The sequence below is a fragment of the Pseudomonas sp. ICMP 10191 genome, assembly GCF_001467335.1.
Classification (GTDB): Bacteria; Pseudomonadota; Gammaproteobacteria; order Pseudomonadales; family Pseudomonadaceae; genus Aquipseudomonas; species Aquipseudomonas cerasi.
In genome coordinates, this window is the sequence record NZ_LKGW01000109.1 from 1 (window position 1) to 57671 (window position 57671).

Genomic DNA, 57671 nt, shown 5'->3' on the forward strand with positions numbered 1-57671 from the left:
AATACCGGCCTGTCACGCCGGGGGTCGCGGGTTCGAGTCCCGTCCGCTGCGCCATATTCCGCTTCAAGGCCCTTGAACTCCTTGAAGCAAACAGAAAGCCCGCCTAGTGCGGGCTTTTTGCTTTCTGTCGTCTGGAAATCCCAACCCTCCTCGTGCAATGCCCCTGCGGCAGTTCTATTGAAGTTCTGTAAGAATTACTCTTCGCGAATGTAAGTAATTTCCTTAAATATTGAAGTTAAAACCAGGCTTGTTAGTTAGCTCCGGTGAACGCTTGATTTATCCTCTTTGCTGGTATTAGCTGCATGGGTTGATCGGGTATTCAGGCATCAGGAGTGCTCTTGATTACCCAGAATAATTAATCCAAGCCGACCGCCGAATCGAGGCGGTCTGATACGGTAGTGAGTTAAGGGATAACTATGAAAAATCGTTTTAAACTGCTTGCAGGCACCACAGCCTTGATCCTCTCTGCGGGCGCGCTGGCCACGCCAGCACTGCACACCGCAACCATCGACCAGCACGGCAATGTCGTTGCTCAGTCGTCGCCGTGGATCAAGTCTGTAAGTTACAGCAGTCAGAAAGACTACTTCGCGACTTATAAAGTGCTCTTCAAGGAAGGGCAATTTGAAAAGTCTCCAGGTTTTTGCTCGGTATCTTCCATCGATACCAGTGATCATGAGCGGCTGTTCTACGGGCACGCCAAGTTGGGCGGCGCTGCAACAACAGAGCAGGTCAATGTATTGGGGCTTATGGTCGGCAAACGGGGAGCCTCGGGTGATGCCTCGATGAGTTTCCAGTTGGCCTGCAGTAATTGATTCAATGAACCCCGCCTGGTGCGGGGTTTTTTACGGCGGTCCGATCTGGCAGCGCACCGTCCGGCTTTCCATCCAGCGCATTTGCGCAGATCATTCCTCCACCTCCCAACAAGAAAGGACGTGTCATGAGCCTGCCTCTTCAGGGCATCAAGGTGGTGGAGCTGGGTCAGCTCATTGCCGGGCCGTTCGCGGCGAAGATTCTCGCCGAGTTCGGTGCCGAGGTCATCAAGGTCGAGCCGCCGCTGACCGGGGACCCCCTGCGCAAATGGCGTTTGCTGCATAACGGCACGTCCGTCTGGTGGGCGGTGCAGTCCCGCAACAAACAGTCCGTGACCCTCGATCTGCGCCAGCCTCAGGCGCAGGAAATGGTACGGCGGCTGATCCGGGATGCCGATGTACTGGTCGAGAACTTCCGCCCCGGCACACTTGAGGGCTGGGGGTTGAGCTGGGAAGCGCTGCACGCCCTCAATCCGAAACTGATCATGCTGCGTGTCTCTGGCTACGGGCAGACCGGCCCGTATCGCGACCGGCCGGGTTTTGGCGTGATCGGCGAGGCGATGGGCGGTTTGCGTCATCTGTCCGGTGAGGCAGGGCGCACACCAGTACGTGTCGGCGTATCGATTGGCGATTCGCTGTCTGCGCTGCACGGTGTGATCGGCGTTCTGCTGGCGCTTCGTCACCGCGAGCAGAACGGTGGCGAGGGGCAGCAGATAGATGTCGCGTTGTACGAGTCAGTGTTCAACATGATGGAAAGTCTGATTCCCGAGTATTCGGTATTCGATACTGTCCGCGAGCCGGCTGGCAGCAGTCTGCCTGGCATCGCTCCGAGCAATGCCTACCGCTGCAATGACGGCAAGTACGCGCTGATCGCGGGTAATGGCGACAGCATCTTCCGGCGCCTGATGGAAAAGATCGGCCGCATGGACCTGGCCAGCGACCCCGAACTTCAGCATAACGACGGGCGGGTCAGGCACGTTGCGCGCATCGATGCGGCCATTTCGACCTGGACCGCCGAACGCTCGATGGACGAAGTCCTTGCGGCGCTCAACGAAGCACGCATTCCGGCAGGCAAGATTTACGACGCTGCCGACATTGCCAGTGACCCGCATTATCAGGCGCGGGACATGCTGTTGCAGGGCACGCTGGACGACGGAACACCCGTCACCCTTCCGGGGATTGTGCCTAAACTTCAAGCCACGCCGGGTCAGGTAACATCGTCCGCGCCAACACTCGGTCAACACACCGATGCCGTGCTTGAAGCGCATGGTATAGACGCTGCTACACGTGCCGAATGGCGTCGGCTTGGCATTATCTGATCCGAAACGTGGCCGTTGTCGTAAAAAAGAACTCTATTTCAAACGGAGCTGATCCCGTGATTGATCATCTGGACCACCTGGTACTGACCACTGCCGATATCGACGCCTGCAAGGACTTTTACGTACGCGTTCTGGGGATGACCCCTGAACGCTTTCGTCAGGGGCGTCTGGCATTCCGCTTCGGCAATCAGAAAATCAATGTCCATGAACGCGGCAAGGAGTTCGAGCCCAAGGCCCATTTGCCGGTTCCGGGTGCGCTGGATCTGTGTTTCATCGCCACCATCCCGCTGGAGCAGGTGATTGTGCACCTGCAGGAGCAGGACTGGCCGATCGTCGAAGGCCCGGTCGAGCGCACCGGTGCTACCGGGCCGATCTGGTCGGTGTATGTGCGTGATCCGGATCTGAACCTGATCGAAATTTCCGAGCCAGCGGCGGATGTGTCGATTTAATCGCACTCTATGAGGGCGGCTGCATCACTGCATCAGCAGCCCTTCGCAGGCGCTCCGTCTTTCGGCACGAACGCGCCTTTGTCACCTGGCTTGGTGATGATGTACGCGCGTCGCCACGGCTGGTCGTCGATCAGTTTCCAGCGATGGCCAGGGCCGGTGGTGTCCTGCGCCAGCAACACTTCTCCGGGGTGCAGGACAAAGTTCTCGCCGCCGGTGGTGGAAAATTCCAGAGTGCCGGACAGGGTGATCACGTACTGCTCTTCGGGTGCCGGATGCCAGTCATAGGTGGAGTGCGCCGGGGTTTCCTTGAAGTGCAGGGTGCTGACATCGGTCATGGCTTTTTGATCGATCGAACCCACGATAACGTGTGACAGATTGTCGGGGCCTGTGCACAGGCGGTAGGCCTTGATGCCCTCAGTGACAACCAACGGCGGCTTCTTGGCGGCATAGGCTGCGCTGACCGGCAACAGGGCTGCTGTGGCGATCAAGGCCAGGCTTGCCAATTGGCGAGCTGTCGAGCGCGTTGAGCGAAAACGAGTGGTCGGTTGCATAAAAATGTTCCTGAGCACGACAAACTGCGTAAGCCCTGGTCGCCAGTCGCGATGGTCGACGCAGGGTCTGGGCCGATTCGCCCACGCCGCGGATCGAAGCACATCCCGGAACGCTTAAAAATTATCTTTAATTTCATGTTGTTCGGCGCTGGCCGATCCACATAACGTCATATTCATCTATGTCACTCGCTGTCTCGGGTTTCCTTACGCTCATGGCTCAATCAGTCAGGCTTTCAAGGAACCGTGCATGCACCCCAGAAAAAGACTCTTCAAGCGATCCATCGATCACCACCCCGATATGCCGACGCTCAGCGCGCCGTTCGATCATCCTGATGATGCGGCGCGTTATGCTCATGAGCGGATCGGCGACCGGCGTGATCGCGAATACGGCGGTTTCATTTTGGTTCGCAGGGATGGCAAATACATCGCGACCGAACCCATGAATGGCAGCCAGTTCAGCTTCGATCCCAATGAAGTCTTCCCGCGCAACGAGCAGGAAGGTTATGTGCTCTACCCGCATGGGCATGACGACTATGCGGTCTACCATTCTCACCCGTCACTGCAGGCCGGGCTCGACGAGTGGCCGGAGAGTGAAAAGGTCACTTACCCGAACAGCCTTTCAGTCGGCGACATTTACGCAGTGATCGATGATCAGAAGGTGTGTTCGGCGACCTATCTTTCCGGGCCTGACGGTTCCCTGATCAAATACACACTGTCTCGCTCTGCCGCCGAAGACGCCTTGTTTGCGCGCGTCTCCGGTCCGCCGAGCATGCCGCACCTGTGTGAACTCAGCCAGATCCACCAGGCGTTGCAGAACCTCAGCATGATGCCCAGTGATGTGGTTCGTCTGCTGGCCGGTGCCGGGGATCTGCGCGTGATAGTGCCCAGCCTCCTGTGGGGACGGGCGGGCAAAGTGCCGGCCGACTGGCACCCGTATCCTGACGCAACCGCTGCTCGCGCGGCGCCGGTCAAATCGCCCGCAAGCTGCGACGTGCAATGGCCGCCCCGATCTTTGAGCCTCAGCGCGCCGTTCGACAGCGCCGACGAGGCTGCACGTTACGCACATGGCCGTATCGGCAGTCGTATTCATTCACAGATCATCGGTTTTCTTCTGTTCAATCCGGTCACCCGAGCCTATCGGATTGCCGAGCCGATGCTCGATGACGGCATGCCAGTGTATGCGCCGTGTTCGGCGTTCCATCCCGATGCGTATTACCGGCCTGCATTACCTTACGGCTATCGTGTGGACGGTATGTATTTCTGTTCAGCCAATCTGGCCGTCGAGGGTGGGCGTGAAGTGATGAACGATTTCTTCAAGCCGGATGACCTGCATCGGATGTTCAGCTATCGGCACAAACCGGCCCAGCGCCGCAAAGGCGTGCCGATTCGCTATGGTTTCGAAATGTCCGCCGTTTATTTCTCGGCAGCCGACGGCGCACTGCTTTGTTACACACCCAGCCAGTCCGACGAGGAGTTTCAACTGTTGCAAAGCGTATCGAGTGTCTATTCGGGGGCCGGGTCCATTCAGGCGCAACTCGCGGCCGGTACCCTCAGCGTGCAGGATTTCGTCCTTCGGGTGGCGCGGGCCGGGCATCTGCGCGTGCTGCAGACCAGTGAACGCTGGCCCGATGCCGGTGTGATCAGTCCGGTGGCCTGAGCCCTGTGCAGCGTGCCGGCGCCTTGCCGTCGCGAATCACAAACTGAACTGCAACTGAACAATGCGGTACAGATCCGGGAAAACCTTTGGATACCTGAACTTATCGGCGTTTTCTCCCTCTCATGCCGGTAGCCATTGATCGCGGCGGCCTGATAAGCTCGCGGCTTTACTCGTTTGCCCTTTTGGCGCATGAACAAGGAATTAGCATGAAACAGCATCGGTTGGCAGCGGCGATTGCCCTGGTCGGTCTGGTACTCGCAGGTTGTGACAAGCAAGCCAGCACCGTTGAGCTGAAAACCCCAGCACAAAAAGCGTCTTATGGCATCGGTCTGAACATGGGCAAAAGCCTGGCTCAGGAAGGTATGGATGATCTGGATTCCAAGGCTGTAGCCCTGGGTATCGAAGACGCTGTCGGCAAGAAAGATCAGAAACTCAAGGACGAAGAGCTGGTTGAAGCCTTCTCCGCGCTGCAAAAGCGTTCCGAAGAGCGTCTGGCGAAGATGAGCGAAGAGGCTTCTGCCGCTGGCAAGAAATTCCTCGAAGAGAACGGTAAGAAGGACGGCGTGGTCACCACCGCTTCCGGCCTGCAGTATCAGATCATCAAGAAAGCCGACGGCCCTCAGCCCAAGCCTACCGATGTTGTGACTGTTCACTACGAAGGCAAGCTGATCGACGGCAAGGTCTTCGACAGTTCCGTTGAGCGCGGCAGCCCGATCGACCTGCCTGTTGGCGGTGTGATTCCGGGTTGGGTCGAAGGCCTGCAACTGATGCACGTCGGCGAGAAGATCAAACTCTTCATCCCGAGTGATCTGGCTTACGGCGCACAGAGCCCGAGCCCGGCGATCCCGGCCAACTCGGTACTGGTGTTCGATCTCGAACTGCTGGGTATCAAAGACCCTGCAGCGGCACCGACTGCGGGTGCTGATGCCGACGAAGAAGAAGAGGCAGCCCCTGCCGCTTCGGCTCCGGCCAAGAAGTAACGCTCTACCTGGCTACAGAAAACGCCCTGTCTCGACAGGTCCTGTCTCGACAGGGCGTTTTTGTGTCCGGCTTATTTCCCGAACGCTTGGCCATTCGGGCAGTCCCACTACCATGGATGCATGCAAAAGCATTGTCCGACAGTCCGGCAGGATCAAGGTACTCGTCTCATAGAGGGTGTCGGGTTCACACGTTTGTAGTTTTTTTGTGAGTAAAAAACGCCCGATTTGACTGTGGCCCCCCGAAAACGGGGGGTTGAGGCTGGAAAAAAGCCACTGTTCACAAGGTTATCCACAATTATTGTGGATAACCTTGTGGCTTTGGCCAGACAGGTCCAGCGGATCTGCTTTTATCGAACGACATTTTGCTGAGCGGGAGTGGGTATGAAAGCACCGTGGAATTTTATCCGTTATCTGCCCGGAGCCCGGCGTCTGCTGGCAGCCGGGCGATTGCCAGGGCTATTGTTCGCTGTCGCGCGCAAGGGCAACAGTGAAGGTAATCGTCTGGGCAGGCTCAAGGAAGACCTGCGTTTGCTGCAGGCCTTGTGCCTGGCTTACTGGCGGGGCGAATACCGCAGCATCAGCCCCAAAGCGATTCTGTCCATCGTCGCCGGTCTGATGTACTTCCTCAGCCCGCTGGATGCGATCCCCGACTGGATACCCGGCCTCGGCATGCTCGATGACATCGCCGTGCTTGCATGGGTTACCAAGCACTTGAGCAATGAACTGGATGCCTTTCGTGCATGGCAGGCGCAGCAATCGCCCGAGAAACTCATCGTGGTCGAGCAACTGCCGAAGACTCAGGCACTGCTGGAGCAAGAGCGGGGTAAGGTGTAAGTCTCACGGATTGAACACCAGCCCTGGCGTTCCGCTGTTAAGATGCCTGCCTATGGATCAGGTCTGATCAGTATGCGGTCGTGTAGTACAAGGTGACTCTATGGATCTTCAAGTGATATCCCGTGACGGGGAGCCTGAATATGCAGTGCTGCCCTGGGCGCAGTATCAAGCGCTGCTCAAGGCTGCCGGACTGGCCGGCAAACCTTCCAGCGAGCCAGCTGTATCGACTTCCGGCACTACCGCCGATGAGCTTCCCGGGTTCGATGAGTTGCGTGCACTGCGCGAGGCCGAGGGCCTTGAAGCGGCGAGCCTGGCGCGTACCGTCGGGATCAGCCCGTCCTATCTGGAATTGATCGAGAACGGTACTCGTGAGCCGGACGGCGCGATCAAGCGCAGCCTGGCGTGGGAGCTTGGGGTGCCGGGCTGGCGAGGTGAGTCGTGAGCGTGCGCATCAGTCGTCAGCATTGGGACGGGCTGCTCAATGAGCTCGATCTGGCCCGTCGCCAACGGCATCTGCTGACCTATCGCGCGCTGGTGGAACGCCTGCAACTGCCCAGTCCGGCCATGCAGACCCTGACGGCGGCTCTTGAGCACCTCGCCGCCATGGATGCCCGCGCTGAACAGCCCTTGCGCAGTTCGCTGGTCATCAGCCAGGGCGCAAGCCGCCTGCCGCGTCCTGGTTTTTTCGAGTGTGCCGAACGCCTGGGCCGTTTCTCCGGACCTTCGGACGGCGTCGCGGCAGCCTCATGGCATGCCTCGGAAGTGGTTCGGGTGTTCGAATACAGTTATCCGGAAGTTGAAGCGCAGTAGGGGAATGGCACCGGCCCTCACGCCTGCATCAACAAATCCAGCCGCGTCGAATCTATGACGTGAATGCTTGCGCCGGCGACATCCTTGGCGAAGTGCTTGGCCTGTGAAGCGAGGTCGGCCAGTTGGCTGGCATCGACCAACGTGCAGCTTTCTTCATGCAGGTGCACCACCCCAATCGACAGCGATAGCAGGGGGAATTCCTGGCGTTGGCCCTGCCGATTGAGGGCGATGAAGCACCCGGCTTCCAGGTGTTCTGCGCGGTAGAAACGACGGCATTGATTCTGAAAATCATCCAGCAGGCTTTTCAGGCGTCGTTCCCAGTCATCAAAGCCCAGCACCATCAGAAAATCATCTCCGCCGATGTGCCCGACAAAGTCCCTGGCCGGATCGATGCGGTCGTTGAGGCATTGCGCCAGACACAGCAGCACCTCGTCGCCACGGGCATAACCGTAGATGTCGTTGAAGGGCTTGAAACTGTCGATGTCCACGTAGCAGATCATCGATGCGCGGCCTTGCTGCAGCAGTCGAGTCAGGCACTGCTGAATCGGGACGTTGCCGGGCAGCAGGGTCAGCGGGTTGGCGTAACGTGCCTGCTGGATCTTCATTTCGGTAATCAGCTTGAGCACGTCGATCACCCGGCCCAGCCCAAGATAGGTACCGTTCGAGGTGATAATGAAATCCTCCTCGATGCGTTGCCGGGCACGGCTGGTCAACAGCCGGCTGACCTGTTGCAGCGACTGGCTGACTTCCACGGCCAGAAAGTCACTGCTCATCAGACGGCTGATCGGTTTGCGGGCAAACAGCTCGGTGCCGAAAGGCTTGAGCAGGGCCTCGGACAATGAGTGCCGGTGGACGATGCCACACGGTCGGGCGTCGTCATCCAGCACCGCCAAAGAGTTGAGGTTGGCCTGCCTGCGAAACGCTTCCAGCACTTCAGCAGTGGGAGTTGACTGGCTGACCGATGGCTGCGGGTTGAGCAGGGCAGACAGGTCGGCCGCTTCTTCGTTGAGCGGCGTCACTGCGATCTCTGTCCTGGGCAGCATGGCGCGAGTGTCGCGCGGCGGGCGCTCCTGAGGGCGCGCCAGCAGATAGCCTTGAACCAGGTTCACGCCCATGTCTTTCAGCGTCGCCAGCTCTTCGGGCAATTCGATGCCTTCGGCAATCACCGTCGCTCTGGAAGCCTTGGCCATCTGCAGCATGGAGCCGACGAACTCGCGCTTCACCGCATCCTGATGAATGCCGTCGATGAAGTGCCGATCGATTTTCACATAGTCCGGGCGCAGCTCCGACCACAGTCGCAAGCTCGAATAACCGGCACCGAGATCGTCCAGCGCAATGGAGAAGCCCATGTCGCGATAGTGATGCAAGGCGTTGTACAGCAGGTCGAAATCGTCGGTAGGCATCTGCTCGGTCAGTTCGATGACCACGTCCTTCGGCGCGATGTGGTATCGGCGCAGCATTTCCAGCGTCCGACCCGGAGGATGAGAGCTTTCGAGCAGCGATTCGGGGGAGACGTTGAGAAACAGCTTGCCCGGCAACTTCTGCTGACTGAAACGTCGGCAGGCGCTGTCTCGGCAACTTAACTCCAGCTCGCTCAGACGCCCGGCCTGGCGGGCGATGGCGAACAGATTCAGGGGCGAGTGCAGGGCGCTGTTGGACGGGCCGCGGGTCAAGGCTTCATAGCCCAGAATCCGGTGCTCCGACAGCGAGACGATGGGTTGGAACAAGCTGTGCAAATCACCACGAGCCAGAATGGAACTCAGTGCGCTCAGCTGCTCTGTTATGGTCATGGTCGTCTCGGAGAGAATGAAAAAGGGCTGAGCGCTTTCGCGTTCAGCCCCGTATTTCACGACAGCTTCATGACTGTTTGATGACGTTGCGGCTAACTGGCCATCAATGAGCCTGCGTTACTTTTTCGCGACAGCCGCACTCAGACCCAGATAGTCGATGAGAATGCGCCCGGTCTCTGCCAGGTAGGCATCGTCCTCGGGTTTGGTTTTCTCGTCTTCTACCGGCAGCGCGTCTTCATCTTCCTTCTTCAGCTCTTTGAGCGGCTCTTCACCCTTGGCCTTGCGGCGGGTGTTTTCCAGCGCAAGTTGCTTGCTTTCGATAGACGCATGCTCGGCACGACGGTCGGCTTCATTGAGGCTGACGGTCTTCTCGTTCATCAGCTTCTTGGCCAGCGCCAGGCGATCCTCAATGAACACGAACTCGGCGTCTTTTGCCGAACGTGCTTCATGACGCGCCTGCAATTGAGCCAGGAACGGCTTGAACGGGTCGATTGCCGGCTTGATCGCCGGTTTGATGCTGTCCCACGGCATGGCTTCGGGCAGCGCGCTCTCGCCGATCTCCTTGGTGTCGATCAGCGATGGGTACGTGATGTCCGGTACCACGCCCTGATGCTGGGTGCTCTGACCGGAAACCCGATAGAACTTGGCCAGTGTCAGTTTCAGTTCGCCGTGATTGAGCGGCTGAATGGTCTGCACGGTGCCTTTACCGAAGGTCTGGCCACCGATCACCAGCGCGCGGTGATAATCCTGCATCGCCCCGGCGAAAATCTCCGACGCCGACGCAGACAGACGGTTGACCAGCAATGCCATCGGGCCTTTGTAGAACGCGCCCTTGGCTTCGTCTTCCAGGACGTCGACCTTGCCGTCGGCATTACGCACCAGCACGGTCGGGCCCTTGTCGATGAACAGGCTGGTCAGCTCGGTGGCTTCCTGCAACGAACCACCACCGTTGTTGCGCAGATCCAGTACCACACCGTCGACCTTCTCGGCCTGCAATTCGGTGAGCAGTTTCTTCACGTCACGGGTGGTGCTCTTGTATTCCGGATCGCCAGCACGGTAGGCCTTGAAGTCCAGATAGAAGGCTGGAATGTCGATGACCCCGAGCTTGTAATCCTTGCCGTCCTGCTTGAGGTGCAGGATCGACTTCTTGGCCGCCTGTTCTTCAAGCTTCACCGCTTCACGGGTAATGGCGACGATCTTGCTGGTCTGGTCGTTCGGTGCATTGCTGGCTGGGATGATCTCCAGGCGTACCACCGAGCCTTTCGGACCGCGAATCAGCTTGACCACTTCATCGAGGCGCCAGCCGATCACGTCGACCATTTCCTTGTCGCCCTGGGCAACGGCCACGATCTTGTCGGCCGGAGCGACCTGTTTGGTCTTGGCCGCCGGACCTGCCGGGACCAGACGCACGATCTTCACGTTGTCGTTGTCGCTCTGCAACACGGCGCCGATGCCTTCCAGCGACAGGCTCATGTTGATGTCGAAGTTCTCCGCGCTGTCAGGTGACAGGTAGTTGGTGTGCGGGTCGTAGGACATGGCGAATGTGTTGATGTAGGCCTGGAAGATATCTTCGGCACGGGTCTGGTTCAGACGCGCCTGCTGATTCTTGTAGCGCTTGGTCAGGGTTTCCTGAATCTTCGCCGGGTCCTTGCCTGCAATCTTCAGACGCAGGACTTCATCCTTGATGCGCTTGCGCCACAGTTCGTCGAGCTCGGCAGTATCCTTGGGCCATGCGGCGTCCTTGCGGTCGACCAGCAGGGTTTCCTTGGTATTGAAGTCGAGCTTGTCGACGCCCTTGCCCAACTCGGCCAGCGCAAAATTCAGACGCGCATTGACGCGGTCCAGATAGCGCTTGTAGATGGTGAAGCCGGCGTTCAGGTCGCCGCTTTTCAGGAAGTCGTCGAACTGGAACTGCCATTTGTCGAAATCGGCAATGTCGCTGGCCATGAAATAGCTGCGCGAGGGGTCCAGTTGCTTGATGTAGCTCTGGTAAATAATCGCCGAACGCTTGTCGTCCAGGGGCGGCTTGCTGTAGTGATGTCGTTTGAGCAGCTCAACCACGTTGAGACTGGCAATCACTTCGTCGCGGTCCGGCTGAAGATTATCCCAGCTGTTGGCGGCAAAGGTACTGGCTGACATCGGCAAAACGCTAAGGCCGACAAACAGTGCGAGGGCAGTGCTGGGGAATAATTGCTTCATGCTGATTCGACGCGAGGACAATTGATAACGCATATTAGGCCGTCTTTGAGGTCGCCGGTTCCTTTGGACCCGGCCGCATAATGCAAAAGCCCGGGCAAAACAGCCACGGGCTCAGTCTGGACTCACTATGGAGGCACCGTGAAGGCATTGCAAGGCGTTGAAGGACATGTGGAATGGGTCGAGGAGCCGAGTCCGGCCCTCGATGTGGGGCAGGTACGTATCAAAGTGGCTGCGGCAGGTTTGAATCGTGCCGATCTGTTACAGCGCGAAGGCAAGTATCCGCCGCCGCCCGGCGTCACTCAGACGCTGGGTCTGGAGTGCTCGGGCGTAATCGCCGAAGTCGGTCCGGGTACGTCCTGGGTGGTCGGAGACCGCGTCTGCGCGCTGTTGGCGGGCGGGGCGATGGCCGAAGAAGTGGTGGTCGATGGGCGACACGTGCTGCCGGTACCGGAAGGTCTGTCGCTGCACGAGGCGGCCGCCATTCCCGAGGTCTATGCCACCGCATGGTTGAACCTGTTCGAGCTCGCCGCGCTCAAGCCTGGCGAGAAGGTTTTGCTGCACGCTGGCGCAAGTGGGGTTGGTTCAGCCGGGATTCAGCTTTGCAAGGCGTTTGGCAATCCGGTCTGGGTCAGTGTCGGCTCGACCGAACGTCTGGCCTATTGCGTCGAACTGGGTGCTCAGGGCGGTGTGGTACGCAGCGAAAGCCTTGAAGGCCTGAACGACTTTGCACCGTTCAACGTCATCCTCGACCCGGTGGGGGCGAGCTACGCCGAGCTCAACGTCAAACTGCTGGCCCTGGACGGTCGCTGGGTGCTGATCGGCGTCATGAGCGGCCGCGAGGCGCAGGTGGATCTGGCTCACGTACTGGGCAAGCGTATCCGGCTGATGGGTTCGACCTTGCGCAGTCGCGACGACACGTTCAAGGCCGACCTGCTCAGCGACCTGGGCCAGCACGTCTGGCCGCTGTTCACTGAGGGCCGCCTCAAGCCGCAACTGGCGAAATCCTTTGCGATCAAGGATGCCGAGGCGGCGTTCGAAGAGCTGGCGACCAACACGGTGTCCGGCAAGATCGTGCTGGTGATCGACGAAAGCCTGGTCTGATCAGGCGGTGCCTCTGGACTCAGCTCCAGTCGTGCACCGGCCAGCCCGCTTTCTGCGCGTGTTCCAGTAACACGGCATCGGGGTTGACCACGTTAGGGTGGTCAACCTTGAGCAGCAGCGGCAGGTCATTGCGCGAATCCGAATAGAAACTCGCACCCTCGAGATTTTCCCCCTCGGCATCCAGCCATTCCATCAGGCGCGTGATCTTGCCTTCCCGATAGGTCAGCACGCCGACGGTTGCACCGCTGTAGACGCCGTGCTGCACGTCCAGTTCGATACCCAGCACTTCGTCGATCCCGAGGCGTTCGGCGATCGGCTTGACCAAGTGCACGCCCGACGCCGAGATCACCAGAATGCGGTCACCCTTGGCGCGGTGCTTTGCAATGCATGTGCAGGCGTCGCTGTAGATGATCGGCTCGATGACGTCCTCGACCCAAGGGCCGACCAGATGGTCGATTTCTTCAGGGGTACGGCCAGCCATGGGTTCCAGGCTGAAGGCCATGTAGTCTTCCATCGCGAGCTTGCCCTCGCTGTAGGCGGCCATCAGTTCGTCGTTGCGTTGCATGAACGACGTCGAGTCAACCCAGCCCAGGCGACCCATCTGCTCGCTCCAGAGCGTGGCGCAGTCACCACCGATCAGGGTCTCGTCCAGGTCGAAAATTGCCAGGGGCATGTGCGTTTCTCCTAAAAGTCTGTTGAGTCGGCTGTCAGCTTCACGCATGGCGTCTTGATCGGCAAGCGCGTGGCGTTATGCGTGCAGAACGAATTCAGTTCACGGCGCGTTCAGTTCAAGGCAACGCTCAGTTCAAGGCGCAGAGTGCCGACGGTTCAATGTTCAGTGTTACACGCCTTCCGTCCGGGTGCAGGTCGTCGGCGCTGCGGTTCAGTACGTCGACCACAAGGTCTACGCCACGCGCCTGGACCCGGTAGCGGATGACGTTGCCGAGCAGACTGTGACTGCGTACTTCGCCTTCCAGTTCGCCCGTCAGGCTCAATTGGATCGACTCAGGGCGGATCGCCACACGGCTGTTGATCGGGCGCTGCATCAGGCGAGTGGCATCGTCGGCTTCCAGCAGGTTGTAGTTGCCGATGAAGCCTGCGGCGAAAACGTCCACCGGCGCGGTGTACAGTGTCTCGGCGTCACCGCTCTGCACGATCCGGCCCTGGTTCATCAGGAAGATACGGTCTGACAGGGTCAGTGCCTCTTCCTGGTCGTGGGTCACGAAAATAGTGGTCAGGCTCAGCTCGCGCTGAATGGCGCGTATCTGTTCACGCAGGTTCTTGCGAATCCGCGCGTCCAGCGCCGACAGCGGCTCATCGAGCAACAGCAGACGCGGGCGAGTGACCAGCGAGCGCGCCAGCGCCACACGCTGGCATTGCCCGCCGGACAGTTGATGCGGGTAGCGCGTGGCAAAATCGTGCAGCTCGACCATGCGCAGAATCTCGGCAACACGCCTTGAGCTCTCGTCGGCACCGACTTTCTGAATGCGCAGCCCGAAGGCAACGTTTTGCTCGACGGTCATGTTGGGAAACAGCGCATAGCTCTGGAACACCATGCCGATGTTGCGCTTTTGCGGCGTGAGCGGCACCAGGTCGCTGCCATCGAGCAGAATGCGCCCGCTGTTGACCGGGGTCAGCCCGGCAATGCAGCGCAATAACGTGGATTTGCCGCAGCCCGACGGGCCCAGCAAGGTAACGAATTCGCCCTTCGCGATGCTGCAGTTGATATCGCTGAACACTGACGTGCTGGCGTAGCTTTTCTGCAGGTTTTCAATACTGACAAAACTCATCTCAGTCTTTGTCCTTGTTCAGTCGATTGGCGGCCCAGGTCAGCACCAGCACGAAGAGGAAATAGGAAATCACCAGCGCGCTGTTGAAGTGACCACTGCTGTTGCGCATGTTGTTGAGGTAGACCTGCAGGGTTTCATAGCGCGTGCCGACCAGCAGGTTGGCGAACACGAATTCGCCGAACAGGAACGAGAACGACAGCAGCAGGGCAATCATCAGGCCCTTGCGCAGGTTGGGCAGCACGACCATGAACGCCGCCTGCCAGGTGCTGGCGCCGAGCAACTGGGCGGCGTCCATCAGGTCTGTCAGGTTGATGGCCTGCAGGTTGTTGGTGATGGCGCGGTACATGAAGGGCAGGGCGACCGTGAAGTAACAACCAATCAGAATCCACGGTGTACCGACCATCGCCATGGGGCCTGAGCCATACAGCTGCAGCAGGCCGACCGAGGAGACCACGGGCGGCACGGCGAACGGCAGCAGGATGAGGATGTTCATCAGCCCGTCGAGGCGCGGAAAGTAGTAATGCACGACGAACAGCAGGGGCAGAATCAGCACCACCGAAAGGACCAGTGCGCCGACGCAGACCAGCAACGACTGGCCGAACGCCGTCAGAAAGCGTGGGTCGCTCCACAGCGCCACGTACCATTTGAAGGTCAGGCCGCTGGGCAGAATGGTCGCCGACCAACTGGTCGCGATCGAGTACAGGAAGGTGCCGGCCAGTGGCAGCAACAGGATCAGGAACAGCAGGTAGACCACCGTCTTGTGATAAATGCTCGCAGGCCCTCTTTCAACGCGTGACATGGTAGCTCCTTCTCAACAACCACTGATGGACCACGGTGACCAGGGTCATGAGCCCGACCAGAATCATGGCCAGCGCGCTGGCCATGTTCGGATCCAGCGTGATATCCCCCGCGACCATCGCCGCGATACGGATCGGCAATACGTTGAAATTGCCGGTGGTCAGCGCGTAGACCGTGGCATAGGCGCCCAGCGCATTGGCCAGCAGAATGACAAACGTGCCGAGCAGCGCCGGGGTCAGCACCGGCAGGCCGATGTAGCGCCAGAACTGATAGCTGCTGGCCCCCAGCAGCGCTGCCGACTCGTTCCAGTCTTCGCGCACGGCATCGAGTGCGGGGTAGAGCAGCAGCACGCCGAGGGGGATCTGGAAGTAGGTATAAAGGATGATCAGTCCGGTCTTGGAATACAGGTTGAAGTCATCGATGATCCCGGTCTGTTTGAGGATCAGGGTCAGCGCGCCGTTGAACCCCAGCAGAATGATGAACGCGAACGCCAGTGGAACGCCGGCAAAATTACTGGTCATGTTGGCGAACGAGTTGACGAAATCGCGCAGCCGCGAATCCACCTTGCGCAGCGAATAGGCACCCAGGATCGAGATGATGATGCCGAACAGGCTCGACCAGAAGCTGATCTCCAGGCTGTACTGAATGGCTTGCCGGTAGAACTTCGAGCTGAACGCCCGGATGAAGTTTTCCCAGCCCCAGCCGGCATCGCTTTGCAGGCTGTGGATCGCGACCCAGAGCAGCGGTGCGATCTGAAACACGATGAAAAATACGGCGAAGGGCAGCAGGCACAACAGCCCCAGCCACTTGCCTCGGGAAAAGGTTGTCAATTGAGAATCTCCCGGCAGACCGGTTTGTCGTGCGGCACGCCAAGCAGCTCGCAGACGGTGCCGCACAGATCGATCTGGCGCGGCGCGGCGTCGACATTCAGGCTGAAGGCATCACCGATGACGAACAGCGGCACCTCACGCTCTTCCGGCAACAGCCCGTTGTGCGAGCGGTCATTGTTCATGCCGTGGTCGGCCGTCACCAGCACTTGATAACCCGCATCCAGCCAGCGTTGCAGGTAGTCAGCCAGAATGATGTCTGCGCTGCGGGCGCTGTTGCGGTACTGCGCAGTGTCGAGGCCGTGCTTGTGCCCGGCGTCGTCGATGTTCATGGGGTGGATCAGCAGAAAGTTCGGGGCGTGCCCGAGGCGCAGGCTTTCGGCGTCGGCGAACAGGTGCGAATCAGGGTAGTGATCGGCCCAGTAGAACAGTCCGTGCTGAATCGGCAGATCCGTGGCTTCCGTATGGCGATCGCGTGCCGGGTCGAACGGGGTGCGGTTGTACAGCTCGCTGACCCAGTGATAGGCCGCTGCTGCAGTGCTCAGCCCGGCGTCGCGAGCATAGTGAAAGATGCTGCGCTGATTCGACAGGCGCGAGACGTTGTTATGCACGATGCCGCTGTCGATGGGCGCGACACCGGTCAGTATGCATTCGTAAAGGGGGCGTGAGAGGGCGGGCAGTTCGCATTCCATCTTGTAGAGCGCGGCCCGGCCCGCATCATGCCAGGCTTGCAGGTGCCCCATCGCATGGCGTGCGACTTCGTAATTGAGGCCGTCCAGCACGATCAGGATGACGTTGTGTTTCATGGGCGACTCGCTTTGAAAGAACGGGCGAGACTGGCTCGCCCGGAGTACACGACTTCATCCCTGAGCCGCAGGAGAGGATCAGTTCATCTCGATGATGACCTGCTCGTTCCACATCTGCGGCAGCGCTTTGGAAGTTTTCTCCCACGCCTCTGCGTTCTCGATTGGCTTGGCGTTTTTATACTGGTCTTGCGGCAGCAGTTTGGCTTGAACATCTTCAGGCAGTTTGATGTGTTCTACGCGAATCGGGCGTGCATTGCCCTTGGCCAGATTGATCTGACCCGCGTCGCTGAAGGTGTATTCACGCGCCAGCTTGGCGGCGTTCGGGTGTTTGGCATACTTGTTGATGATGGTGGTGTAGCCGGAAATCACCGAGCCGTCCGAAGGGATCAGCACGACGTAATCATCAGGTTTGGTCATCTTGGCTTTGTAGCTCAGGCCGTTGAAGTCCCAGACCACACCGACTTCGATTTCGCCTTTCTCGATGGTCTGAATGGTCGGGTTGGCCAGCGACAGACGCTTCTGTTTGGCCAGATCGGTGAACAGTGCTAGGCCCGGTGCGATGTTGGTTTCGTCACCTTTCATGGCGATGGCCGCTGCCAGTACACCGTTGGCAGCCTGAGCCGCAGTGCTCACGTCGCCGATGGACACCTTGTATTTGCCGGTTTTCAGGTCAGCCCAGCTTTTCGGGATTTCAGAGCCGTGCAGCAGGTTTTTGTTGACGATGAAGGCGATGGTGCCGGTGTAGGCCAGCGCCCAGTGGCCGTCCTTGTCCTTGGCCCAGGTCGGGATCTGATCCCAGGTAGTTGGCTTGTAAGGCTGGGTAACGCCTTTTGCTGTGGCGATAGGGCCGAACGCTGCGCCTACGTCGCCAATGTCACCGCTGGCGTTGTCTTTCTCCGCCTCGAACTTGGCGATCTCCTGGGCCGAACTCATGTCGGTGTCCATGTGCTTGAGGCCATATTTGGCTTCCAGGTCTTTCCAGATGCCGCCCCAGTTTGCCCAGTCATCCGGCATGCCGAGGCTGTTGACCGCGCCTTCAGCCTTGGCCGCAGCCTCCAGCGTTTTAAGATCCGTGTCCGCAGCCATGACCAGCGAACTCATTGCCATGGCTGAACCGAGGAGTGATGCCAACAAAAGATGTTTCATTCGGAGCTCCTAGTGCACTTCTTGAGAAAAGTGTTCGTTGCGGATTATTTGGTCTAGATCAGCAATACCTGAGCCAAGTTAGGCTTTTTGCATGACATTTTCGTGTCGTGTTGCACGGACAAAAGCGTTTTTCACGGGCCCCGGCAGTGCCTGGCGCTAAGCGTAGACCATCGCAATGGGCCTGTTGGGCAGGGGGTTATGGGCTCTTTTCGGCGCAGTTGGCATGCAACGTGATTTGTCCTGTAACAGTACAGTCATGTCCCCGGCCTAGGCTCACGGCAAGGGAGTCAACGGCGTTGGCTGCACTGATGTATGCCTCGTAACAGGGCTGGTCTAGTCCAGACGGATACCGGAATGCGCGAAGATGTGCCACGGGCGGTAACAACCATTTGCCATGCGCTGCAGGAGCAGATCGAACATGGTTTGTTGCCGCATGGCAGCAAGTTGCCTGCAGAGCGCAAGCTCAGCGAGGTATTCGCCACCACCCGCATCACCTTGCGTGAAGCGCTGTTGCAGCTTGAGGCGCAGGGGTTGATCTATCGGGAAGAGCGGCGTGGCTGGTTCATCTCGCCGCCGCGACTGGCCTATGACCTGATCAGGCGTAGCCATTTCCACGCAATGGTCTGTGCCCAGGGAAGGGTGCCGCACACCCGGCTTCTGTCTGCACGCCTGCAACCTGCTTCAGCGATGATCTGCGAAATGCTGGAACTGCCGGCGCTGTCGAGCGTGATCCAGATCTGTCGCGCGCGACGGATCGATCAGCGTCTGGTGCTGTATGTCGAGCACTACCTGAGACCGGAGTTGTTCCCCGGCATTCTCGAACACGACCTGAACGAATCGCTCAGTGAACTCTACGCCCGCCGCTATGACATTCATTACGGTCGGGTGCGCTTCGACATGGTCCCCACGGCGCTGCACAGCGAAGCAGCCGCTGCACTGAAGGTTTCACTGGGTAGCCCGGGCCTGCGCATTGCACGTGTCAATTATGATCGGAAAGATCGGTTGATCGACTGTGACCTCGAATACTGGCGTCATGATGCTATTCATGTGCGCGCAGAGGTGAACGGCGACTGAATGCCGGTGTGGCAAACCCACTTCCCAAGCGCGGTCTTTGCCACCGTTAGTTCGCTGTTTTCTATAAATAAATACTCATTTTGTTGATAAGAATGTGTGCAATGTACAGCCTGTTTAATAGGTTTTGTATAATGCATGCATTTGATTAACAAAAAAAATTAATGAACGTTATTCTATTGTTGCTGGCGGGGTGGCGTTAAATTAGTGGATTTTTTTATGAAATGTCCCAGAGTAATTATTCTAGTTTTCAGCGGATTTAAGAAAAATCTTAATATTAATTAATGTTTGTTAATGGGGTGTGGTAGGTTTTTGGTGTGGAAGGATAAGCACTGGTTAATTGGTGTTATTTGCACGATCGTTCCATGTTTGGATTAAGGTTGACATGGCAGTTGTCCTATAAAGCAATGCTTGATAAGTGCGGCTGCTTTTATTTAAAGGATCTATGAGGATGCTGTAATGAATCTCGACAAGGCGTTGGTGCTGCGTACCTGTGCAAATAACATGGCCGATCACTGCGGCCTTATATGGCCCGCGTCCGGCACGGTGGAATCCAGATACTGGCAGTCAACCAGGCGGCATGAGAATGGTCTGGTCGGTTTACTGTGGGGCGCTGGAACCAGCGCTTTTCTAAGCGTGCATGCCGATGCTCGATGGATTGTCTGTGAAGTTGCCGTTGCAGACATCATCAGTCTGGAAGAGCCGGGAATGGTCAAGTTTCCGCGGGCCGAGGTGGTTCATGTCGGCGACAGGATCAGCGCGTCACACTTCATTTCGGCACGTCAGGCCGACTCTGCGTCAACGTCAACATCAACATCAACATCAACATCAACATCAACGTTAACGCCAATGCCCACTGCCATACCCACGCCCATGCCTGCCGTAGCAAGTGTCACGTTACCGGTGGCCGAACAGGCCCGTCATGAAGTGTTCGATGTCGCGTCGGTCAGCGCGGCTGCCGCCCCAGTAAACACCCTGCCGGTGACGACGCCGCAGAATTTGCAGACCGCCACTTACGGCAGCACGTTGAGTGGCGACAATCACAGTCGTCTGATTGCCGGTTATGGCAGTAACGAGACCGCTGGCAACCACAGTGATCTAATTGCCGGTTATGGAAGTACAGGCACCGCCGGCTCCGACAGCTCGCTGGTCGCTGGCTATGGAAGCACCCAGACCGCCGGTGGGGACAGCGCGCTGACAGCGGGTTACGGCAGCACCCAGACCGCCCGCGAAGGCAGCAACCTGACGGCAGGGTACGGCAGCACCGGCACGGCAGGCTCGGACAGTTCGCTGATCGCCGGTTACGGCAGTACTCAGACTTCGGGCGGGGACAGCTCACTCACAGCGGGTTACGGCAGCACGCAAACGGCTCAGGAAGGCAGCAATCTCACCGCTGGGTATGGCAGCACCGGCACGGCTGGCTCGGACAGCTCGTTGATCGCCGGCTACGGCAGTACCCAGACTTCCGGAGAAGACAGCTCGCTCACAGCGGGTTACGGCAGCACGCAAACGGCTCAGGAAGGCAGCAATCTCACCGCTGGGTATGGCAGCACCGGCACGGCAGGCTCGGACAGCTCGTTGATCGCCGGTTATGGCAGTACACAAACCTCGGGAGGCGACAGTTCGCTGACCGCGGGCTACGGCAGTACGCAGACGGCCCAGGAGGGCAGCAATCTGACGGCGGGGTACGGCAGCACGGGTACAGCAGGTGTCGACAGCTCTCTGATCGCGGGATACGGCAGCACGCAGACCTCGGGAAGTGACAGCGCCCTGACCGCAGGCTATGGCAGCACGCAAACGGCCCAGGAAGGCAGCAATCTCACTGCTGGGTATGGCAGCACCGGCACGGCAGGTTCCGACAGCTCGCTGATCGCCGGTTACGGCAGCACGCAAACCTCGGGCAGTGACAGCTCGCTCACGGCGGGGTACGGCAGTACGCAGACGGCTCAGGAAGGCAGCAATCTGACGGCGGGGTACGGCAGCACGGGTACAGCAGGTGTCGACAGTTCGTTGATCGCCGGATATGGCAGCACGCAGACCTCGGGAAGTGACAGTGCGCTGACAGCGGGTTACGGCAGCACGCAAACGGCCCAGGAAGGCAGCAACCTGACGGCGGGCTACGGCAGCACTGGCACGGCAGGTGCCGACAGTTCGTTGATCGCCGGATATGGCAGCACGCAGACGTCAGGCAGCGAAAGTTCGCTTACCGCAGGCTATGGCAGTACCCAGACTGCCCGTGAGGGCAGCACCCTGACGGCCGGATATGGCAGTACCGGAACAGCTGGCGCTGACAGCTCGCTGATCGCCGGTTACGGCAGCACGCAAACCTCGGGCAGTGAAAGCTCGCTCACGGCAGGTTATGGAAGTACCCAGACCGCACAGCAGGGCAGCGTACTCACATCAGGCTATGGCAGTACGCAAACGGCCGGGGCTGCCAGTAACCTCACCACCGGTTACGGAAGTACAGGTACCGCAGGTCACGAGAGTTTCATCATTGCGGGTTATGGAAGTACACAGACAGCGGGCCACAAAAGTATCCTGACCGCTGGTTATGGCAGTACTCAGACGGCCAGGGACGGTAGCGACCTGATTGCGGGCTATGGCAGTACGGGAACCGCAGGCTCGGGCAGTTCGCTGATCGCAGGTTATGGCAGCACCCAGACCGCGAGTTACAGAAGCATGCTGACCGCCGGTTATGGCAGTACCCAGACCGCCAGAGAACACAGCGACCTTGTCACAGGCTATGGCAGCACTTCAACGGCAGGGTCAAACAGTTCGCTGATCGCCGGCTATGGAAGCACTCAGACGGCGGGCTTCAAAAGCATACTGACCGCCGGTTACGGCAGTACCCAGACGGCACAGGAGCGCAGCGACCTGGTCGCAGGCTACGGAAGCACGTCGACTGCGGGCTATTCCAGTTCCTTGATCGCCGGCTATGGCAGCACGCAGACGGCAGGCTACGAAAGCACGTTGACCGCCGGTTACGGCAGTACGCAAACCGCTCAGGAAAACAGCTCGCTCACCACAGGTTACGGAAGTACTTCTACTGCGGGCTATTCCAGCTCGCTCATCGCGGGTTACGGCAGTACGCAAACGGCAGGCTACGAGAGCACGTTGACCGCCGGTTACGGTAGTACGCAAACCGCGCAGGAGCGCAGTGATCTGGTGACAGGTTATGGAAGTACCTCCACCGCCGGCTATGCGAGCTCGCTGATTGCGGGTTATGGCAGCACGCAGACTGCGGGTTATGAGAGCACGTTGACCGCCGGTTACGGCAGCACGCAAACCGCACAGGAAAACAGCTCGCTCACCACCGGGTACGGAAGTACCTCCACAGCCGGCTTTGCCAGCTCGCTGATCGCCGGTTATGGCAGTACGCAGACAGCCGGCTATAAAAGTACCCTCACGGCCGGTTACGGCAGTACTCAGACCGCAGAGTATGGAAGCTCACTCACTGCGGGCTACGGCAGCACTGCAACGGCCGGGCAGGACAGTTCATTGATAGCCGGCTATGGCAGCTCCCTGACCAGCGGAATCAGAAGTTTTCTGACGGCAGGCTATGGCAGTACGCTGATCGCCGGACTTCGCAGCGTTTTGATCGCCGGTTATGGCAGTAGTCTTACATCGGGCATTCGCAGCACGTTGACTGCGGGTTATGGCAGTAACCAGATTGCAAGTTACGGCAGCTCGTTGATTGCAGGCCATGAAAGCATTCAGGTCGCCGGAAATAAAAGCATGCTGATCGCCGGCAAGGGCAGCTCGCAGACAGCAGGTTTTCGCAGCACGCTGATTGCCGGTGCGGGCAGTGTACAACTGGCGGGTGATCGCAGCCGGTTGATTGCCGGTGCAGACAGTAATCAGACCGCGGGTGACCGCAGCAAACTACTGGCCGGTAATAACAGTTATCTGACTGCCGGCGATAGAAGCAAACTGACCGGCGGGCATGACTGCACCCTGATGGCGGGAGACCAAAGCAGATTGACCGCTGGTAAGAACAGTGTCTTGACGGCAGGCGCTCGTAGCAAACTTATTGGCAGTGAAGGCTCGACGCTCTCGGCTGGAGAAGACTCCACACTAATTTTCAGACTCTGGGACGGGAAGAGGTACAGGCAACTGGTCGCCAGAACGGGTGAGAACGGTGTTGAGGCCGACATACCGTATTACGTGAACGAAGATGACGATATTGTCGATAAACCCGACGAGGACGATGACTGGATAGAGGTAAAGTAGCCCGCGTTATTCAAGCACTCCACGACTGAATCATCGACAGGGCGCGTCGATGGAATTCGGGACATGAAGTCCCTTTATAAACAAATGACCTGTTGTCCGGTACGAGGTGGTTCAAAATGGCGCAGGCAAAAGTATCTTTTTTATCGTTATGATGAGAGACATTTTATTTCTTTCAATGGGCACTTTAGCGAGCGTCAACACCGAAACGCGGGAGCAACAGGTCACCCCCGCGTTATCGATTATCGCCTCAGCCGTTATGGCAGCTCGTGGCTGGCATAGAACGCACTCAATACCTTGACCAGATGCGCCAGGTCATGGCTACCGGCCAGTTCGCGAATCGAGTGCATGGCGAACGTCGGCAAGCCGATGTCTACCGTGCGAATACCCAGATGGCTGGCAGTGATCGGTCCGATGGTCGAGCCGCAACCCATGTCGCTGCGTACTACAAAGCTCTGTACCGGGACCTCTTCGGCCATGCACAGATGGCGGAAGAAACCGGCGGTTTCGCTGTTGGTGGCGTAACGCTGGTTGCTGTTGACCTTGATCACCGGCCCTGCGTTGAGCTTGGGACCATGATTGGCGTCGTGCTTGTCAGCGTAGTTGGGATGAATGCCGTGGGCGTTGTCGGCTGATATCAGCAGCGACTTCTGAATCGTGCGCACGTAGTCTTCGCTGCTTGGCAACAGACGCTGGACGATCTGCTCGAGCATCGCACCGTCTGCGCCACAAGCGGAAGACGAGCCGACTTCTTCGTGATCGGTGCACACCAGCAGGGCGGTTTCGTCGCTCTCGGTGTTGAGCAGTGCCTGCATCCCGGCGAAACACGACAACAGGTTGTCCAGGCGTGCGCCTGCCAGGAAGTCCCCATTGAGGCCGACCACAGCGGCGCCCTGGGTGTCGTAGAAACTCAGCTCGTAATCGAGCACCACATCGGCATTGAGGCCGTGCTCGCGGGCCAGTTGGTCGGTCAGTAATGCCCGGAAGTCGGCGCGCTCGTCACCGGCGACCTGCGCCAGGATGGGAGGCAGTTCGTTTTGCGCATTGATTGCCCAGCCTTCGTTGGCAGTGCGGTTCAGGTGAATCGCCAGATTGGGGATCACGGCGATCGGCAGTTTGAAGTCGATCAACTGACTTTCAACCTTTCCGTCGCGGCGGAAAGTGACACGGCCGGCCAGCGACAGATCACGGTCAAACCAGGGGGCCAGCAAGGCGCCGCCGTAGACTTCGACGCCCAGTTGCCAAAAACCCTGACGTTGCAGTTCCGGTTGCGGCTTGACCCGCAGGCACGGGCTGTCGGTGTGTGCGCCGACCATGCGAATGCCGCCCGTGAGTGGCGACTGACGACCCATCCGGAAAGCGACGATGGAAGAGTCATTACGGGTGACGAAATAACGGCCCCCGGTTTCTACTGCCCACGTGTCACGTTCGTCCAGCCGCTGAAAGCCTGCGGCTTCGAAGTGTTGCACGAGGGTGGCGGTGGCGTGGAACGGGGTGGGAGAAGCCTTCAGAAAATCGATGAGGCCTTTGTTCAACTCTGCGCGCATAAATAGCTCCAGACAGCAATGGCGCGAGTTTACCGCATTGGCTCAGTCGTTGCCGCTGCCACAGAAACGCTTTTCGACCGCGAAGGGCCTGACGAAGTTGAGCCGGAAACCGGAGCCAAGGGCCTTGCTCGCTTTGGTCCCTCAAAGTGAGTCGCTGAGGGGTGAAAAGGTAACTTGAGCCAAACGCCAATCCACCTGATATCGCAAACCTTGGGTGACGCGGAGCGTAACGAACTGCATGCCTACGCGGAGCGCAGGCACGATAGTCTAAGCTGACGCACAGCGCCGAGAGTAAAAGCGCTTTTCAACCGCGGTGGCACTGACGACGCAGAGTGCGACGTTAGTGACGGCTGAGTCCTGGCGCTGATCCGGGGGTAGCCTGGCAGGACGCCAGGTCCGTTGCGGCGACCCCCGGATCAGTGACAGGGCGAAGGAACCCGACGAAGTCGGGCCGGAAACAGGAGCGGGGGGCTTTGGTTACTTTGGCCCCATCAAAGTAACTCGCCGAGGGGCGAAAAGGTGACCTGAGTCGACCCTAAATCCACCTGAAGTCGCAGAACCGCTGTGTGACGCGGAGCGTCACGAACGGCATTACCACGCGGGGCGTGGGAACGATAGTCAGAGCAGCTGTATGACGCGGAGCATCTGCACGATATTCAGCGTGTCATTCAGATCAGAACGGCGCGGTGCACTCGAAGGTCAATCGCTCGCCGGTCCCCGGATGGGTAAAGCTCAGCATGCTCGCATGCAGACACAGACGCGGATACGCCGCCAGCGCTTCCGGATGCGCGTACAGACCATCACCCAACAGCGGATGCCCGATCGACAGCATGTGCACACGCAACTGATGCGAGCGGCCAGTGATCGGCGTGAGGTCGACGCGACAGTAAGTGTCATGCCGCTCGACAACCTTCCAGAATGTCAGCGCGTGTTTGCCACCCTCGTGGTCCACCACATGCCGGGGCTTGGTGGGCGGGTCATAGCGCAATGGCAGATCGATACTGCCGCTGTCCAGGGACGGTTGGCCCCAACACAGTGCGGTGTAGGCTTTCTCGGTTTCGCGGTCATGAAACTGACGCGACAGCTCTCGATGCGTATCGGCATCACGGGCCAGCAGAATGATGCCCGAGGTTTCCCAGTCCAGGCGATGGACGATACGCGCTTCGGGGTAACCGTTTTCCTGCAGGCGGGTAATCAGGCAATCCTTGTTATCGTCGGCACGGCCGGGAACGGAAAGCAGCAGGGTAGGCTTATCGATCACCAGAACGGCGGCGTCCTGATGAATGATGCGGATGTTCGACAACGGCATGCAACGGCCTCGAAACGCTAGAAACGCCAACGGCGGCAAGGGCGCAGCTTCCGTAGAAGTGCGCCGATACCGCCGCGAGCGACTGCCTGATCAGCGATCGGGCAGGGTGATATTGAGTTCCAGAATCGAACAGCTGCCCTGGCTTTCCAGAGCGACCTGTACCTGGTCAGACTCGATATTGACGTATTTACGGATCACTTCCACCAGCTCTTTCTGCAGCGCAGGAAGGTAGTCCGGGGTACTGCGTTGGCCGCGTTCGTGAGCAACGATGATCTGTAGACGCTCTTTCGCGACCGAGGCCGTGCTTCCTTTTTTGCGGTCACGAAAGAAGTCAAAAATATTCATTAATTACCCCCGAACAGGCGTTCAAAGAATCCTTTCTTATGCACATCCAGAAACCGGTGCTCAAGTGTTTTGCCCAGCAGGCGGTCAACCGCATCGCTGTAGGCCTGACCCGCATCGCTCTGGTCATCGAGAATGACCGGCACGCCCTGGTTGGAGGCTTTCAGTACAGCCTGGGATTCGGGGATCACGCCGAGCAGGGTAACGGCAAGGATTTCCTTGACGTCTTCCACGCCGAGCATTTCGCCCTTGCTGACGCGCTCAGGGTTGTAGCGGGTCAGCAGCAAGTGTTCCTTGATCGGGTCTTCGCCACGTTCGGCGCGACGCGATTTGCTGGCCAGCAGGCCCAGCATGCGGTCGGAGTCACGTACCGACGAGACTTCAGGGTTGGTCACGACGATGGCTTCGTCGGCGAAGTACATGGCCAGGTGAGCACCGGTTTCGATACCGGCCGGCGAATCGCAGACGATGTATTCGAAGGATTCCTTCAGCTCCATGAGGACTTTTTCAACGCCCTCCTTGGTCAGTGCTTCCTTGTCACGGGTCTGGCTGGCGGCCAGCACGAACAGGCCTTCGATCTTCTTGTCCTTGATCAGCGCCTGTTGCAGGTTGGCTTCGCCATTGACCACGTTGACGAAGTCATACACGACACGACGTTCGCAACCCATGATCAGGTCGAGGTTACGCAGGCCGACGTCGAAGTCGACGATGACTGTCTTGTGGCCGCGCAGTGCGAGACCGGTACCGATGGCGGCGCTGGTGGTGGTCTTGCCCACACCACCCTTGCCGGATGTAACAACGAGAATCTTGGCCAAGGTGTATCACCCCTAGAGGAAAAGGACATTGAGTCCCTGAAAGGCATCTCCTGGCGCCGCGCCCGCCGAAGCATTCTGGAAATCCTGGGGTCTGATTCCGGAAAGCTAGCACTAAGCTATTACTTTCGACTCATATACCCGCTGAAAAGCAGTGCTTTTCAGAACTTCCTGCCGCCTTCACGACAATTTCGCGACGAATCAGAGATGCTTTGAAAATTGCGGCAGTATCCGTTAAAGACGAATGATGTTCAACACATCACCTGACAAGCTGATCTGGACCGGCGAGCCCCATAACGGGTCCCTGCGCAAGTCCTCGGACACCTTGTATTGCCCGGCAATCGAAATCAGCTCGGCACTCAACTGCTGACAGAAGATCCGTGCCTTGGTATCGCCCTTTATTCCCGCCAGTGCCCTGCCACGCATCGGGCCGTAGACATGGATGTTTCCATCGGCGAGAAGTTCCGCACCGGGACTGACCGGCGCGACTACCACCAGGTCGCCGCCCTGGGCGTAGATCTGCTGACCGCCGCGTACCGGAGCGGTTATCACGCGGGTCGGCTTGATCAGTGGCTCTGGCGGTTTTTCCGGGATTTTTTTCGGTGCTTCGGCCTCGACCGGGTCGATCACGCGCTCACGTGCGCCGGACGGCGGCAGCACCGGGAGGTCGACGGCAATCGCCGCGGCAATGTCTTCGATACGGTTGGCGCGGATCGCCAGGGTGCGCAGGCCATGCTGGCGACAGATACGCACCAGACCCGGTAGATCCACCGGGCCTTCGTTGGGTGCGAGTTTGTCCAGAGCCAGGATCAGCGGCGTATTGCTGAAGAAGTTGGGGGCTTGTGCCACCTTGGCCGCCAACTGCCTGTCGAGCGCTTCAAGGTTGGTTCGGGCCAGCTCCATCACGGTGATGGCGAGCATGCTGCCCTTGAGCTGAAATACAGGTTCCGGGTTTTGCGATTCAATCTGGCTCATGGTTGATATACACAACAGCTTGTCGCTAAAAGTGCCGAGACTTATAGCGAGAACGCCCGCGAGCCGCAAGCGGCCAGAACCGTTGTAGAATGCGCGGCCTTTGTTCTGACGGAAGCCCAAATGGATCGCCCGCGTCTTAAAGCCAGTTTCCTTCACCCCCGTTTCTGGCCGCTATGGCTGGGGCTGGGGCTCTTGTGGCTGATTGTTCAATTGCCATTTCGCGTTCTGCTGGTCATCGGTCGGGCACTGGGCGCCATCATGTACCGTGTGGCCACTGATCGAAAAAAAATCGCGTCACGCAATCTGGAGCTGTGCTTCCCGCATTTGTCCGCGGCCGAGCGCAAGCGTCTGCTCAAGGAAAACTTCGCCTCCACCGGGATTGCCTTCTTCGAGATGGCCATGAGCTGGTGGTGGTCGAAAAAACGTCTGGCCAGGCTTGCCCACGTCGAAGGGCTCGAGCATTTGCAGAGTGCCCAGGAAAAAGGCGAGGGCGTGATTCTGATGGCGCTGCATTTCACCACGCTGGAAATCGGCGCGGCACTGCTGGGCCAGCAGCACACCATTGACGGCATGTATCGCGAACACAAGAGCCCGTTGTTCGACTTCGTCCAGCGTCGCGGACGCGAGCGCCATAACCTTGATTCACTGGCTGTCGAGCGCGATGACGTACGCGGCATGCTCAAGTTGCTGCGCGCCGGTCGGGCGATCTGGTACGCGCCGGATCAGGACTATGGCGCCAAACAGAGCATTTTTGTGCCGCTGTTCGGCATCCAGGCCGCGACCGTGACCGCCACCAGCAAATTCGCCCGCCTGGGCCGTGCGCAGGTTGTGCCCTTCACTCAGCGGCGTCTGGCAGACGGTAGCGGTTACCGGCTGGTGATTCATCCGCCGCTGGACAACTTTCCGGGTGAGAGCGACGAAGCCGATTGCCTGCGCATCAATCAATGGGTGGAAAAAGCCGTCACTGAATGCCCGGAACAATATCTTTGGGCCCATCGACGCTTTAAAAGTCGACCAGCCGGTGAACAGAAGCTATATGAGAAGCATAGATAAAAAGCGTCGTTGATCACCGAGGTCAGTCGTAGATGCAGGATCGCGCAGTAACGAGCAGTGCAGTAAGTGGTGTCGAGCCTGTAACCGGGCTGATTTTATCGGGTGGCGGGGCGCGTGCGGCCTATCAGGTCGGCGTACTGGCAGGCATTGCCGACCTGCTGCCGCCCGGTTCGCCCAATCCCTTTCCGGTCATCGTCGGTACGTCGGCTGGCGCGATCAATGCCGTCAAGCTGGCCAGTGGCGCGCTGCATTTTCGGATTGCCATCCATCAATTGACCGAATTCTGGCAGTCATTTCGCAGCCATCAGGTGCTGCGCAGCGACTGGTCCGGGGTGATTCATCAGGCCAGCCGTTTTTTCGGTCGCAGTCTGCTGGGGTTTGGACGAAACATCCCGGTTGCCTTGCTCAACAGTTCGCCCCTGCGTGATCTGCTCAATGAGCGGCTGGATCTGTCCGGAATCGAAGCCGCCATCGACGCTCATCATTTGCGTGCAGTGGCGGTGACTGCCTTCGGTTACGAATCGGGTCAGGCGGTCACGTTTTATCAGGGCCGCGGTACGATCGAACCCTGGCTGCGCCATCGCCGTATCGGCCGTCCGACGCAATTGACCGTGGATCACTTGCTCGCCAGTTCAGCCATTCCCTTGCTGTTCGCCCCCGTGATGCTCGACGAGGAATACTTTGGCGACGGGGCCGTGCGTCAGTCGGCACCGATCAGCCCGGCGCTGCACCTGGGCGCCAATCGTGTTCTGGTGGTCGGCGTGAGCGGCAACCCGCGCGGCCTTAAAGCCGAAAGACCGGCACCCCGCGCGCCACGCGGCGCTCAGCCAAGCCTGGCGCAGATCAGCGGCCACATGCTCAACAGCACGTTCATCGACAACCTGGAAAGCGATATCGAGCTGCTCGAACGCTTGAACACCGCCAGTGCGTTGCTGCCCGAGGATCAGGTCAGGCAGCCGGGCATGGAGCCGGTGGAAGTGCTGGTGATTTCGCCGAGCCGTCCGCTGGATGAGATTGCGGCCCGCCACCGCCGCGAATTGCCCCCCGCACTGCGCACGTTCCTGCGCGGGCCGGGTGCGACCAAGAGCAGCGGCGCCAGTGTGCTGAGCTATCTGCTGTTCGAGTCAGGTTATTGCAGCGAATTGATCGAACTGGGGCGTCACGACGCGATTGCTCAGGGTGCCGAACTGAAGCGCTTTCTGCGTCTGGAATAACTCGGCGAGACAGAGGCGGGGCCTCTGTCTCTTGATCAGCGTGCGCAGGGCTCAGTGAGCGAAGTTGTCACGCCGTCAGACGATCTTCCCGGAAGTCACGAATCGCCTGCTCGATCTCTTCCTTGGTGTTCATCACAAAGGGGCCGTACTGCACGATCGGTTCACGCAGGGGCTTGCCTGCAATCAGCAACAGCCGCGCACCAGCGGCGCTGCTGATCTGCACCTCACCGATGTCGGACAGGCGTGCCATTTGGCGTTTACCGATCGGCTGGGTGCTGCCTTCCAGCTCGACACTGCCTTCATAGACGTACAGCAGCACAAGGTGCCCTTCGGGTACGTGCGGGCTGATACGGCTGCCGGCAGGCATATCAAAGTCAAAGTACAACGGCTCGGTGTCCGGACGCTGTACTGCCCCGGCCTGGCGAACCTGGCCATCGTCGAAATGCCCGGCCAATACCACCACTTGTACACCGGCCTGGGTGGTGACACTCGGAACGTTTTCCGGCTGGATGTCCTGGTAGCTGGCATCGCTCAGCTTGTTCTTGCCCGGCAGGTTCAGCCAGAGCTGAAAGCCGCGCATGGTGCCTTCTTCCTGTTCAGGCATTTCGCTGTGAATGATCCCGCGTGCCGCCGTCATCCACTGCACACCGCCGCTCTGCAGAAGGCCGACATTGCCCATATGGTCTTCATGACGCATACGGCCTTCAAGCATGTAGGTCACCGTTTCGAAGCCACGGTGCGGGTGAGGTGGAAAACCGGCGATGTAGTCATCCGGCTTGTCTGACCCGAACTCGTCCAGCATCAGAAACGGATCGAACTGCTCCACGCCACGTCCGCCGAAGACGCGCGTCAGCTTGACGCCCGCGCCATCGGACGCTGGTTGACCCGCTTGAATGGACAGGACTTTACGAAATTGAGTCATGGGAGACAGAGCACTCCTTATCAGGTGATACGAAGTGTCATGGTATGCCTGTCCATTCGATAAATTTATTCGAATGCCGGGACAGAATGATCGTATTGGTCGATAGGTTGCGCTGCATGACGCAGTGGCGCGGAGTGACAGGCAGCCTGCCCGGAATGATCTCCGGGGCAGGCTTGAAGCCAGAGGATGCTCAGTGCTTGCTGCCCTGTGTCGACATGCTCAGCAGCTGTTTCTCCTGATTCCAGTCGAACGGTTCCTCGTTCTGCTCCGCTTCGTAGCGGCGTTCTTCCAGCGCCTGATACAGCTCGATTTCATCATCCGGCATGAAGTGCAGGCAGTCACCGGCGAAGAACCACAGCAGGTCGCGCGGTACCAGATGCGCGATTTGCGGGTAGCGCTGGATGACCTGGCAGAGGATGTCCTGACCCAGGTACTGGCTTTCGATGGGGTCCTGCGGCAACAGCTCGACCAGTTCGTCGAAACGCTCCATGAACAGCGCGTGGCTTTCTTCCGGAACCTGCTCGGCCTCGCCCAGCGCGACCAGAATGCTGCGCAGGTGTGCCAGCAGGCCAAGTTGGTGATCGAGAGTGGCGTCGGCCATTGGGTAATCCTCAAATGCAAAAACAGGCGCGAGAGTATAAAGCTCTACGCGCCTGCTGTGTGGTGCGACCTGACTATCAGCGAATCTTGCCGGCTGCCAGGGTCAGTTCTTCCTTGTCGAAATCATCCACATCAATCACCTTGCGGCGGGCTGCCTCGGCGGTACGCAGGGTTTGCGCTTCGTCGGCCTGCAACACACCGATGCGCAGCGCGGCGTCGATGACAGGCTCGCCAGCGTCCGGCTTGACCTGACCACTCTTGATTGCCACTTGCAGCTTCTTGTGCAGCGGATACGCAGCGCTGAGCAGGTCGATGGCGTGTTGCAGCGCGCCGACCGGATCGTCTGCCGATTGCGGGCGGTAGCAGCCTGCCAGCAACTCTTCCAGCGTCGGATCGCCCTTGGCGCGGCCCAGCACCTGGGCAACTTCCGCATCAAGCTTGTCCGATGGCCCCTTGTGCCGACGACCGAACGGGAACACTACGGCACGCAGCACCCCACCCAGTATGCGGTTGGGGAAGTTGCTGAGGATCTCGTCCATCGCACGTTCCGAATGCCCCAGGCTTTCTTCCATGGCCCAGCGGAACAACGGGCTCATATGGTCCGGCGAACCGAGGTCGTGATAACGCTTGAGCGCTGCCGAGGCCAGGTACATATGGCTGAGCACGTCACCCAGGCGGGCCGAAAGGCGTTCGCGGCGTTTCAATTCGCCACCCAGCAGCATCATGCTCAAGTCGGCGAGCATCGCGAACGCTGCTGCCTGACGGTTGAGCGCGCGGAAATAGCCCTGACTCAAGCCGTTACCCGGCGCTCTTTCGAAATGACCGAAGCCCAGGTTGAGGATGAAGGTGCTGGCGGCATTGCTCACCGCAAAACCGATGTGTTTGAGCAGCAGGCTGTCAAACTCGATCAGCGCCTGCTGCTTGTCTTCGCGCCCGGCGAGGGCCATTTCCTTGAGCACGAAGGGATGGCAGCGAATCGCGCCCTGGCCGAAAATCATCAGGTTGCGCGAGAGGATGTTGGCGCCCTCGACCGTGATGAATATCGGCGCACCTTGCCAGTTGCGACCCAGATAGTTGTTCGGGCCCATGATGATGCCCTTGCCGCCATGCACGTCCATGGCGTGACCGATACACTCGCGACCGCGCTCGGTCAGGTGATACTTGAGGATTGCAGAGAGCACCGAAGGCTTCTCGCCCAAGTCGACCGCATTGGCGGTCAGCATGCGCGCGCTGTCCATCAGCCAGGCATTGCCACCGATACGCGCCAGCGCTTCCTGGATGCCTTCGAACGCCGAGATAGGCACGTTGAATTGCTCACGCACCTTCGCGTACTGGCCAGTGACCAGGCTGGTGTACTTGGCTGCGCCGGTGCCAACTGCCGGCAGCGAGATCGAACGACCCACCGACAGGCAGTTCATCAGCATCATCCAGCCTTTGCCCAGCATCGGCTGACCACCGATCAGGTAGCTCAGCGGGATGAACACGTCCTTGCCCGAGTTGGGGCCGTTCATGAACGCTGCGCCCAATGGCAGGTGACGGCGGCCGATTTCCACGCCGGGCGTGTCGGTCGGAATCAGCGCCAGGCTGATGCCCAGATCTTCTTTTTCGCCGAGCAGGTGCTCAGGGTCGTGGGCCTTGAAGGCCAGACCCAGCAGGGTGGCGACCGGGCCGAGGGTGATGTAGCGTTTTTCCCAGGTCAGGCGCAGACCGATGACTTCTTCGCCCTGCCACTGACCCTTGCAGATGATCCCGGTGTCGGTCATCGCGCCTGCATCGGAACCGGCCAGCGGACCGGTCAGCGCGAAGCAGGGGATGTCTTCACCGCGTGCCAGACGTGGCAGGTAATGATTGCGTTGCTCGTCGGTGCCGTAATGCAGCAGCAATTCTGCCGGGCCGAGGGAGTTGGGCACCATCACCGTGGACGCCAGGTCGCCGCTGCGGGTGGCCAGCTTCATGGCTACCTGGGAGTGGGCGTAGGCGGAGAAGCCCTTGCCACCGAATTCCTTGGGAATGATCAGCGCGAAAAAGCCGTGCGCCTTCATGTGCGCCCAGGCTTCAGGCGGCAGGTCCATGGCCTGGCCGATTTCCCAGTCGCTGACCATCGCGCAGAGTTCTTCGGTCGGCCCGTCGATAAAGGCCTGTTCCTCTTCGGTCAGTTGGACTTTCGGGTAGGCCAGCAGCTTGTCCCAGTCCGGGCGCCCGCTGAACAGCTCGCCATCCCACCAGACCGTGCCGGCATCGATCGCATCACGCTCGGTTTGCGACATCGGCGGCAGGACTTTTTGAAACCAGCTGAACATCGGCGCAGTGAAATGCTTGCGGCGAAGATCGGGCAGCATTACCGGTATGAACACTGCCAGCCAGAGCAACCAGAACACCGTCAGCAGCCATCCTGGCGCGTGACTGAAAATGCCCATGGCCAGCAGGTAGACAGCTACCACGCCAAGCGCCGGGAGCGGGGCGGTTCGCCGATGAGCCAGCCAGGCAATGCCGACGACCAGCACAGCAATCCACAACAACAGCATAAGTATTCCTCCGTGATGACCGCCACTGTGGCGGCGATCAAACTGGTCGCCGGGCAGTGGTGAGGCGACATCGATAGTGACCCCTGGTTGACGAGGAAGTTGCCGCCGCTTCGGGGTAGACTGTGAGCCTTTATTTATCAGCGACTGCGAGGGGAACGCAATGCTCAAGATCTGGGGACGGAAGAATTCCAGCAATGTGCGCAAGGCACTCTGGATTGCCGAGGAAGTGGGCGTACCCTACGAGACGCAGGACGCCGGTGGTGCATTCGGTCTGGTCAACGAAGCGGCCTATCGCGCGAAAAACCCCAACGGCCGGATTCCGATGATCGAAGACGGCGACTTCGTGATGTGGGAGTCCAACGCCATCGTGCGCTATCTGGCCGCCCGCCATGCCCCCGATTCTGATTTATACCCCGCAGATCTGCAGGCCCGTGCCAACGCAGACAAGTGGATGGACTGGACCACCTCGACCATCGCCGCGCCGTTCAGCCCGGTGTTCTGGGGGGTAATACGCACGCCCGCCGATAAACAGGACTGGCCGGCCATCGAGCAAGGCATCAAGACGCTGCACAGCCTGCTGCTGGTGGCCGACGAGGCGCTGTCGCGACAGCCCTATCTGTCTGGCGATGCGTTCGGCATGGGTGATATTCCCTTGGGATGCTTCGCCTACGGCTGGTTTGAAATGCCGATTGAACGTCCGCCGCTGCCTCACCTCCAAGCCTGGTATGAGCGTCTCAAGACTCGCCCGGCTTATCGCAAGGCGGTCATGACCCCTTTAACCTGAGCATGTGATGTGAACAGGTGATAGGGCTGGTCGGGCGCATGTCCGGCGCTCGATATTTACTATTAACAGATGTGTCTGTACTTGAACGGCGCAGCCAAGCACCATTGCGCGGCTGGGTCGTCACGGCAGGCGGCTGGTGACAGTCATCTTCAATTCCTTTTTCTGATGAGTACCTTTCCCGATATGTCTTCCGCTCTGTCCATTCGGCAGCTAACCAAAACCTACGGCAACGGTTTCCAGGCCTTGAATGGCATCGATCTGGACGTCGCCGAAGGTGATTTCTTCGCCTTGCTGGGCCCCAACGGCGCTGGCAAATCCACCACCATCGNGGTCAACAAGACCAGCGGTACGGTGAATATCTTTGGCCACGACCTGGATCGCGAGCCCGCTGCGCTCAAGCGTTGCATCGGTGTCGTGCCGCAGGAGTTCAACTTCAACCAGTTCGAGAAGACCCTGGACATCGTCGTCACTCAGGCGGGCTACTACGGCATCCCGGCGAAAATCGCCAAAGAGCGCGCCGAGCAGTACCTGACGCAGCTGGGGCTTTGGGAAAAGCGCGATGTGCCTTCTCGTTCGCTGTCCGGCGGCATGAAGCGGCGTCTGATGATCGCCCGTGCGCTGATTCACGAGCCGCGCCTGCTGATCCTCGACGAACCCACTGCAGGCGTGGACATCGAGTTGCGCCGTTCGATGTGGGCCTTTCTGACCGAGCTGAACAGCAAAGGCATCACCATCATCCTCACCACGCACTACCTGGAAGAGGCTGAACAGCTGTGCCGCAACATCGGCATCATCGACCACGGGGTGATCGTGCAGAACACCGGCATGAAGCAGCTGCTCAGCACGTTGACCGTCGAGACTTTCGTGCTCGATCTCAAGGCCTCCTGGCAGACCGCGCCACAACTGCCCGGTTTCCCTTGCCGCCTGCTCGACAGCCACACCCTGGAAGTGCAGGTCGACAAGAACGTCGGCATCACTGCGCTGTTCAGCCAGTTGGCCTTCCAGAACATCGAAGTCTTGAGCCTGCGTAATAAATCCAATCGCCTTGAGGAGTTGTTTGTGTCCCTGGTGGAAAAAAACCTCGCGAAGGTGGCGGTATGACCTTAGCCAACGGCGAGTTGCGCCCCAACCTGATTGCCCTGAAAACCATCGTTTACCGTGAAGTGCACCGCTTCATGCGGATCTGGCCGCAGACCCTGCTGCCGCCAGCCATCACCATGGTTCTGTACTTCGTCATCTTCGGTAACCTCATCGGTCGCCAGATCGGCGACATGGGCGGCTTTACCTACATGCAGTACATCGTGCCGGGGCTGATCATGATGTCGGTGATCACCAACTCCTACGGCAACGTGGTCTCGAGCTTCTTCGGTGCCAAGTTTCAGCACTCCATCGAAGAACTGATGGTCTCGCCGGTCTCGCCGCACACCATTCTGGTCGGTTACACCCTGGGCGGTGTGTTGCGTGGTCTGATGGTCGGTTTCATCGTCACCATGCTGTCGATGTTTTTCACTGACCTGCAAGTGCACCACTTGGGCGTGACCATTCTGGTGGTGGTGTTGACCGCGACGATTTTCTCTCTGCTGGGCTTCATCAACGCAGTGTTTGCACGCAACTTCGATGACATCTCGATCATTCCGACCTTCGTCCTGACCCCGCTGACCTATCTGGGTGGCGTGTTCTACTCGATCAACCTGTTGCCGCCGTTCTGGCAGACCGTGTCGCTGGCCAACCCGGTCCTGCACATGGTCAATGCCTTCCGCTACGGCATTCTGGGCGTCTCCGACATCAAGATCAGCATCGCTCTGGCGTTCATGATCGTGGCGACCTTCGTGCTGTATATCGGCTGCGCCAGGTTGCTGGTGAGCGGTCGCGGTATGCGTCAGTANCGCCAGGCTGGCGGGTCGAGCGCTGGCCGGGAGCGGCCGTTCAGATTCTGCAACACACTACCTCTTCCGACATTTCCCCGGTGCGCTGATCCTTGAGGCTTTCCGCTGCAAGGAACCGTCATGCGCACAGGGATGATCGCGCTCGCGCTCGGGCTGCTTGCCCTGCGTTTTCTACCGGCGTTGCCGCCAACCTGGCTATTGCTGTTGATGCCGATACTGGCGTTGATGCTGCTGCCGTTCCGTACCTATCCACTGGCGTTGTTCCTGCTCGGTTTCACTTGGGCCTGCGTGTCGGCGCAGTGGGCGTTGAGTGACCGGTTGGCGCCGCGTCTCGATGGTCAGACGCTGTGGGTGCAGGGCAAGGTGGTCGGTTTACCGAGTGTCGCCGAAGGTGTGGTGCGTTTCGAACTGGAAGGTGCCACGTCACGACGTGCCAGGCTGCCCGCGCGAATCAGGGTGGCCTGGTACGGCGGCCAGCCGGTGAGCAGCGGCGAGCGCTGGCGTATGGCGGTCAAACTCAAGCGACCGGCCGGGCTGGTCAATCCGGATGCTTTCGACTATGAAGCCTGGCTGCTGGCGCAGCGCATCGGTGCGACCGGCACGGTAGTGGATGGTCAGCTATTGGCACCCGCGCGTGCCGCCTGGCGCGATGCCATTCGTCAGCGCCTGCTGGCGGTCGATGCGCAGGGCCGGGAGGGTGGTCTGGCAGCGCTGGTGCTGGGCGATGGCTCAGGGCTATCGAGCACCGACTGGCAGGTGTTGCAGGATACCGGCACTGTGCATCTGCTGGTCATTTCCGGTCAGCACATCGGGTTGCTGGCCGGGGTGATTTACGCCTTGGTCGCAGGTCTGGCGCGGTGGGGGCTATGGCCGCGCTTTTTGCCCTGGCTGCCGTGGGGGTGTGCACTGGCGTTCAGCGCTGCACTGGGCTACGGACTGCTGGCCGGTTTCGAGGTGCCGGTCCGGCGCGCTTGTGTGATGGTCGCGATGGTGCTGCTGTGGCGCTTGCGTTTTCGCCATCTGGGCGTGGTCTGGCCCTTGTTGCTGTCCTTCAACACGGTGCTGATCTTCGAGCCGCTGGTGACGCTGCAGCCGGGTTTCTGGCTGTCCTTCGCAGCGGTCGGCATTCTGATCCTGATTTTCAGCGGACGTCTCGGCGCCTGGAACTGGTGGCAAAGCTGGACACGGGCGCAATGGCTGATCGCCGTCGGCTTGTTGCCGATCCTGCTGGCGCTGAACCTGCCGATCAGCCTCAGTGGGCCGTTTGCCAACTTGCTTGCCGTCCCTTGGGTCAGCGTGATCGTCCTGCCTCCGGCATTGCTCGGAACGCTGTTGCTGCCGGTCCCTGTGGTCGGGGAAGGTCTGTTGTGGCTGGCGGGCGGGGCGCTGCAGTGGCTGTTCGTGTTCCTCGACGCGGTGGCTGCCGCATTGCCGGCCTGGTTACCCAGTGCGGTGCCAATCTGGGCATGGTGGTTGAGCCTGCTCGGGGCCTTGCTCTTGTTGCTGCCCAAGGGCATGCCCGTGCGGCCGCTGGGCTGGCCGTTGCTGTTGCTGTGCGTTTTTCCGCCACTCGAATCAGTGCCTGAAGGCCAGGTAGACGTGTTGCAACTGGATGTGGGGCAGGGCCTGGCGATTCTCCTGCGCACCCGCAACCACACACTCCTGTATGACGCAGGTCCACGTTTCGGTGAGTTCGATATCGGTCAGCGCGTGGTCGTGCCCGCCATGCGCAAGGCAGGTGTCCGCCATCTCGACCTGATGTTGATCAGCCATTCCGACGCAGACCATGCCGGAGGTGCGGCGGCGGTTCATCAGGCCTTTCCGGTGAGCCGGGTGCTGGGTGGCGAGCTGGCCAGACTCGCGCCGCAACTCGATGCCCGATTGTGCGAGAGCGGTGCACGCTGGGAGTGGGATGGCGTGGTGTTTTCCACGTGGCGCTGGGAGCTGGGGCCTAATGGCAATCCAGCCTCCTGCATCCTCAGCGTCGACGCCGGGGGCGAGCGTCTGCTGCTGGCCGGCGATATCGATGTGAACGCCGAGCGCGCGGCAATCGACAGCGGGTTCGACCTTCGTGCTCACTGGTTGCAGTCGCCACATCACGGCAGCCGAACCTCGTCGTCCAAAGCGTTTCTGCGCGCCGTGGCACCGGTAGGCGTGCTGATTTCCCGTGGTCGCAACAACGCGTTCGGTCACCCGCATCCGTTGGTCATGGCGCGCTATCGAGGCCTGGGCATCGCCAGTTACGACAGTGCCGAGCTGGGCGCGGTCCGCCTGCAACTGGGGACGTTCGGAACGCCACAGGCCGAGCGCGCGCAACGGCGCTTCTGGCGTGATTGAGTGAATGGATATCGATCTCGGCGTTCGGCACTTGGCGACCCTATGGTAGAGTGGCGCCAATTTTTCGAGGGAGTGATCACTGTGTGGGAACTGGTCAAATCTGGCGGCTGGATGATGCTGCCGATTATTCTGAGCTCCATCGCCGCCGCCGGCATCATCATCGAGCGCCTGTGGACGTTGCGTGCCAGCCGTATCACGCCACCGCACCTGCTCGGGCAGGTCTGGCAGTGGATTCAGGAAAAGAAGCTGGACAGCGAAAAGCTCAAGCAGCTGCGCGCGGACTCGCCGCTGGGTGAAATCCTGGCCGCAGGTCTGGCCAATTCCAGGCATGGTCGCGAGATCATGAAGGAATGCATCGAAGAAGCCGCTGCGCGGGTCATTCATGAGCTGGAGCGCTACCTCAGCGCATTGGGCTCGATCGCTGCCATGGCGCCGCTGCTTGGTTTGCTGGGCACCGTGCTGGGCATGATCGATATCTTCGGCTCGTTCAACAGCTCCGGGGCCACCGCCAACGCCGGCGTGCTGGCAGGTGGTATTTCCAAGGCGCTGATCTGTACGGCGTCGGGTCTTATCGTCGCGATCCCGGCGATCTTCTTTCATCGCTTTCTGCAGAGCCGCGTCGATGAGCTGGTGGTCGGCATGGAGCAACAGGCCATTCGTCTGGTTGAAGTGGTGCAGGGCGACCGCGATGTCGATCTGATCGACGCCAAGATCGACCTCAAGTCGCTGGCCAGAGCGGGCGGGGGCAAGAAGAAGTGAAATTTCGCCGTCGCAGACCCCGGGAAAACATCGACATCAATCTGGTCTCTCTGATTGATGTGGTGTTCATCCTGCTGCTGTTCTTCATTGTGACGACCACCTTCACTCGCGAAACCCAGTTGCGGGTGGATCTGCCACAGGCCGTTACCGGAACGCCGGACGTAGACGCCAGCGCCAAACAGCTGGACATCGCCATCAACGCCGACGGGATTTTCTCGCTGAACAATCAGTTGTTGCCGAAAAACGACCTGGCAACGCTGATCGAAGCGCTGCAGCGCGAGTCGGGGGGCGATACCAGTCTGCCGCTGTCGATCAGTGCCGATGGCAAGACCCCGCACCAGTCGGTCATCACGGCCATGGATGCGGCGGGCAAGCTGGGCTTCAGTCACTTGCGCATGACCACTGTCGAGGCCACACCGGCTAACTGATGGCATTCACTGACCGTTTGCTCGACGCCTGGTACAAGGGCCACCCTGCGCTGGCGCTGTTGCGCCCGCTCGAAGGCCTTTACCGGCGTGTCGTAGAGCGCAAACGGGCGCGGTTTCTGGCGGGCGAGGGTGATATCTATCGCGCGCCGGTGCCGGTTATCGTGGTGGGTAATATCACCGTCGGTGGCACTGGCAAGACGCCGTTGATTCTCTGGATGATCGAGCACTGCCGCCGTCGCGGCCTGCGTGTCGGTGTGGTCAGCCGCGGTTACGGCGCCACGCCGCCAAGCCTGCCGTGGCGCGTCCTGCCTGAACAAAGTGCCAGCGAGGCAGGGGACGAGCCCCTGCTCATCGTTCAGCGCTGCGGCGTGCCACTGATGATCGATCCGGATCGCAGTCGTGCCGTACAGGCCTTGCTCGCTGCCGAACCACTGGATGTGATTCTTTCCGACGACGGCTTGCAGCATTACCGTCTGGCCCGCGACCTGGAACTGGTGCTGATCGATGCCGCCCGTGGTCTGGGCAATCGCCGTTGTCTGCCTGCCGGGCCGTTGCGCGAACCGGTCGAGCGGCTGAGCAGTGTCGACGCCTTGCTTTATAACGGCGCGACGGCTGACAGGAACGACGGCTACGCCTTCAGGCTCAAGCCATCGGCGCTGATCAATCTGCGCAGTGGCGAACGTCAGCCGGTGGATTATTTCCCGGCCGGTCAGGCGCTGCATGCGGTCGCCGGAATCGGCAATCCCCAACGTTTCTTCAATACCCTCGAAGGATTACACTGGCAACCGGTGACTCACGCGTTCGCCGACCATGCTGTCTACAGCGCCGAGGCGCTGACATTTGCACCTGCGTTGCCCTTGGTCATGACCGAGAAGGATGCGGTGAAATGCCGTGCCTTTGCCGCTGATGACTGGTGGTATCTGGCAGTGGATGCACTACCTTCCGATGCCTTTGTCGGTTGGTTCGACCAGCAACTGCTACGTCTTTCTCCATGATTGCTTCAGGATCTCCTATGGACACCAAACTACTCGATATCCTCGCTTGCCCTGTCTGCAAGGGACCATTGAAGCTCAGCGCCGACAAGACCGAGCTGATCAGCAAGGGCGCAGGTCTTGCCTATCCGGTGCGCGACGGCATCCCGGTGATGCTCGAAAGCGAAGCTCGTACCCTGAGCACCGACGAGCGGCTGGAAAAATGACCGCAGCGTTTACCGTTGTCATTCCGGCGCGCTACGGCTCCAGTCGCTTTCCGGGCAAGCCGCTGAAAACCATTGCCGGCAAACCCATGGTTCAGCTGGTCTGGGAGCAGGCGTGCAAGAGCAGCGCCGAACGTGTGGTGATTGCCACCGACGATGCGCGCATTGTCGAAGCCTGTCAGGCTTTTGGTGCCGAAGTGCTGCTGACGCGCGACGATCACAACTCCGGCACCGATCGTCTGGCTGAGGTGGCCGCGCAATTGGGCCTGGCGGCTGACGCGATTGTCGTCAATGTGCAGGGCGACGAGCCGATGATCCCGCCTGCGGTGATCGATCAGGTGGCGTCCAATCTGGCCGCCCATCCCGAAGCTGGCATGTCTACGCTGGCCGAACCTATCGACGACGTGGCCGCGTTGTTCAACCCCAACATCGTCAAGGTTGCTACGGACATCAACGGCCTGGCGCTGACGTTCAGCCGGGCTCCCTTGCCATGGGCGCGCGATGCGCTCGCAGCAAATCGTGACCAATTGCCTGCCGGTGTGCCTTATCGTCGGCATATCGGTATCTATGCCTACCGTGCGGGCTTCCTGCATGACTTCGTCAGTTGGGGGCCGTGCTGGCTGGAAAACACTGAAAGCCTGGAACAATTGCGTGCGCTGTGGAATGGCGTGCGGATTCACGTTGCCGACGCGCTTGAAGCGCCACCCGGTGGCGTTGATACGCCTGAAGACCTGGAGCGCGTAAGGCGCTTGCTGGAGGGTTGATGCGCTGCGTCCATTGGTTCGGGAAGGCGAGGGTATGACCTTGCAGGTGCAATCCGCGATTTCCCTCAAACCGTTCAATACGTTCGGTGTGGATGTTCAAGCCCGGCTATTTGCCGAAGCGCACAGCGATGACGATGTTCGCCAGGCGCTGGCCTATTCGGCCGAGCACGATGTGCCACTGCTGGTGATTGGCGGTGGCAGCAACCTGCTGCTCAGCGCTGACGTGCAGTCACTGGTCGTACGCATGGTCAGCCGCGGCATTCGCATCGTGCATGAGGACTGTCTCGAGTCGATTGTCGAGGCAGAGGCTGGCGAGCCTTGGCATCCGTTCGTGCAGTCCTGTCTTGAGCTGGGGCTGGCGGGGCTGGAAAACCTCAGTCTGATTCCAGGCACCGTTGGTGCGGCACCCATGCAGAACATCGGTGCCTATGGCGTCGAGATCAAGGATGTCTTCCATAGCCTGACTGCGCTGGATCGTGAAACCGGCGAATTGCGCGAGTTTTCTCTGCAGGACTGTGCGTTCGGCTACCGCGACAGCGTGTTCAAGCATCAGGTCGCGCGCTGGTTGATCCTGCGTGTGCGTTTCAAGCTCAGCCGCGTAGCTCGCCTGCACCTCGAATATGGCCCGGTTCGTCAGCGTCTCGACGAGCTGGGTATTGATCGGCCGACGCCGTTCGATGTCAGCCGTGCGATCTGCGCCATTCGCAGTGAAAAGCTGCCTGACCCCGCGGTGCTGGGCAATGCCGGCAGTTTCTTCAAAAACCCGATTATCCCTGCCGAACTGTACGCAACGATCAAACAGCAGCACCCAGGTGTCGTCGGCTACCCGCTGGACGATGGCCGGGTGAAACTGGCGGCTGGATGGCTGATCGAGCAGGCGGGCTGGAAGGGTTATCGCGATGGTGATGCTGGCGTGCACAAGCTTCAGTCGCTGGTGCTGGTCAACTATGGGCAGGCCAGTGGCTTGCAGCTGCTGAGTCTGGCGCGCCGTATCCAGACCGACATCGCCGAACGTTTCGGTGTCGAGCTGGAGATGGAGCCGAACCTCTACTGATAGCCTGAAGATGGTCTCTTGTGGGAGCGAGCCTGCTCGCGAAGGGATCAGATCAAGCGCTGTGTATTGAAGATGAACGCAGTGCAGCCCTCAATCNCCTGTTTGCACAGGCGGGGCTTTTTCATGGGCCGGGATTAGGCGAGGGGTTTAGGCTCGTTTTCTTTCTCGGCTTCATGTTGCGGTTTGACTGCCGGTTGCTCAGTGGCCGCTTCTTCGGTCTTTTCCCCGGCTGCCGGTGAAGGCTGGGCCGATTCTGCTTCAGCGGCAGCAGGCGCTGCCTCGACGACTGGAGCGCTGGCAGCAGCGGCTTCCTGTTGACGACGTGCTTCTTCTTCACGCTTGCGGCGACGAACTTCACGAGGATCGTTCGGTGCGCGGCCCGTGCTGCTGACCACTGGTGCAGGCGCTGCTTCTTCAGCCGCAGGTGCCTGCTCTAGTGGCGCAGGTGCCTGTTCTTCAACGACCGGCTGAGGCGCGACGTAAGGAGCAGGCTCTTCTTTCACGGCTACCGGCTCGACGGCAGCAGCAGGTGCAGGCGTTGGCAGTTCGGATGATTCGGTGGCTGGCACTTCCTCATGAGCCGCTGCTTCGACCGGCGCCTGTGGTGCTGGCTCTGGCGTCGGCTTGAACGGCACTACGCGTTCTGCGTGAGGTGCTTCGAACAGTTCGGACTGCGCAGCAATGGCAGGGGCTTCGACCGCTGCCGGCTGAACTTCAACCTCTGGAGCAGGCTGTGCTACAGGAGCATCGTCCGCTACAGGGGCTTCAACGGCAGGTGCCTCGACAGTCGGTTCGGCAACGGTCGGTGCTTTTTCGGCAGCCGGTGCTTCGGTGGCTGGCGTTTCAGCTACTGGCGTTTCAGTCACAGGCGCTTCGGTCGCAGATGCTTTGGCAGCAGCTGCCTGATGCGCTGGCTCGGCGTCTGCAGCGGCGGCGTTGCTGTTGGCACGTTCGGCCTGCTGATGCGCGTCGGCTTCGGCAGGCGCGCTGATCACGCTGCTGGCAGCGGAAGCTGCGGCGGTGAAGCCCAGACCCGCCGACAGGTCGGTGGCGCTGCCTTCTTCTTCGTTGCCGTTCTCTTCGGAGCCTTCGATCACGTTGCCATTGGCATCGCGCTGACGCTCACGACGATTGCTGCGACGACGCTGGCCACGCGAGCGGCGGCGAGGGCGGTCGCCTTCGCTACCGTCGTTGCCTTCCTGGTTCTCGTCATTGATCTGCTCTTCGTTGAGCAGCACTTCCTCTTCGCTCACGGCAGCCGCGGCCTGTTCGGCGCGTGGTTGACGTTCTTCACGAGGGGCGCGCGGCTGGCGCTCTTCGCGTGGTGCGCGTTCAGGACGCTCCTCGCGAGCGAGGTTCACCGCAGGGGCTGCATCCAGAGGCTCGCGCAGTTCGCGAACCGGGCGATCTTCGCGCGCTTCACGCGGCTTGCGCTCGCGGGTGGTACGGGCTGGACGCTCTTCGCGCGGTGCCGACTCCTCGCGGGCTTCACGCGGTTCGCGAACGGTGCGCTCTTCACGAGGTGCACGTTCTTCACGCGGAGCACGCTCTTCACGAGGTGCGCGCTCTGCACGCTCTTCGCGGGGGGCGCGTTCTTCACGAGGCTTGCGCTCTTCGTCGCGGCGATTGTTGCGGCCACGGCTCTGCTGGCGGCCGTTGCGACGTTCCTCGTTGCGGGCTGGACGCTGTTCTGCAACAGGCTTCTCAACCACAACCGGAGCGACAGGCTCTTCCTTGGTCGCGAACAGGCTGACCAGGGATTTCACCAGACCCTTGAACAGGCTTGGCTCGTGAGCGGCAGGTGCCGGTGCAGGCGTTGCCGCAGGGGCAGCGGCTTCTACCGGGACCGGCGCATTGGCGCGAGCCGGAGCAGTCTTGACGGCCGCTTCCTGACGAACCAGGGTGCGGGTTGCGGCGGCCAGTGGTGCAATTTCTTCCACTTCGGCAGCGGCAGCAGCGATTTCATAGCTGGTCTGGCTGCTGTGCGCTTCAGGGCTGTCATCACGCAGACGCTGAACTTCGAAGTGCGGCGTTTCCAGCTGATCGTTCGGCAGAATGATGATGCGCGCACGGGTGCGCAGTTCGATCTTGGTGATCGAGTTGCGTTTTTCGTTGAGCAGGAAAGCCGCGACCGGAATCGGCACCTGGGCGCGCACTTCGGCAGTGCGGTCTTTCAGGGCTTCTTCTTCGATCAGGCGCAGGATGGCCAGCGACAGCGATTCAACATCACGGATGATGCCGGTGCCGTTGCAGCGAGGGCAGACGATGCCGCTGCTTTCGCCCAGCGATGGACGCAGGCGCTGACGGGACATTTCCAGCAGACCGAAGCGCGAAATGCGACCGATCTGCACGCGGGCACGGTCGGCTTCCAGGCTTTCGCGGACTTTCTCTTCCACGGCGCGCTGGTTCTTGGCCGGCGTCATGTCGATGAAGTCGATGACGATCAGGCCGCCGATGTCACGCAGACGCAGTTGACGGGCGATTTCCTCAGCCGCTTCAAGGTTGGTCTGCAGGGCGGTTTCTTCGATGTCGCTGCCTTTGGTGGCGCGCGCCGAGTTGATGTCGATAGACACCAGGGCTTCGGTCGGATCGATGACGATGGAGCCACCGGAAGGCAGTTCGACTACGCGCTGGAAGGCGGTTTCGATCTGGCTTTCGATCTGGAAGCGGTTGAACAGCGGAACGCTGTCTTCGTACAGCTTGATCTTGCTGGCGTACTGCGGCATCACCTGACGGATGAAAGTCAGCGCTTCTTCCTGGGCTTCGATGCTGTCGATCAAGACTTCACCGATATCCTGACGCAGGTAGTCACGGATGGCGCGGATGATGACGTTGCTTTCCTGGTAGATCAGGAAAGGAGCGGAGCGATCGAGGGACGCTTCCTTGATGGCGGTCCACAGTTGCAGCAGGTAATCGAGGTCCCACTGCATTTCTTCGCTGCTGCGGCCCAGGCCGGCAGTACGAACGATCAGGCCCATGTCGGCTGGCGCGATCAGGCCGTTGAGGGCTTCACGCAGTTCGTTGCGCTCTTCGCCTTCGATACGGCGCGAGATACCGCCGGCACGAGGGTTGTTCGGCATCAGAACCAGATAGCGGCCTGCGAGGCTGATGAAGGTGGTCAGGGCTGCGCCCTTGTTGCCACGCTCTTCTTTCTCGACCTGAACGATGACTTCCTGGCCTTCGCTCAGGACGTCCTTGATGTTGACGCGGCCTTCAGGGGCTTTCTTGAAGTACTCGCGGGAGATTTCCTTGAGGGGCAGGAAGCCGTGGCGCTCAGAGCCGAAATCGACAAAGGCAGCCTCGAGGCTGGGTTCGATGCGAGTGATTCGGCCTTTATAGATGTTGGCCTTCTTCTGCTCGCGTGCACCTGACTCGATGTCCAGGTCGTAGAGGCGCTGGCCGTCTACCAGTGCAACACGCAACTCTTCGGGTTGAGTTGCGTTAATCAGCATTCTTTTCATGTAGTACCGTCGGTTTCCGGGCTGCCGGAAACGGCGTTCGGCACACACGACTTCTCACGGTCGGTGTCAGGGCACGTCAGGAGTGGTTGGACACTCCAGTGTCTAGCGAGGTCCTCGCCCAGAGGGGGCGGAGGGTCGCGACGACGTTTCCTGCTTGCTGTGGTGGCATAAGACACCCCTTTCAGCAAAAGCTTTGTCAGGAGGAGGAATCGACCATCGGTAGCGGACGAGATGAAGCGTCTAGAACAAGCCTTGTGCTACACAGTCCGATGGTTGTGCGTCTCCACCCTACACGTATCCCTGATAATTCGGGTGCTGCCGCGCGCAGAATCCGCAGCGGGTTGGCATTTACCGCGACCTTCGATAGGGAAGGTCGCGCATCATGGCTTGAGGCGTTGTTCCCGAAGCATTCGCTCGTAGCGTCTGAAAGCGACTGCACTTTGTGAACTGGCCATGAACTGTCCGCACTGGCCGCGAGCTGTCTGCTCTGCGGTCAGGCGTGTTTCCGGCCTCATGTCACCTGCGCTCGTTACGTTTTCAGCGTGCTCCGTTGTCACCGAACACTGCGTAGGACGGCCTCCCGTCCTTGTGAATTGCGTTGGTCAGGGCCGGTTGTCAACCGTTGGTCCGCTGTCCGGCCGCTTTTGGCGGCGTTCGCGACTATAGCAGCAATCATTAAGTGCTTCAAATCCATAAAAAATTGTTATCATTTGCGGCATGACGAATATTGCCCCTCCAACCCCCGGCGTCCAGCTGGTTGAGGTTGCCCCGGAACTTGCCGGTCAACGCATCGATAATTTTCTGATCACTTATCTCAAGGGTGTACCCAAAACCTTGATTTACCGCATTTTGCGCAAAGGCGAAGTGCGTGTGAACAAGGGGCGGATCAAGCCGGAGTACAAGTTGCAGGCAGGCGATATCGTGCGCATTCCTCCTGTGCGCGTGCCTGAGCGCGACGAGCCTGTGCCGGTCGCGCAGGCACTTTTGCAGCGTCTCGAAGCTGCGATCGTTTACGAAGACAAGGCGCTTATCGTGCTCAACAAGCCCGCAGGTATCGCCGTGCATGGCGGCAGCGGCCTGAGTTTTGGTGTGATCGAAGCGTTTCGCCAGTTGCGCCCGGATGCCAAGGAGCTCGAACTGGTGCACCGTCTCGATCGCGACACGTCCGGTCTGCTGATGATTGCCAAGAAACGCAGCATGCTGCGTCATCTGCACGAAGCCCTGCGCGGCGACGGCGTCGACAAGCGCTACATGGCGCTGGTCCGCGGTAACTGGGCAACGGCCCTGAAGCAGGTGCGTGCGCCGCTGATGAAAAGCAACCTGCGCTCCGGCGAGCGCATGGTCGAAGTGAATGAAGAGGGCAAGGAGGCTCTGACGATTTTCAAGGTGCTGCGTCGTTTTGGCGACTTTGCCACCATGGTCGAAGCCAAGCCGGTCACCGGACGTACCCACCAGATCCGCGTGCACACCTTGTACGCGGGTCATGCGATTGCAGGTGACACCAAGTACGGTGACGAGAATTTCAGTCGCGAAATTCGCGATCTGGGCGGCAAGCGTCTGTTTCTGCACGCCTACATGCTGACGGTGCCGATGCCCGATGGCAGCAAGCTTAATGTGCAGGCGCCTGTCGATGACATGTGGGCCAAAACAGTGGAGCGTTTGAGTGCGCCGTGATTACGATCTGTTGATTTTCGACTGGGACGGCACACTGGCCGACTCGGTCGGGCGCATCGTCCTGTCCATGCGCACGGCGGCCATCGAGACCGACCTTGAAGTTCGCGACGATACGGCGATCAAGGGGATTATTGGTCTGGGGCTGCCCGAGGCGATTCGAACCCTGTATCCGCAGATCAGCGGCAACCAGCTGATCGATTTTCGGCAGCACTACGCGGACAGTTACATGGCGATGGATAACGTGCCGTCGCCGCTGTTCGACGGTGTGGTGGAGTCGATGCAGGCGTTTCGCGAGGACGGCTATCGTCTGGCGGTCGCTACCGGCAAGGCGCGTCGTGGGCTTGATCGTGTGCTGAAGGCCAATGGCTGGCAGGATTACTTCGATGTCACCCGGGCAGCCGACGAGACCGCCAGCAAGCCTGATCCGCTGATGTTGAACGAGATCATGGCGCACTGTGGGGTTGCGCCGCAGCGTTCGCTGATGATCGGCGATGCTTCGTTCGATCTGCTGATGGCTCGCAACGCCGGTATGGATTCGGTTGCGGTGGGCTATGGCGCTCAGCCGCTGGAGTCGCTGCGTCAGTTCGAGCCGCGGCTGGCTATCGAGCATTTTTCCGAGCTGCGCACCTGGTTGAACGGGCGCAGCGTCTAGTTTTCGGGTTGGAGTGATTGGAACATGTCTGACGAATGGAAGGCACCCGTTTCGCAAGGCGCGGACGAGGGCATCAATGGCAGGGAAGAGGCGAAGAGCTGGAAGCTTCTTGAGAAGACGCTGCTGGCCAGTGTTCAGGAGCAGCGCCGCGCGCGTCGCTGGGGGATCTTTTTCAAGCTGCTGACGTTCGCGTTCCTGTTTGTTGCAGTGATCGTCCCGATGCTGGATTTCGAGGGCGGCACTTCTCGTCGTTCCAGCCACACTGCGCTGATCGATGTGCAGGGCGTGATTGCCGACAAGGAAGCGGCCAGTGCCGAGAACATTGTCACTGCGCTGCAGAAGGCCTTCGAGGATGAAAAGACCAAGGGTGTGATTCTGCGAATCAACAGCCCGGGTGGCAGTCCTGTGCAGTCGGGCTATGTCTACGACGAAATCCGTCGTCTGCGCGCGGCGAAGCCGGACATCAAGGTGTATGCGGTCATTACCGATCTCGGTGCTTCGGGGGCTTATTACATCGCCAGTGCCGCTGACCAGATTTACGCCGACAAGGCCAGTCTGGTGGGGTCGATCGGTGTGACGGCAGCAGGTTTCGGCTTTGTCGGTGCCATGGATAAGCTCGGCGTTGACCGCCGTACCTATACTTCCGGCGAGCACAAGGCATTCCTTGATCCGTTCCAGCCGCAGAAGGCTGATGAAACGCAGTTCTGGCAGGGTGTGCTGGACACGACTCATCGCCAGTTCATCGCCAGTGTCAAACAGGGTCGTGGCGACCGGCTGAAGGACAAGGATCACCCGGAGCTGTTCTCCGGGCTGATCTGGACCGGCGAGCAGGCTGTTGCGCTGGGTCTGGTGGATGGTCTGGGCAGTGCAAGTTATGTTGCGCGTGACGTAATCAAGGAAAAGGACATCGTCGAGTACACCGTCGAAGAGTCGCCTTTTGATCGCTTTTCGAAAAAACTCGGCACCAGTATCGCTGAGCGAATTGCCATGCTGGTCGGTTTCAACGGCCCAAGCCTGCGTTGATGGCTTGATGCAGAAATAAAGAACCCGGCCAATGGCCGGGTTCTTTGTCTGAGTCTCAGGGTACGCTGAGGCCTTCCTTTATTAGCATGTCCACCAGGCGTATCAGCGGCAGGCCGATCAGGCTGGTCGCATCGCTGCCTTCGGTGCTGCGAAACAGGCTGACGCCAAGGCCTTCTGCCTTGAAGCTGCCTGCGCAGTCATAGGGCTGTTCAGCATGCAGGTAGCGTTCGATGCTGGCCCGGTCGAGTTCGCGCATGTGTACTGTAAAAGGCACGCAGTCGACCTGGCACTCGCCGGTCGAGCTGTTGAGCAGGGCCAGACCGGTCAGGAAGGTCACGCTTTTGCCGCTCGCTGCCGTCAGCTGTTCCAGTGCGCGTTCGAAGCTGTGCGGTTTGCCCAGGACCTGTTCGTCAAGAACGGCGACCTGGTCGGAGCCGATGATCAGGTGGTGTGGATGTTCCGCGGCCAGCGCCTGGGCCTTCTCCCGGGCAAGGCGTTGTACGAGGTCGAATGCGGCCTCGTTCGGTCGCCGGCTTTCATCGATATCCGGAGACCTGCAGGTGAATGGCAGGCGCAGGCGGGCGAGCAGTTCGCGGCGGTATGAGGAGCTGGAAGCGAGGAGCAGGGATGGCATGCGGTTCTCCGTAGGCTGAGCGTTGATTCTAAAGAGTGGCCGGAGTGACGAACAGGCCTGAATTTCCTTTGACATGCCCGGGGGGCATCCCTAGAATGCTGCGCCTATGTTGAATGACCCGATTCCATCTCACGTTGACCCGCGCAAATTGTCCGATCGCGGCACTACCCTTCAGGGTGAAGTGCTGCTGGGCGATCTGAAGAGACTCTGCGACCCGCTGGCCGACACTGTCGGTACGGTGCAGGCGAAATTCGTTTTTGAGCGTGACGAACGCCGTTCTGTGGTTATCCACAGTTCGATAGACGTCCCGGTCAAGATGGTTTGCCAGCGTTGTCTTGAGCTGGTGACCCTGCCGATCCACAGCGAATGCAGTTACGCCGTGGTGAAGGAGGGTGCGAATACCCAGTCGTTACCGAAAGGTTATGACGTGCTGGAACTGGGCGAAGATCCTTTGGATCTGCTGGCATTGATCGAGGAGGAGCTATTGCTCGCCTTGCCCATTGTGCCTGCTCATCATCCTGAAGAATGCCAGCAACCGGCGGGTCTCGATGAGCCCGAACCGAGCGTGGACGAGGTAACGCGGTCCAACCCGTTCAGTGTATTGGCGCAGTTAAAGCGTGACCCAAACGTTTAGGAGTTAATCAATTATGGCTGTTCAGCAGAACAAAAAATCCCGCTCTGCCCGTGACATGCGTCGTTCGCACGACGCTCTTGAGGCAAGCACTCTGTCGGTAGAAAAGACCACTGGTGAAGTTCACCTGCGTCACCACGTATCGCCAGAAGGCGTATACCGTGGTCGTAAAGTGATCGACAAGGGCGCTGACGAGTAATTTCTTGTCCGCTCCGATCATCGCGATCGACGCAATGGGCGGGGACTTCGGTCCCCGCAACATTGTTCAGGCAAGCCTCGCGTGCCTGACAGCTACTCCCTCGCTTCACCTGGCCCTTGTCGGCCAAGCTCCCCTTATTGAAGAACTCGTCTCTGCTCATGAAGCCGTGGACCGTTCGCGCCTGCGTGTCATTCATGCCAGTGAAACGATTGCGATGGACGAGCGTCCGTCTCAGGCGTTGCGTGGCAAACCTGACTCCTCCATGCGCGTTGCTCTCGAGCTGGTGGCCAGCGGTCAGGCCCAGGCCTGTGTCAGTGCCGGCAATACCGGTGCGCTGATGGCGCTTTCCCGGTTCGTGCTCAAGACCTTGCCAGGGATCGACCGCCCGGCAATGATCGCAGCCATTCCCACTTGCTCGGGTCATTGCCAACTGCTGGACCTGGGGGCGAACGTCGATTGCAGTGCCGAGGCGCTCTATCAGTTTGCAGTGATGGGTTCGGTGCTTGCCGAGATCCTCGGTGTCGCAACGCCCAGAGTGGCCTTGCTCAACGTGGGCACGGAAGACATCAAGGGCAATCAGCAGGTCAAACGTGCTGCCGGTCTTTTGCAGTCTGCGTCGGGGCTTAACTACATTGGTTATGTAGAAGGCGACGGGTTGTACAGGGGGGAGGCTGACGTGGTGGTGTGTGATGGTTTCGTCGGCAACGTATTGCTCAAGTCGAGTGAGGGGCTGGCGACCATGATTGCAGCCAGAATCGAGGCGCTGTTCCAGCGTAATCTGCTCAGCAGGGCAGTCGGCGCGCTGGCGTTGCCCTTGCTGAAGCGCTTGCAGACCGATCTGGCACCCGCCCGTCATAATGGTGCGAGCCTGCTCGGGTTGCAGGGGGTCGTGGTGAAAAGCCACGGTTCTGCCAGTGTTTCAGGTTTTCAGAGTGCGATTCAGCGAGCGGTCGTCGAGTCCCGTGAAAACCTGCCAGAGCGTTTGAAGGGGCGGCTTGAAGCGATGTTTCAGGACGGCCGAACCTGAAAATGTGACGCATCAGACTGGTCAGTCATCCAACCGATCAGTCATGTAAATTAGAATTCCCGCGTTCGGCCTGTCCGGACGCCCATTTTGGCGACAATAATTCAGAGGCTTGTCAAATGTCTGCATCCCTCGCATTCGTCTTTCCGGGTCAAGGATCGCAATCGCTCGGTATGCTCGCCGAGCAAGGCGCACAGCATCCGCTGATCCTCGACACTTTCGAGCAGGCTTCCGAAGCCCTTGGCTACGACCTGTGGGCATTGACTCAGAACGGTCCTGCCGAGCTGCTCAATCAGACCGACAAGACCCAGCCGGCCATTCTCACCGCTTCCGTTGCCTTGTGGCATGTGTGGCTGGCCGAGGGCGGTGCGGTTCCTGCGTTCGTCGCCGGTCACAGCCTGGGTGAATACAGCGCACTGGTGGCCGCGCAAAGCCTGAGCCTGGCCGACGCCGTGAAGCTTGTCGAGCGTCGCGGCCAGTTGATGCAGGAAGCGGTGCCAGCGGGTCAGGGCGGCATGGCCGCCATTCTGGGTCTGGATGATGCCGACGTTATCGCAGCCTGCGCCGAAGCGGCGCAGGGCGAAGTCGTCAGTGCCGTGAATTTCAACTCGCCGGGTCAGGTGGTGATTGCCGGTTCCGCCGAGGCCGTCAAGCGTGCCATGGAGCTGTGCAAGGCCCGTGGTGCCAAGCGCGCCTTGCCGTTGCCGGTCAGCGTGCCATCGCACTGCGAACTGATGCGCCCGGCCGCCGAACGTTTCGCCGAGGCTGTTGAGGCCATCGAATGGCAGGCGCCGGAAATCGCGCTGGTACAAAACGTCAGTGCCAGTGCTGTCAGTGATCTGGCGACGCTCAAGCGTGATTTGCTGGAGCAGTTGTACAAGCCGGTACGCTGGGTCGAATCCATTCAATGTCTGGCGAGTCGCGGTGCGACCCAGCTTGTGGAGTGCGGTCCGGGCAAAGTGCTGGCCGGTCTGAACAAGCGTTGCGCCGACGGCGTGATTACCTACAACCTTGATACCCCGGACGCCTTTGCCGCCGCGCGCGCGGCACTGGCCTGATTAGGAGAAGCCTGCATGAGCCTTCAAGGTAAAGTGGCACTGGTAACCGGTGCAAGTCGCGGCATTGGTCAAGCCATTGCTCTGGAATTGGGACGCAACGGTGCTGTTGTCGTGGGCACCGCGACGTCAGAGTCCGGCGCCGAGCGCATCAGTGCGACGTTCAAGGAAAACGGCATCGAAGGCTTTGGCCTGATGCTGGATGTCTGTGATGCCGAGTCTGTGAATTCGGTCCTGTCCACCATTCAGGAGCGCGTTGGCGCACCGTTGATTCTGGTCAATAATGCCGGTATCACCCGTGATAACCTGATGATGCGCATGAAAGATGACGAATGGTATGACGTCGTCAACACCAATCTGAACAGCCTTTTCCGTCTTTCCAAGGGCGTTTTGCGTGGCATGACCAAGGCGCGTTGGGGACGTATTATCAGCATTGGTTCGGTTGTGGGTGCCATGGGCAACGCCGGTCAAGTAAACTATGCTTCCGCGAAGGCCGGTCTGGAAGGCTTCAGCAGGGCTCTGGCCCGTGAAGTGGGCTCGCGGGCGGTCACCGTGAATTCGGTGGCACCGGGTTTCATCGACACCGACATGACGCGTGAGCTGCCTGAGGCTCAGCGTGAGTCACTGATTACCCAGATACCCCTGGGCCGTTTGGGGCAAGCCGAAGAGATTGCGCACGTAGTCGCTTTTCTTGCGTCCGAAGGCGCAGGCTACGTTACCGGGGCCACAATCCCTGTTAACGGCGGCATGTACATGAGCTAATGTGACGACCTGTTTCAAAAAAATGTCATACGAGCTGTCTAAAATCCGTTATAAAGCTGCAATCTATGAATGGGCGAAGGTACGGTTGGGCATAAGGGGAGAGCGTTAAGCTTGAAATTCGCAAAACCTCTTCTATACACTTACCCACTGGCCAGATGCCTGAACATTTCCACTAGGAGTTAAAACTAGGTATGAGCACCATCGAAGAGCGCGTCAAGAAAATCGTTGCAGAGCAACTTGGCGTCAAACCAGAAGAGGTTGTCAACACTGCTTCTTTCGTTGAGGACCTGGGCGCTGACTCCCTGGACACCGTCGAGCTGGTAATGGCTCTGGAAGAGGAATTCGAGACCGAAATCCCGGACGAAGAAGCGGAAAAGATCACTACCGTTCAAGCAGCAATCGACTACGTCACTAACCATCAGGCTTAAGATTTGTAGTCGCTGACTGCTGTCACGGGAAAACCGCACTGCTTTAATCGGCGTGCGGTTTTTTCTTTAAAAAACGCTGTGATTGTTCCGTAAACAAGAGAGAAGGAGAGTCCTGTGTCGCGTAGACGCGTCGTGGTCACCGGGATGGGCATGCTTTCGCCACTGGGCAATGACGTGCCCAGCAGTTGGCAAGGCATTCTGGCGGGCCGCAGTGGCATTGGCCTTATCGAGCACACGGACTTGTCAGCCTTCACCACCCGCTTCGGCGGCTCGGTCAAGGGTTTCAACGTCGAAGAATACCTCGCGCCCAAAGAAGCGCGCCGCCTCGATCTCTTTATTCAGTATGGCCTCGCGGCCAGCTTCCAGGCAGTGCGTAATGCCGGCCTTGAAGTCACTGATGCAAACCGTGAGCGCATCGGCGTTGCCATGGGTTCGGGCATCGGTGGTCTGACCAATATCGAAAACAGCAGTCGTCTGCTGCACGAGCAGGGTCCGGGACGGATTTCACCGTTCTTCGTTCCTGGCTCTATCATCAACATGATTTCCGGTTTCCTGTCGATCCATCTGGGCGCTCAGGGACCCAATTACTCCATCGCGACGGCTTGCACCACTGCAACCCACTGCATCGGCATGGCCGCGCGCAACATCGCCTATGACGAAGCGGACGTGATGATCGCTGGCGGCGCCGAAATGGCCGCCTGCGGCCTCGGTCTGGGCGGCTTCGGTGCAGCGCGTGCGCTGTCGACCCGCAACGACGACCCCACCCGCGCCAGTCGTCCCTGGGACAAAGGCCGCGATGGTTTCGTCCTGTCAGATGGTGCCGGTGCCATGGTGCTCGAAGAGCTTGAGCACGCCAAGGCGCGTGGCGCGACCATCTATGCAGAGCTGGTCGGGTTCGGCATGAGCGGTGACGCCTATCACATGACCTCGCCACCTGATGACGGCGCCGGTGCTGCGCGCTGCATCGTCAATGCGTTGCGTGATGCCAGGGTCAATCCCGATCAGGTGCAGTACATCAACGCACACGGTACGTCGACGCCTGCAGGCGATCTGGCCGAAGCTTCTGCTATCAAATCGGTATTCGGTGATCACGCCTACAAGCTGGCAGTCAGTTCGACCAAGTCGATGACCGGCCACCTGCTGGGCGCCGCCGGTGCTGTCGAAGCGATCTTCAGTGTGCTGGCAATGGTTGATCAGGTGGCTCCGCCGACCATCAACCTGGATGAGCCAAGCGAAGGCTGCGATCTGGACTTCGTGCCCCACGAAGCGCGCCGCATGCCGATCGACGTCGTTCTGTCGAACTCCTTCGGCTTCGGTGGCACCAACGGCTCGCTGGTATTCCGTCGGTTCGCCGAGTAATGCCCGCCTGGGTCGATGGCTGCCCCGCAGACGCCTTGTCCCTCAAGGACCGGGGGCTGGCCTACGGCGATGGACTGTTTGAAACCATCGTCGTCAAGGCCGGGCAGCCATTGCTCCTGGAGCGCCATCTGCAGCGTCTCGAAAACGGATGCGCGCGCTTGTCGATCGCAACCGATCATGCGCTTATCCGTGCAGAAATGACCCGCTTCGCTGCAGAGCTTGGCGATGGGGTCATGAAGCTGATCCTTACCCGCGGCGACAGCCAGCGCGGTTACGCTCCAGCCCCCAATGCCCAATCGCGTCGAATCCTGCAGGGCGGCCCTGCGCCAGCCTATCCGGGTGTGCATGCCGAGCAGGGCGTGCGCCTGTTTGCCTGCCAGACGCGTCTGGCGGAACAGCCGCTTCTGGCTGGACTCAAGCACCTCAATCGTCTGGAGCAGGTACTGGCTCGCTCCGAGTGGAGTGACAGCGAGCACGCCGAGGGCTTGATGCGTGACACGTCCGGGCGACTGATAGAGGGTGTCTACAGCAACCTGTTTCTGGTCAGTCAGGGTCGTCTGCTGACTGCCGATCTCAGCCGCTGCGGGGTCGCCGGTGTGATGCGTGCCGAGTTGCTGGATCAGGCACCAAAGCTGGGGCTGGCTGTCGATATCCGTGACCTGCACATGTCTGACCTTGAATCGGCGGACGAAGTGTTTCTATGCAATAGCGTGTACGGCGTCTGGCCGGTTTGCAGCTTTGCAGCGTTGAACTGGCCGGTCGGGCCGCTCACCCGTAAACTGCAAGGTATTGCCCGCACCCTTCTGGATATCTGATTTTGATCCGAAAAATATTGGTGTTGCTGGAAACAGCGGTTGTCCTGGCAGGTTTGCTGCTCGGCTTTGCGTTCTGGCAGCAGTATCAGGCGCTGAACCAGCCACTTGAGGTGGCTCAGGAACAACTGCTGGACGTTCCTGCTGGTTCAACGCCGACCGGCGTACTCAATCGATTGCAGGCCGATGGCGTGATCAAGGACGCTTTCTGGCTGCGTCTCTACTGGCGTTTCAACCTGTCCGGACAGGCGCTGCACAGCGGTGAATACCGCATGGTGCCGGGCATG

At 59.7% G+C, this 57671-nt stretch carries 53 protein-coding genes and 1 pseudogene (1 of these 54 running past the window's edge); 35 read left to right on the forward strand and 19 right to left on the reverse strand.

The window, feature by feature from the left end:
- The first annotated feature begins 416 nt into the window (after positions 1–416).
- The 3 genes from AO388_RS13340 to AO388_RS13350 all read left to right on the forward strand — a co-directional run bounded on the left by AO388_RS13340 (position 417) and on the right by AO388_RS13350 (position 2577).
- Positions 417–812, forward strand: a complete 396-nt coding sequence (locus AO388_RS13340; protein WP_003368325.1) for a hypothetical protein — start codon at positions 417–419, stop codon at positions 810–812.
- 125 nt (positions 813–937) lie between these two features.
- Positions 938–2128, forward strand: coding sequence for a CaiB/BaiF CoA transferase family protein (locus AO388_RS13345; RefSeq protein WP_003368326.1), 1191 nt, complete (start codon positions 938–940; stop codon positions 2126–2128).
- Between the two features lie 56 nt (positions 2129–2184).
- Positions 2185–2577 (forward strand): VOC family protein, encoded by a 393-nt coding sequence (locus tag AO388_RS13350; RefSeq protein WP_003368327.1) that lies wholly within the window; start codon positions 2185–2187, stop codon positions 2575–2577.
- A 32-nt stretch (positions 2578–2609) separates the two neighbouring features.
- Here the strand turns inward: AO388_RS13350 and AO388_RS13355 are convergent, their stop codons facing one another.
- Positions 2610–3128, reverse strand: coding sequence for a hypothetical protein (locus tag AO388_RS13355; protein ID WP_054080794.1), 519 nt, complete (start codon positions 3126–3128; stop codon positions 2610–2612).
- Positions 3129–3375: 247 nt separating this feature from the next.
- Between AO388_RS13355 and AO388_RS13360 the strand changes: the two genes are divergently transcribed.
- The 5 genes from AO388_RS13360 to AO388_RS13380 all read left to right on the forward strand — a co-directional run bounded on the left by AO388_RS13360 (position 3376) and on the right by AO388_RS13380 (position 7409).
- Positions 3376–4785 carry a DUF4329 domain-containing protein gene (locus AO388_RS13360; protein ID WP_058416591.1) on the forward strand — a complete coding sequence of 470 codons (1410 nt, stop codon included), beginning with the start codon at positions 3376–3378 and terminating at the stop codon, positions 4783–4785.
- Positions 4786–4991: 206 nt separating this feature from the next.
- Positions 4992–5765 (forward strand): FKBP-type peptidyl-prolyl cis-trans isomerase, encoded by a 774-nt coding sequence (locus tag AO388_RS13365; protein WP_003368330.1) that lies wholly within the window; start codon positions 4992–4994, stop codon positions 5763–5765.
- Positions 5766–6146: 381 nt separating this feature from the next.
- Complete coding sequence (locus AO388_RS13370; protein WP_058416592.1) at positions 6147–6599, forward strand: YkvA family protein; 453 nt, start codon at positions 6147–6149, stop codon at positions 6597–6599.
- A gap of 100 nt (positions 6600–6699) precedes the next feature.
- Positions 6700–7041, forward strand: a complete 342-nt coding sequence (locus AO388_RS13375; protein ID WP_058416593.1) for a helix-turn-helix domain-containing protein — start codon at positions 6700–6702, stop codon at positions 7039–7041.
- Positions 7038–7409 (forward strand): hypothetical protein, encoded by a 372-nt coding sequence (locus AO388_RS13380; protein ID WP_003430937.1) that lies wholly within the window; start codon positions 7038–7040, stop codon positions 7407–7409. Before AO388_RS13375 ends, AO388_RS13380 begins: the two co-directional genes overlap by 4 nt.
- A 17-nt stretch (positions 7410–7426) precedes the next feature.
- Here AO388_RS13380 and AO388_RS13385 read toward each other — a convergent pair whose 3' ends face one another.
- Positions 7427–9199 carry a GGDEF domain-containing protein gene (locus AO388_RS13385; RefSeq protein ID WP_042930573.1) on the reverse strand — a complete coding sequence of 591 codons (1773 nt, stop codon included), beginning with the start codon at positions 9197–9199 and terminating at the stop codon, positions 7427–7429.
- A 117-nt stretch (positions 9200–9316) separates the two neighbouring features.
- Positions 9317–11398, reverse strand: a complete 2082-nt coding sequence (locus AO388_RS13390; RefSeq protein ID WP_003430942.1) for a carboxy terminal-processing peptidase — start codon at positions 11396–11398, stop codon at positions 9317–9319.
- Between the two features lie 138 nt (positions 11399–11536).
- On the opposite strand from AO388_RS13390, the gene AO388_RS13395 reads away from it, so the two are divergent.
- Positions 11537–12499, forward strand: a complete 963-nt coding sequence (locus tag AO388_RS13395) for an NAD(P)H-quinone oxidoreductase (RefSeq protein WP_003368344.1) — start codon at positions 11537–11539, stop codon at positions 12497–12499.
- Positions 12500–12518: 19 nt separating this feature from the next.
- Here the strand turns inward: AO388_RS13395 and AO388_RS13400 are convergent, their stop codons facing one another.
- The 6 genes from AO388_RS13400 to AO388_RS13425 form a co-directional block, all read right to left on the reverse strand.
- On the reverse strand, positions 12519–13172 hold the full coding sequence (locus AO388_RS13400) for an HAD family hydrolase (RefSeq protein WP_003368346.1): 654 nt from the start codon (positions 13170–13172) through the stop codon (positions 12519–12521).
- 127 nt (positions 13173–13299) lie between these two features.
- A complete protein-coding gene (locus AO388_RS13405; protein ID WP_003430947.1) occupies positions 13300–14289 on the reverse strand; it encodes an ABC transporter ATP-binding protein in 990 nt (329 codons plus the stop codon).
- Between the two features lies 1 nt (position 14290).
- Positions 14291–15088: an ABC transporter permease gene (locus AO388_RS13410; protein WP_003368352.1), complete on the reverse strand. Its 798-nt coding sequence runs from the start codon at positions 15086–15088 to the stop codon at positions 14291–14293.
- Entirely contained in the window at positions 15075–15917 is an 843-nt protein-coding gene (locus AO388_RS13415) for an ABC transporter permease (RefSeq protein WP_058416594.1), read from the reverse strand. Before AO388_RS13415 ends, AO388_RS13410 begins: the two co-directional genes overlap by 14 nt.
- Positions 15914–16720, reverse strand: a complete 807-nt coding sequence (locus AO388_RS13420) for an alkaline phosphatase family protein (protein ID WP_003430952.1) — start codon at positions 16718–16720, stop codon at positions 15914–15916. Before AO388_RS13420 ends, AO388_RS13415 begins: the two co-directional genes overlap by 4 nt.
- Positions 16721–16798: 78 nt before the next feature.
- The gene (locus AO388_RS13425) at positions 16799–17866 is read right to left on the reverse strand and encodes an ABC transporter substrate-binding protein (RefSeq protein ID WP_003368360.1); all 1068 of its coding nucleotides are present in this window, start codon (positions 17864–17866) and stop codon (positions 16799–16801) included.
- A 354-nt stretch (positions 17867–18220) separates the two neighbouring features.
- Here AO388_RS13425 and AO388_RS13430 point away from each other — a divergent pair, with 354 nt between their 5' ends.
- A complete protein-coding gene (locus tag AO388_RS13430) occupies positions 18221–18940 on the forward strand; it encodes a UTRA domain-containing protein (RefSeq protein ID WP_003368362.1) in 720 nt (239 codons plus the stop codon).
- An 870-nt stretch (positions 18941–19810) separates the two neighbouring features.
- Positions 19811–23167, forward strand: a complete 3357-nt coding sequence (locus AO388_RS13435; protein WP_430313147.1) for an Ice nucleation protein — start codon at positions 19811–19813, stop codon at positions 23165–23167.
- Positions 23168–23421: 254 nt separating this feature from the next.
- Here AO388_RS13435 and AO388_RS13440 read toward each other — a convergent pair whose 3' ends face one another.
- From AO388_RS13440 to minC, 5 genes are all read right to left on the reverse strand, one after another.
- Complete coding sequence (locus tag AO388_RS13440; RefSeq protein WP_003368366.1) at positions 23422–24711, reverse strand: M18 family aminopeptidase; 1290 nt, start codon at positions 24709–24711, stop codon at positions 23422–23424.
- A gap of 673 nt (positions 24712–25384) precedes the next feature.
- On the reverse strand, positions 25385–26020 hold the full coding sequence (locus AO388_RS13445) for an RluA family pseudouridine synthase (protein WP_058416596.1): 636 nt from the start codon (positions 26018–26020) through the stop codon (positions 25385–25387).
- Between the two features lie 90 nt (positions 26021–26110).
- Positions 26111–26365, reverse strand: a complete 255-nt coding sequence (gene minE / locus AO388_RS13450) for a cell division topological specificity factor MinE (protein ID WP_003317453.1) — start codon at positions 26363–26365, stop codon at positions 26111–26113.
- Complete coding sequence (gene minD / locus AO388_RS13455) at positions 26365–27177, reverse strand: septum site-determining protein MinD (protein ID WP_003317454.1); 813 nt, start codon at positions 27175–27177, stop codon at positions 26365–26367. The genes minE and minD overlap by 1 nt, the downstream gene beginning before the upstream one ends.
- Positions 27178–27408: 231 nt before the next feature.
- Positions 27409–28149: a septum site-determining protein MinC gene (gene minC, locus AO388_RS13460; protein ID WP_003368369.1), complete on the reverse strand. Its 741-nt coding sequence runs from the start codon at positions 28147–28149 to the stop codon at positions 27409–27411.
- A gap of 120 nt (positions 28150–28269) precedes the next feature.
- Between minC and AO388_RS13465 the strand changes: the two genes are divergently transcribed.
- Together AO388_RS13465 and AO388_RS13470 are read left to right on the forward strand one after the other, a co-directional pair.
- A complete protein-coding gene (locus AO388_RS13465) occupies positions 28270–29202 on the forward strand; it encodes a lipid A biosynthesis lauroyl acyltransferase (protein ID WP_003430968.1) in 933 nt (310 codons plus the stop codon).
- Positions 29203–29234: 32 nt separating this feature from the next.
- The gene (locus AO388_RS13470; RefSeq protein WP_054080800.1) at positions 29235–30416 is read left to right on the forward strand and encodes a patatin-like phospholipase family protein; all 1182 of its coding nucleotides are present in this window, start codon (positions 29235–29237) and stop codon (positions 30414–30416) included.
- A 67-nt stretch (positions 30417–30483) separates the two neighbouring features.
- On the opposite strand, the gene AO388_RS13475 is transcribed toward AO388_RS13470, so the two are convergent.
- From AO388_RS13475 to AO388_RS13485, 3 genes are all read right to left on the reverse strand, one after another.
- Positions 30484–31338, reverse strand: a complete 855-nt coding sequence (locus tag AO388_RS13475; protein WP_003368372.1) for a pirin family protein — start codon at positions 31336–31338, stop codon at positions 30484–30486.
- Between the two features lie 190 nt (positions 31339–31528).
- The gene (locus AO388_RS13480; protein ID WP_003317460.1) at positions 31529–31939 is read right to left on the reverse strand and encodes a PA2817 family protein; all 411 of its coding nucleotides are present in this window, start codon (positions 31937–31939) and stop codon (positions 31529–31531) included.
- A gap of 76 nt (positions 31940–32015) precedes the next feature.
- Positions 32016–34463, reverse strand: a complete 2448-nt coding sequence (locus AO388_RS13485; RefSeq protein WP_058416597.1) for an acyl-CoA dehydrogenase — start codon at positions 34461–34463, stop codon at positions 32016–32018.
- Positions 34464–34623: 160 nt separating this feature from the next.
- Here AO388_RS13485 and AO388_RS13490 point away from each other — a divergent pair, with 160 nt between their 5' ends.
- The 10 genes and pseudogenes from AO388_RS13490 (at position 34624) to murB (ending at position 43670) form a co-directional block, all read left to right on the forward strand.
- Entirely contained in the window at positions 34624–35247 is a 624-nt protein-coding gene (locus tag AO388_RS13490; protein ID WP_003368376.1) for a glutathione S-transferase, read from the forward strand.
- A gap of 183 nt (positions 35248–35430) precedes the next feature.
- On the forward strand, positions 35431–36348 hold the full coding sequence (locus AO388_RS13495; protein ID WP_058416607.1) for an ABC transporter ATP-binding protein: 918 nt from the start codon (positions 35431–35433) through the stop codon (positions 36346–36348).
- Positions 36345–37130 (forward strand): annotated as a pseudogene (locus AO388_RS13500) (ABC transporter permease); the annotation flags it as partial. The gene AO388_RS13495 and the pseudogene AO388_RS13500, both read left to right, overlap by 4 nt.
- Positions 37131–37253: 123 nt before the next feature.
- Positions 37254–39470: a DNA internalization-related competence protein ComEC/Rec2 gene (locus AO388_RS13505; protein WP_058416598.1), complete on the forward strand. Its 2217-nt coding sequence runs from the start codon at positions 37254–37256 to the stop codon at positions 39468–39470.
- Positions 39471–39551: 81 nt separating this feature from the next.
- Entirely contained in the window at positions 39552–40229 is a 678-nt protein-coding gene (locus tag AO388_RS13510; RefSeq protein ID WP_003430973.1) for a MotA/TolQ/ExbB proton channel family protein, read from the forward strand.
- Complete coding sequence (locus AO388_RS13515; protein WP_003317468.1) at positions 40226–40657, forward strand: ExbD/TolR family protein; 432 nt, start codon at positions 40226–40228, stop codon at positions 40655–40657. The genes AO388_RS13510 and AO388_RS13515 overlap by 4 nt, the downstream gene beginning before the upstream one ends.
- Positions 40657–41652 (forward strand): tetraacyldisaccharide 4'-kinase, encoded by a 996-nt coding sequence (gene lpxK / locus AO388_RS13520; RefSeq protein ID WP_058416599.1) that lies wholly within the window; start codon positions 40657–40659, stop codon positions 41650–41652. The genes AO388_RS13515 and lpxK overlap by 1 nt, the downstream gene beginning before the upstream one ends.
- 17 nt (positions 41653–41669) lie before the next feature.
- The gene (locus tag AO388_RS13525; protein ID WP_002552679.1) at positions 41670–41855 is read left to right on the forward strand and encodes a Trm112 family protein; all 186 of its coding nucleotides are present in this window, start codon (positions 41670–41672) and stop codon (positions 41853–41855) included.
- Positions 41852–42616: a 3-deoxy-manno-octulosonate cytidylyltransferase gene (gene kdsB, locus AO388_RS13530; protein WP_003317470.1), complete on the forward strand. Its 765-nt coding sequence runs from the start codon at positions 41852–41854 to the stop codon at positions 42614–42616. The genes AO388_RS13525 and kdsB overlap by 4 nt, the downstream gene beginning before the upstream one ends.
- A 34-nt stretch (positions 42617–42650) precedes the next feature.
- On the forward strand, positions 42651–43670 hold the full coding sequence (gene murB, locus AO388_RS13535; protein WP_003430975.1) for a UDP-N-acetylmuramate dehydrogenase: 1020 nt from the start codon (positions 42651–42653) through the stop codon (positions 43668–43670).
- A 134-nt stretch (positions 43671–43804) separates the two neighbouring features.
- Here the strand turns inward: murB and rne are convergent, their stop codons facing one another.
- Positions 43805–47131 (reverse strand): ribonuclease E, encoded by a 3327-nt coding sequence (rne, locus tag AO388_RS13540; protein WP_432711332.1) that lies wholly within the window; start codon positions 47129–47131, stop codon positions 43805–43807.
- Positions 47132–47848: 717 nt separating this feature from the next.
- Between rne and rluC the strand changes: the two genes are divergently transcribed.
- From rluC to sppA, 3 genes are read left to right on the forward strand one after another with little or no spacing between them, the layout of a single operon-like run.
- Positions 47849–48805 carry a 23S rRNA pseudouridine(955/2504/2580) synthase RluC gene (rluC, locus tag AO388_RS13545; RefSeq protein WP_058416601.1) on the forward strand — a complete coding sequence of 319 codons (957 nt, stop codon included), beginning with the start codon at positions 47849–47851 and terminating at the stop codon, positions 48803–48805.
- The gene (locus AO388_RS13550) at positions 48795–49457 is read left to right on the forward strand and encodes an HAD-IA family hydrolase (protein WP_058416602.1); all 663 of its coding nucleotides are present in this window, start codon (positions 48795–48797) and stop codon (positions 49455–49457) included. Before rluC ends, AO388_RS13550 begins: the two co-directional genes overlap by 11 nt.
- Before the next feature lie 24 nt (positions 49458–49481).
- The gene (gene sppA / locus AO388_RS13555) at positions 49482–50480 is read left to right on the forward strand and encodes a signal peptide peptidase SppA (RefSeq protein ID WP_003368394.1); all 999 of its coding nucleotides are present in this window, start codon (positions 49482–49484) and stop codon (positions 50478–50480) included.
- Positions 50481–50535: 55 nt separating this feature from the next.
- Here the strand turns inward: sppA and AO388_RS13560 are convergent, their stop codons facing one another.
- Entirely contained in the window at positions 50536–51114 is a 579-nt protein-coding gene (locus AO388_RS13560) for a Maf family protein (protein ID WP_003430981.1), read from the reverse strand.
- A gap of 106 nt (positions 51115–51220) precedes the next feature.
- Between AO388_RS13560 and AO388_RS13565 the strand changes: the two genes are divergently transcribed.
- The 9 genes from AO388_RS13565 to mltG all read left to right on the forward strand — a co-directional run.
- Positions 51221–51748 (forward strand): YceD family protein, encoded by a 528-nt coding sequence (locus tag AO388_RS13565; RefSeq protein WP_002552687.1) that lies wholly within the window; start codon positions 51221–51223, stop codon positions 51746–51748.
- A gap of 13 nt (positions 51749–51761) precedes the next feature.
- Positions 51762–51944, forward strand: a complete 183-nt coding sequence (rpmF, locus tag AO388_RS13570) for a 50S ribosomal protein L32 (protein ID WP_003179396.1) — start codon at positions 51762–51764, stop codon at positions 51942–51944.
- Between the two features lie 4 nt (positions 51945–51948).
- Positions 51949–52971: a phosphate acyltransferase PlsX gene (gene plsX, locus AO388_RS13575; RefSeq protein WP_003430984.1), complete on the forward strand. Its 1023-nt coding sequence runs from the start codon at positions 51949–51951 to the stop codon at positions 52969–52971.
- A gap of 116 nt (positions 52972–53087) precedes the next feature.
- On the forward strand, positions 53088–54026 hold the full coding sequence (fabD, locus tag AO388_RS13580) for an ACP S-malonyltransferase (protein WP_025990978.1): 939 nt from the start codon (positions 53088–53090) through the stop codon (positions 54024–54026).
- A gap of 15 nt (positions 54027–54041) precedes the next feature.
- Positions 54042–54785: a 3-oxoacyl-ACP reductase FabG gene (fabG, locus tag AO388_RS13585; protein WP_003318510.1), complete on the forward strand. Its 744-nt coding sequence runs from the start codon at positions 54042–54044 to the stop codon at positions 54783–54785.
- A 191-nt stretch (positions 54786–54976) separates the two neighbouring features.
- Positions 54977–55213, forward strand: coding sequence for an acyl carrier protein (gene acpP / locus AO388_RS13590; RefSeq protein ID WP_003368401.1), 237 nt, complete (start codon positions 54977–54979; stop codon positions 55211–55213).
- A gap of 114 nt (positions 55214–55327) precedes the next feature.
- Positions 55328–56572, forward strand: a complete 1245-nt coding sequence (gene fabF / locus AO388_RS13595) for a beta-ketoacyl-ACP synthase II (protein WP_004408311.1) — start codon at positions 55328–55330, stop codon at positions 56570–56572.
- Complete coding sequence (gene pabC, locus AO388_RS13600; RefSeq protein ID WP_003430992.1) at positions 56572–57387, forward strand: aminodeoxychorismate lyase; 816 nt, start codon at positions 56572–56574, stop codon at positions 57385–57387. Before fabF ends, pabC begins: the two co-directional genes overlap by 1 nt.
- A 2-nt stretch (positions 57388–57389) precedes the next feature.
- Positions 57390–57671: the beginning of an endolytic transglycosylase MltG gene (gene mltG, locus AO388_RS13605; RefSeq protein WP_058416603.1), read on the forward strand. It continues 876 nt past the right edge of the window; 282 of the gene's 1158 nt are visible here — the first part of the coding sequence; its start codon is at positions 57390–57392; the stop codon falls past the right edge of the window.

Coding starts and splice junctions, on each gene's coding strand:
- AO388_RS13340 (WP_003368325.1), top strand. CDS start 417: ATGAAAAATCGTTTTAAACTGCTTGCAGGCACCACAGCCTTGATCCTC.
- AO388_RS13345 (WP_003368326.1), top strand. CDS start 938: ATGAGCCTGCCTCTTCAGGGCATCAAGGTGGTGGAGCTGGGTCAGCTC.
- AO388_RS13355 (WP_054080794.1), bottom strand. CDS start 3,128: ATGCAACCGACCACTCGTTTTCGCTCAACGCGCTCGACAGCTCGCCAA.
- AO388_RS13360 (WP_058416591.1), top strand. CDS start 3,376: ATGCACCCCAGAAAAAGACTCTTCAAGCGATCCATCGATCACCACCCC.
- AO388_RS13365 (WP_003368330.1), top strand. CDS start 4,992: ATGAAACAGCATCGGTTGGCAGCGGCGATTGCCCTGGTCGGTCTGGTA.
- AO388_RS13370 (WP_058416592.1), top strand. CDS start 6,147: ATGAAAGCACCGTGGAATTTTATCCGTTATCTGCCCGGAGCCCGGCGT.
- AO388_RS13375 (WP_058416593.1), top strand. CDS start 6,700: ATGGATCTTCAAGTGATATCCCGTGACGGGGAGCCTGAATATGCAGTG.
- AO388_RS13385 (WP_042930573.1), bottom strand. CDS start 9,199: ATGACCATAACAGAGCAGCTGAGCGCACTGAGTTCCATTCTGGCTCGT.
- AO388_RS13390 (WP_003430942.1), bottom strand. CDS start 11,398: ATGAAGCAATTATTCCCCAGCACTGCCCTCGCACTGTTTGTCGGCCTT.
- AO388_RS13400 (WP_003368346.1), bottom strand. CDS start 13,172: ATGCCCCTGGCAATTTTCGACCTGGACGAGACCCTGATCGGTGGTGAC.
- AO388_RS13405 (WP_003430947.1), bottom strand. CDS start 14,289: ATGAGTTTTGTCAGTATTGAAAACCTGCAGAAAAGCTACGCCAGCACG.
- AO388_RS13410 (WP_003368352.1), bottom strand. CDS start 15,088: ATGTCACGCGTTGAAAGAGGGCCTGCGAGCATTTATCACAAGACGGTG.
- AO388_RS13420 (WP_003430952.1), bottom strand. CDS start 16,720: ATGAAACACAACGTCATCCTGATCGTGCTGGACGGCCTCAATTACGAA.
- AO388_RS13425 (WP_003368360.1), bottom strand. CDS start 17,866: ATGAAACATCTTTTGTTGGCATCACTCCTCGGTTCAGCCATGGCAATG.
- AO388_RS13430 (WP_003368362.1), top strand. CDS start 18,221: ATGCGCGAAGATGTGCCACGGGCGGTAACAACCATTTGCCATGCGCTG.
- AO388_RS13435 (WP_430313147.1), top strand. CDS start 19,811: ATGCCTGCCGTAGCAAGTGTCACGTTACCGGTGGCCGAACAGGCCCGT.
- AO388_RS13440 (WP_003368366.1), bottom strand. CDS start 24,711: ATGCGCGCAGAGTTGAACAAAGGCCTCATCGATTTTCTGAAGGCTTCT.
- AO388_RS13445 (WP_058416596.1), bottom strand. CDS start 26,020: ATGCCGTTGTCGAACATCCGCATCATTCATCAGGACGCCGCCGTTCTG.
- minE (WP_003317453.1), bottom strand. CDS start 26,365: ATGAATATTTTTGACTTCTTTCGTGACCGCAAAAAAGGAAGCACGGCC.
- minC (WP_003368369.1), bottom strand. CDS start 28,149: ATGAGCCAGATTGAATCGCAAAACCCGGAACCTGTATTTCAGCTCAAG.
- AO388_RS13465 (WP_003430968.1), top strand. CDS start 28,270: ATGGATCGCCCGCGTCTTAAAGCCAGTTTCCTTCACCCCCGTTTCTGG.
- AO388_RS13470 (WP_054080800.1), top strand. CDS start 29,235: ATGCAGGATCGCGCAGTAACGAGCAGTGCAGTAAGTGGTGTCGAGCCT.
- AO388_RS13475 (WP_003368372.1), bottom strand. CDS start 31,338: ATGACTCAATTTCGTAAAGTCCTGTCCATTCAAGCGGGTCAACCAGCG.
- AO388_RS13480 (WP_003317460.1), bottom strand. CDS start 31,939: ATGGCCGACGCCACTCTCGATCACCAACTTGGCCTGCTGGCACACCTG.
- AO388_RS13485 (WP_058416597.1), bottom strand. CDS start 34,463: ATGCTGTTGTTGTGGATTGCTGTGCTGGTCGTCGGCATTGCCTGGCTG.
- AO388_RS13490 (WP_003368376.1), top strand. CDS start 34,624: ATGCTCAAGATCTGGGGACGGAAGAATTCCAGCAATGTGCGCAAGGCA.
- AO388_RS13505 (WP_058416598.1), top strand. CDS start 37,254: ATGCGCACAGGGATGATCGCGCTCGCGCTCGGGCTGCTTGCCCTGCGT.
- lpxK (WP_058416599.1), top strand. CDS start 40,657: ATGGCATTCACTGACCGTTTGCTCGACGCCTGGTACAAGGGCCACCCT.
- AO388_RS13525 (WP_002552679.1), top strand. CDS start 41,670: ATGGACACCAAACTACTCGATATCCTCGCTTGCCCTGTCTGCAAGGGA.
- kdsB (WP_003317470.1), top strand. CDS start 41,852: ATGACCGCAGCGTTTACCGTTGTCATTCCGGCGCGCTACGGCTCCAGT.
- murB (WP_003430975.1), top strand. CDS start 42,651: ATGACCTTGCAGGTGCAATCCGCGATTTCCCTCAAACCGTTCAATACG.
- rne (WP_432711332.1), bottom strand. CDS start 47,131: ATGAAAAGAATGCTGATTAACGCAACTCAACCCGAAGAGTTGCGTGTT.
- rluC (WP_058416601.1), top strand. CDS start 47,849: ATGACGAATATTGCCCCTCCAACCCCCGGCGTCCAGCTGGTTGAGGTT.
- sppA (WP_003368394.1), top strand. CDS start 49,482: ATGTCTGACGAATGGAAGGCACCCGTTTCGCAAGGCGCGGACGAGGGC.
- AO388_RS13560 (WP_003430981.1), bottom strand. CDS start 51,114: ATGCCATCCCTGCTCCTCGCTTCCAGCTCCTCATACCGCCGCGAACTG.
- AO388_RS13565 (WP_002552687.1), top strand. CDS start 51,221: ATGTTGAATGACCCGATTCCATCTCACGTTGACCCGCGCAAATTGTCC.
- rpmF (WP_003179396.1), top strand. CDS start 51,762: ATGGCTGTTCAGCAGAACAAAAAATCCCGCTCTGCCCGTGACATGCGT.
- fabD (WP_025990978.1), top strand. CDS start 53,088: ATGTCTGCATCCCTCGCATTCGTCTTTCCGGGTCAAGGATCGCAATCG.
- fabG (WP_003318510.1), top strand. CDS start 54,042: ATGAGCCTTCAAGGTAAAGTGGCACTGGTAACCGGTGCAAGTCGCGGC.
- acpP (WP_003368401.1), top strand. CDS start 54,977: ATGAGCACCATCGAAGAGCGCGTCAAGAAAATCGTTGCAGAGCAACTT.
- pabC (WP_003430992.1), top strand. CDS start 56,572: ATGCCCGCCTGGGTCGATGGCTGCCCCGCAGACGCCTTGTCCCTCAAG.